This window comes from Brevundimonas sp. AAP58 (genome assembly GCF_001295975.1).
GTDB lineage: Bacteria > Pseudomonadota > Alphaproteobacteria > Caulobacterales > Caulobacteraceae > Brevundimonas.
In genome coordinates this window covers 1-45,058 of record NZ_LJHU01000053.1, presented here as the reverse complement: position 1 = coordinate 45,058, position 45,058 = coordinate 1, and the positions used below count along the sequence as shown (strand labels likewise).

Annotated in this window: 37 protein-coding genes; 17 read left to right on the top strand and 20 right to left on the bottom strand. The window is 67.4% G+C overall.

The features are described from left to right. The first annotated feature begins 36 nt into the window (after positions 1-36). Genes glnD through IP78_RS07460 form a run of 4 tightly spaced genes read left to right on the top strand, consistent with a single transcriptional unit; the run spans position 37 to position 5,828 of the window. A complete protein-coding gene (gene glnD, locus IP78_RS07475; protein WP_054111070.1) occupies positions 37-2,709 on the top strand; it encodes a [protein-PII] uridylyltransferase in 2,673 nt (890 codons plus the stop codon). A gap of 40 nt (positions 2,710-2,749) precedes the next feature. After that, positions 2,750-4,345 (top strand): murein biosynthesis integral membrane protein MurJ, encoded by a 1,596-nt coding sequence (murJ, locus tag IP78_RS07470; protein WP_054111069.1) that lies wholly within the window; start codon positions 2,750-2,752, stop codon positions 4,343-4,345. Then, positions 4,345-5,373: a tryptophan--tRNA ligase gene (gene trpS, locus IP78_RS07465; RefSeq protein ID WP_054111068.1), complete on the top strand. Its 1,029-nt coding sequence runs from the start codon at positions 4,345-4,347 to the stop codon at positions 5,371-5,373. The genes murJ and trpS overlap by 1 nt, the downstream gene beginning before the upstream one ends. After that, entirely contained in the window at positions 5,370-5,828 is a 459-nt protein-coding gene (locus tag IP78_RS07460) for an OsmC family protein (protein WP_054111067.1), read from the top strand. Before trpS ends, IP78_RS07460 begins: the two co-directional genes overlap by 4 nt. 16 nt (positions 5,829-5,844) lie before the next feature. Here IP78_RS07460 and IP78_RS07455 read toward each other — a convergent pair whose 3' ends face one another. Further along, entirely contained in the window at positions 5,845-6,606 is a 762-nt protein-coding gene (locus IP78_RS07455; protein ID WP_054111066.1) for a dienelactone hydrolase family protein, read from the bottom strand. 233 nt (positions 6,607-6,839) lie between these two features. Here IP78_RS07455 and IP78_RS07450 point away from each other — a divergent pair, with 233 nt between their 5' ends. Then, positions 6,840-7,886 carry a ribonucleotide-diphosphate reductase subunit beta gene (locus IP78_RS07450; protein ID WP_054111065.1) on the top strand — a complete coding sequence of 349 codons (1,047 nt, stop codon included), beginning with the start codon at positions 6,840-6,842 and terminating at the stop codon, positions 7,884-7,886. Positions 7,887-7,889: 3 nt separating this feature from the next. Here the strand turns inward: IP78_RS07450 and IP78_RS07445 are convergent, their stop codons facing one another. From IP78_RS07445 to IP78_RS07415, 7 genes are all read right to left on the bottom strand, one after another. Beyond that, positions 7,890-8,342, bottom strand: a complete 453-nt coding sequence (locus tag IP78_RS07445; protein WP_054111064.1) for a DUF29 domain-containing protein — start codon at positions 8,340-8,342, stop codon at positions 7,890-7,892. A 37-nt stretch (positions 8,343-8,379) separates the two neighbouring features. Then, positions 8,380-9,150 carry a molybdopterin-dependent oxidoreductase gene (locus IP78_RS07440; RefSeq protein WP_054111063.1) on the bottom strand — a complete coding sequence of 257 codons (771 nt, stop codon included), beginning with the start codon at positions 9,148-9,150 and terminating at the stop codon, positions 8,380-8,382. Then, the gene (locus IP78_RS07435; protein ID WP_054111062.1) at positions 9,147-9,944 is read right to left on the bottom strand and encodes a cytochrome b/b6 domain-containing protein; all 798 of its coding nucleotides are present in this window, start codon (positions 9,942-9,944) and stop codon (positions 9,147-9,149) included. The genes IP78_RS07440 and IP78_RS07435 overlap by 4 nt, the downstream gene beginning before the upstream one ends. Positions 9,945-10,044: 100 nt before the next feature. Further along, positions 10,045-10,497 (bottom strand): hypothetical protein, encoded by a 453-nt coding sequence (locus IP78_RS07430; protein ID WP_054111061.1) that lies wholly within the window; start codon positions 10,495-10,497, stop codon positions 10,045-10,047. Positions 10,498-10,535: 38 nt separating this feature from the next. Continuing rightward, positions 10,536-11,276 carry a hypothetical protein gene (locus IP78_RS07425; RefSeq protein WP_054111060.1) on the bottom strand — a complete coding sequence of 247 codons (741 nt, stop codon included), beginning with the start codon at positions 11,274-11,276 and terminating at the stop codon, positions 10,536-10,538. Between the two features lie 21 nt (positions 11,277-11,297). Continuing rightward, a complete protein-coding gene (locus IP78_RS07420; RefSeq protein WP_054111059.1) occupies positions 11,298-12,266 on the bottom strand; it encodes a transglutaminase-like cysteine peptidase in 969 nt (322 codons plus the stop codon). Between the two features lie 105 nt (positions 12,267-12,371). After that, complete coding sequence (locus IP78_RS07415) at positions 12,372-12,848, bottom strand: Lrp/AsnC family transcriptional regulator (protein ID WP_054111058.1); 477 nt, start codon at positions 12,846-12,848, stop codon at positions 12,372-12,374. A gap of 119 nt (positions 12,849-12,967) precedes the next feature. On the opposite strand from IP78_RS07415, the gene ald reads away from it, so the two are divergent. Beyond that, entirely contained in the window at positions 12,968-14,086 is a 1,119-nt protein-coding gene (ald, locus tag IP78_RS07410) for an alanine dehydrogenase (protein WP_054111057.1), read from the top strand. A 79-nt stretch (positions 14,087-14,165) separates the two neighbouring features. After that, positions 14,166-14,567: a metallopeptidase family protein gene (locus tag IP78_RS07405; RefSeq protein ID WP_054111056.1), complete on the top strand. Its 402-nt coding sequence runs from the start codon at positions 14,166-14,168 to the stop codon at positions 14,565-14,567. Between the two features lie 30 nt (positions 14,568-14,597). Here the strand turns inward: IP78_RS07405 and IP78_RS07400 are convergent, their stop codons facing one another. Then, positions 14,598-15,170, bottom strand: a complete 573-nt coding sequence (locus tag IP78_RS07400; RefSeq protein ID WP_054111055.1) for a hypothetical protein — start codon at positions 15,168-15,170, stop codon at positions 14,598-14,600. Between the two features lie 121 nt (positions 15,171-15,291). Then, positions 15,292-18,144 carry a pitrilysin family protein gene (locus tag IP78_RS07395; protein WP_054111054.1) on the bottom strand — a complete coding sequence of 951 codons (2,853 nt, stop codon included), beginning with the start codon at positions 18,142-18,144 and terminating at the stop codon, positions 15,292-15,294. A gap of 181 nt (positions 18,145-18,325) precedes the next feature. Here IP78_RS07395 and IP78_RS07390 point away from each other — a divergent pair, with 181 nt between their 5' ends. Genes IP78_RS07390 through IP78_RS07380 form a run of 3 tightly spaced genes read left to right on the top strand, consistent with a single transcriptional unit; the run spans position 18,326 to position 21,964 of the window. Then, entirely contained in the window at positions 18,326-19,378 is a 1,053-nt protein-coding gene (locus IP78_RS07390; protein ID WP_054111053.1) for a Fe(3+) ABC transporter substrate-binding protein, read from the top strand. 8 nt (positions 19,379-19,386) lie between these two features. Next, complete coding sequence (locus IP78_RS07385; protein WP_156320326.1) at positions 19,387-20,967, top strand: iron ABC transporter permease; 1,581 nt, start codon at positions 19,387-19,389, stop codon at positions 20,965-20,967. After that, positions 20,960-21,964: an ABC transporter ATP-binding protein gene (locus IP78_RS07380; protein ID WP_054111051.1), complete on the top strand. Its 1,005-nt coding sequence runs from the start codon at positions 20,960-20,962 to the stop codon at positions 21,962-21,964. The genes IP78_RS07385 and IP78_RS07380 overlap by 8 nt, the downstream gene beginning before the upstream one ends. A gap of 111 nt (positions 21,965-22,075) precedes the next feature. On the opposite strand, the gene groL is transcribed toward IP78_RS07380, so the two are convergent. Both groL and IP78_RS07370 read right to left on the bottom strand, forming a co-directional pair. After that, on the bottom strand, positions 22,076-23,719 hold the full coding sequence (gene groL, locus IP78_RS07375; protein ID WP_054111050.1) for a chaperonin GroEL: 1,644 nt from the start codon (positions 23,717-23,719) through the stop codon (positions 22,076-22,078). Between the two features lie 57 nt (positions 23,720-23,776). Further along, a complete protein-coding gene (locus IP78_RS07370; RefSeq protein WP_029417161.1) occupies positions 23,777-24,064 on the bottom strand; it encodes a co-chaperone GroES in 288 nt (95 codons plus the stop codon). 261 nt (positions 24,065-24,325) lie between these two features. Between IP78_RS07370 and IP78_RS07365 the strand changes: the two genes are divergently transcribed. Next, complete coding sequence (locus IP78_RS07365; protein WP_054111049.1) at positions 24,326-24,919, top strand: hypothetical protein; 594 nt, start codon at positions 24,326-24,328, stop codon at positions 24,917-24,919. A 12-nt stretch (positions 24,920-24,931) separates the two neighbouring features. Here the strand turns inward: IP78_RS07365 and pgi are convergent, their stop codons facing one another. Next, entirely contained in the window at positions 24,932-26,542 is a 1,611-nt protein-coding gene (gene pgi, locus IP78_RS07360; RefSeq protein ID WP_054111048.1) for a glucose-6-phosphate isomerase, read from the bottom strand. An 88-nt stretch (positions 26,543-26,630) separates the two neighbouring features. On the opposite strand from pgi, the gene IP78_RS07355 reads away from it, so the two are divergent. Further along, on the top strand, positions 26,631-27,107 hold the full coding sequence (locus tag IP78_RS07355) for a hypothetical protein (protein ID WP_054111047.1): 477 nt from the start codon (positions 26,631-26,633) through the stop codon (positions 27,105-27,107). Between the two features lie 104 nt (positions 27,108-27,211). On the opposite strand, the gene rpoD is transcribed toward IP78_RS07355, so the two are convergent. Further along, positions 27,212-29,176: an RNA polymerase sigma factor RpoD gene (rpoD, locus tag IP78_RS07350; RefSeq protein ID WP_054111046.1), complete on the bottom strand. Its 1,965-nt coding sequence runs from the start codon at positions 29,174-29,176 to the stop codon at positions 27,212-27,214. 91 nt (positions 29,177-29,267) lie between these two features. Then, entirely contained in the window at positions 29,268-31,139 is a 1,872-nt protein-coding gene (gene dnaG, locus IP78_RS07345) for a DNA primase (protein WP_054111045.1), read from the bottom strand. 272 nt (positions 31,140-31,411) lie between these two features. On the opposite strand from dnaG, the gene IP78_RS07340 reads away from it, so the two are divergent. Then, positions 31,412-31,678, top strand: coding sequence for a hypothetical protein (locus IP78_RS07340; protein ID WP_054111044.1), 267 nt, complete (start codon positions 31,412-31,414; stop codon positions 31,676-31,678). A gap of 19 nt (positions 31,679-31,697) precedes the next feature. Here the strand turns inward: IP78_RS07340 and IP78_RS07335 are convergent, their stop codons facing one another. The 4 genes from IP78_RS07335 to IP78_RS07320 form a co-directional block, all read right to left on the bottom strand. Then, on the bottom strand, positions 31,698-32,831 hold the full coding sequence (locus tag IP78_RS07335; protein ID WP_054111043.1) for a patatin-like phospholipase family protein: 1,134 nt from the start codon (positions 32,829-32,831) through the stop codon (positions 31,698-31,700). Positions 32,832-33,017: 186 nt separating this feature from the next. After that, complete coding sequence (gene carA, locus IP78_RS07330) at positions 33,018-34,178, bottom strand: glutamine-hydrolyzing carbamoyl-phosphate synthase small subunit (RefSeq protein ID WP_054111042.1); 1,161 nt, start codon at positions 34,176-34,178, stop codon at positions 33,018-33,020. Positions 34,179-34,259: 81 nt separating this feature from the next. Beyond that, on the bottom strand, positions 34,260-34,958 hold the full coding sequence (locus IP78_RS07325; protein WP_054111072.1) for an SDR family NAD(P)-dependent oxidoreductase: 699 nt from the start codon (positions 34,956-34,958) through the stop codon (positions 34,260-34,262). A gap of 66 nt (positions 34,959-35,024) precedes the next feature. Then, on the bottom strand, positions 35,025-35,510 hold the full coding sequence (locus IP78_RS07320) for a DM13 domain-containing protein (protein WP_054111041.1): 486 nt from the start codon (positions 35,508-35,510) through the stop codon (positions 35,025-35,027). A 126-nt stretch (positions 35,511-35,636) separates the two neighbouring features. Between IP78_RS07320 and IP78_RS07315 the strand changes: the two genes are divergently transcribed. Then, positions 35,637-36,329 (top strand): HAD family hydrolase, encoded by a 693-nt coding sequence (locus tag IP78_RS07315; protein WP_054111040.1) that lies wholly within the window; start codon positions 35,637-35,639, stop codon positions 36,327-36,329. 52 nt (positions 36,330-36,381) lie between these two features. Here the strand turns inward: IP78_RS07315 and IP78_RS07310 are convergent, their stop codons facing one another. Further along, on the bottom strand, positions 36,382-39,414 hold the full coding sequence (locus IP78_RS07310; protein ID WP_197272406.1) for a TonB-dependent siderophore receptor: 3,033 nt from the start codon (positions 39,412-39,414) through the stop codon (positions 36,382-36,384). A gap of 405 nt (positions 39,415-39,819) precedes the next feature. On the opposite strand from IP78_RS07310, the gene IP78_RS07305 reads away from it, so the two are divergent. The 3 genes from IP78_RS07305 to carB form a co-directional block, all read left to right on the top strand. After that, positions 39,820-43,035, top strand: coding sequence for a TonB-dependent receptor (locus IP78_RS07305; RefSeq protein WP_054111038.1), 3,216 nt, complete (start codon positions 39,820-39,822; stop codon positions 43,033-43,035). Between the two features lie 188 nt (positions 43,036-43,223). Next, positions 43,224-43,538 (top strand): ribonuclease E inhibitor RraB, encoded by a 315-nt coding sequence (locus IP78_RS07300; RefSeq protein WP_231680951.1) that lies wholly within the window; start codon positions 43,224-43,226, stop codon positions 43,536-43,538. 12 nt (positions 43,539-43,550) lie between these two features. Beyond that, positions 43,551-45,058: carbamoyl-phosphate synthase large subunit (gene carB / locus IP78_RS07295; RefSeq protein WP_156320325.1), on the top strand; the 1,508-nt coding region annotated here is incomplete at its 3' end.

Genomic DNA, 45,058 nt, shown 5'->3' with positions numbered 1-45,058 from the left:
TCCCCCGTTCCGCTTCGCTCCTCGGGGGAGGATTAGGTGCTGACGCTCGACGCCCGCCTCGACGCCCTCGTCGGTGGTCCCGGCGTGCGCCAAGCGGTGGCCGAGACCCTGCGCGTCCACCACGACATCGCCCGCGAGAAGATCGCCACGAAGCTCTCCAACGGCCTGCCGGGCGTCGAGGTGGCCCGCCTCTACGCCGCGGCCGCTGACGAGCTCCTGACCGCGCTGTGGCGTTTCACCACCGAGACCCTCTATCCCGCCCCCAATCCCACCGAGGCCGAGAAGCTGGCCCTGATCGCCGTCGGCGGCTACGGGCGCGGCGTGCTGGCGCCCTTCTCCGATCTCGACATCGTCTTCCTGCGCCCCTGGAAGACCACGGCCCGGACCGAGACGGTGGCGGAGTTCATGCTCTACGTCCTGTGGGACCTGGGCCTGAAGGTCGGCTCGTCCGCGCGGTCGGTCGATGAGGCCCTATCGCTCGCCAAGTCCGACATGACCATCCGCACGGCGCTGCTGGAGGCACGGCCGTTGGCGGGGGACGCCGGCCTCGCCTCTGAATTCCTGACCCGCTTTCAGGCCCTGGTCGCGTCCTCCGACCCCCGCCCGTTCATCGCCGCCAAGATGGAGGAGCGCGAGACCCGCCACGCCAAGGCCGGGGCTGTTCGCTACCGCGTCGAGCCCAACATCAAGGACGGCAAGGGTGGTCTGCGCGACCTCAACACCCTGTTCTGGATCGCGCGATCCCTGGCGCCGGACAGCCCGCTGGGCGCCCGGGTCATGGAGGACCTTCTGACTCCTCGCGAGCGCCGCACGTTCGAGGAGGCCTTCGACTTCCTCTGGCGCGTGCGCTGCCATCTCCATCTGGCGGCCGGGCGGGCCGAGGAAAAGCTGACCTTCGACCTCCAGCCCGAGGTCGCCCGGCGCATGGGCTGGCGCGGGCGCGGCGACGAGCCGGCGGTGGAGCGGTTCATGCGCCGCTACTTCCTCGTGGCCCGCGACGTCGGCGCCCTGACCCGCGCCATGAGCGCCACTCTGGAGGCCCGCCAGCAGAAGAAAACGCTCAGCCTGTCGCGCCTCATCCCCGGCCGCCGCCGCGATCTGGGCGTGGAGGGCTTCGTGGAGGACGGCGGGCGGCTGTCGGTCACCGGGCCGGAGGTGTTCGCGGCCGACCCAGTCAAGCTCCTGACCCTGTTCGTCACCGCCGACCGGCACGACCTGGACCTGCACCCCCATGCCTTCTCGGCTGTGACACGGTCCCTCGGCCTCGTCACGCCCCGGCTGCGGCGCGACCCTCAGGCGACGGCGGCCTTGCTGCACATCCTGGCGCACGGCCAGCGCCCCTACCGCGTCCTGACCATCATGAACGAGGCGGGGCTGCTCGGCCGCTTTCTGCCCGAGTGGGGCCGCATCGTCGGCCAGACCCAGTTCAACATGTACCACGCCTATACGGTCGATGAGCACACGCTCCAGGCCATCGGCATCATCAACGACATCCAGCGCGGCAAGCTCAAGGCCGACCACCCGCTGGCCAGCGAGGTCATCCATCTGATCGCCGACCCCGAGGCCCTGATGCTGGCCATGCTGCTGCACGACGTGGGCAAGGGTGGCGACCGGGGCCAGCTGGAGGACGGCGCCATCTCTGCGCGACGCGCCTGCGAGCGGCTGGGGCTGGAACCGCGCCGGATCGAACTGGTGGTCTGGCTGGTGCGCCATCACCTGGCCCTGTCGGACTATGCCCAGAAGCGGGACGTGTCGGATCCCGACACGGTGCGCGCCTTCGCCGAACTGGTCGGCGATCCGGAGCGACTACGCATGCTGCTGGTCCTGACCGTCGCCGACATCCGCGCTGTTGGGCCGGGCGTCTGGAACAGCTGGAAGGGCCAGCTGATGCGTAGCCTCTACGCCGCCGTCGAGGCCCTGTTCCGGGGCGAGGACCTCAAGACCACGGACCCGCTCGCCGACCGCGCCGGCCTGGTCGCCCGCGCCTTCGCCTGTGGGGCCGCTGCCGAGGCCCGCACCGGCGCCGCCGGACGCATCGAACAGACGACCGAGATCGCGCTCGCTGCCCGGGACCGGCCCGGCCTGTTCGCCGACCTCGCCGCGGTTCTGGCCGCCGCCGGTGCCGACGTCACAGGGGCCCGCGTGGCCACGGCCCCCGACGGCACGGTGCTGGATGTTTTCCAGGTCCAGGATGGCGCCGACCAGCCCTACGGCCAGGCCGAGCCGCGCCGACTGACGCAACTGATCGCCGCGCTCGAAGCCGCCGCCCGGGGCGAGGCGTCTGTCCCGCCGCCCCCCATGCCACCCGCCTCGCCGCGCCGGGCCGTGTTCGACGTGCGACCCGTCGTCATGATCGACAATGCCGCCTCCGCAGAGGCCACGGTCATCGAAGTCTCCGGCGCCGACCGGCCGGGCCTGCTGGCTGAGCTTTCTCGGACCCTGACCGATCACGACCTGTCGATCCGCTCGGCCCACGTCGCCAGCTTCGGAGAGCGGGCGGTCGACAGCTTCTACGTCACCGACGCCAAGGGTCGGAAGCTCACTTCCGACGTCCTGCTGGACGAGGTGCATCAGGCGCTGGAAGCTGTGCTCGACCGCGCCCCCGCCGCGCCCCAAGGCCGCAGGATCACCGCCGTCCGCGCCAGCGCCCGCGACGTCTCCGAGCTCGGCCCGAGAAGGCCCGTTCCGTCGGCCGCGGAAGCGCGCTAAGCCCGCTTCAGTCCCTCCGCCCCGACCGCATGAGCCCGTCTTGAGCCTTGCCCGCAACACCCTGGTTCAGGCGACCCTGACGCTGGGCAGCCGCATCCTCGGCTTCGGCCGCGATCTCGCCCTGTCGGCCCAGTTCGGCCAGGGGCCGATGATGGACGCCTTCACCACCGCGCTGATGCTGCCCAACATGTTCCGGCGCCTGTTCGCCGAGGGCGCCTTCGCCCAGGCCTTCGTGCCGATCTATGGCGGCGTGAGGGCGCGGGAAGGCGAGGAGGCCGCCGCCGTCACGGCGTCCGAGGCGCTCAGCTTCATGTTCGCCGTTGTGGCGGGGCTCTGCATCCTGCTGCAGGTCGCCATGCCCTGGATCATGCCTTGGCTGTTGTCGGCCTGGCGCGATGACGCGGGTGTGATGTTCGCCGCCACGACCGCCGCCCAGCTGACCATGCCGTATCTCGCCTGCATGACCATCGCCTCGCTGCTGTCGGGCGTGCTCAACACCTCGGGCCGGTTCGCCCTGACCGCGGCCGTGCCGGTGTTCCTGAATCTCTGCACCCTGATCCCGTTGCTCGCGCCGCTGGTCATCGAGATCGATCAGCCGACCGTGCTGCTGGCCACCTCGGCCGCGGTCAGCCTTTCCGGCTTGATCCAGATGGGTCTGCTCTGGTGGGGGGTGAGGCGGCTGGGCGTGACGCTTCGGCTGGGCTTGCCACGCCTGACGCCGGGGGTGTCGCGCACGCTCAAGCTGGCGGTGCCCGGGGTGCTCGCGGGCGGGGCGCTCCAGCTGAACTCCGTTGTCAGCCAGCTCTTGACCGGCTCCAACGAGGGGGCGCGTTCGGTGCTGTACAATGCCGACCGTCTCTATCAGCTGCCGCTCGGCCTCGTTGGGGTCGCCATCGGTCTGGCGCTGGTTCCGCGCCTCACCAGGGCTTTCGTTACAGGCGACCATGAAGGCGGACGCCGCACGCTGGACGATGGCATCACCCTGTCCATGGCCTTCACCCTGCCCGCTGCGGTGGCCCTGTTCGTCGTTCCGTTCTTCATCATCGATGCCACGGTGACCCGCGGTGCCTTCACGAGCGAGGACGCCGCCCGCACCGCCGACGTGCTGCGCCACTTCGCCTGGGGCGTGCCGGCCTTTGTGCTGGCCAAGGTCCTGACCCCGCCCTTTTTCGCTCGCGAGGACACCCGTCGGCCCATGATCTTCTCGATCACATCGGTCGCCATCACCGTGGCGCTCGGCGCGGCCCTGTTCTTCGGGATGGAGCAGGCGGGCATGGACGGCGTCGTCGGCCTGGCCATCGCCACCTCGACCTCGGCCTGGATCAACGTGGCTCTGCTGGGTGGCGTGCTGGTGAAGGAAGAGTCCTGGACCGTCACCGGCCGCTTCCTCTCGCGCTTCGCCCGCGTCCTGGCCGCCAGCCTGGCCATGGCCGCCGTCCTCCTGCCCGCCAACATCTTCTACGACGATCTCGCCCGCCTGTTCCTGGCCAAGGAGGTCGCGGTTCTGGTCGTCTGCGGCGCGGGCGCCCTTGTGTATGGCGTCTGCATCGTGCTTTTCCGCGCTGTCAGCCCGGCCGAACTCAAGGCCGTGCTGAGGCGTGAACCCGGGGCTTCCACCCCCTCCGGACTGGATTGATGACTGACACCGCTTCCGAATACGTCGGCCCCCGCCGCATCCTCTCAGGCATCCAGGCCTCCGGAGCGCTCCATCTGGGCAACTACCTCGGGGCGTTGAAGCGGTTCGTGGCGCTCCAGGACTCCGCCCCCACCTTCGTCTTCGTCGCCGACCTGCACGCCATCACCGTCTGGCAGGACCCCGCCGTCCTGACCGCCCAGACGCGAGAGATCGCCGCCGCCTATATCGCTTCGGGGCTTGACCCGGCGCGCTCGACCATCTTCCCGCAATCGGCCGTGCGCGCTCATTCCGAGCTGGCCTGGATCCTGAACTGCGTCGCCCGGCTGGGCTGGCTGGACCGCATGACCCAGTTCAAGGAGAAGTCAGGCAAGCACAAGGAGCGCGCCTCGGTCGGCCTCTATACCTACCCCGTGCTCCAGGCCGCCGACATCCTGCTTTACAAGGCGACCGAGGTCCCCGTCGGCGAGGACCAGAAGCAGCATCTGGAACTGACCCGCGACATCGCCGCCAAGTTCAACACCGACTTCGGCGTCCCCGGCTTCTTCCCCCTGCCCGAGCCGGTGATCCAGGGGCCGGCCACGCGGGTCATGTCACTGCGCGACGGCTCGGCCAAGATGTCCAAGTCCGATCCCTCGGACCAGAGCCGCATCAACCTGACCGACGACGCCGACGCCATCGCCGCGAAGATCAGGAAGGCCAAGACCGACCCGGAGCCCCTGCCAGAGACCGTCGACGGTCTCGCCGATCGGCCCGAAGCGCGTAATCTGGTCGCCATCTACGCCGCCCTGTCGGACCAGACCCGCGAACAGGTCATCGCCCAGTTCGGCGGCAAGGGCTTCGGCGCCTTCAAGCCGGCGCTGGCGGATCTCGCGGTCTCCGCCATGGCCCCGGTCACGGCCGAGATGCGCCGCCTGATGGACGACCCGGCTGAGATCGATCGCGTTCTCCGTGACGGTGCCGAGCGCGCCGCCACCATCGCCGATCCGGTGGTGGACGAGGTGAAGCGGATCGTTGGCTTCTGGCGATGAGCGAACACACGGCGATCGTGGAATGGGTCCGGGGCGATCAGCCGTTCTCGGACCATCAGTACTCTCGCGCCCATGACTGGCGTTTCGATGGTGGGGCGGTGGTGCGCGGTTCTTCGGCTCCGACCAGCGTCGCGCCGCCGCTCTCGGACCCCACCGCGGTCGACCCGGAAGAGGCGCTGGTCGCCGCCCTGTCCAGCTGCCACATGCTGTTCTTCCTGGCGCTGGCGGCCAAGGCGGGGTTCATCGTTGATCGCTACCGCGATGCGGCCACGGCCACTCTAGCCCGCGACGACCGGGGCCGGATGTCGATCACCGAAGTCGTCCTTCGCCCCGCCATCGACTGGTCCGGCGAAGCGCCGGATGCGCCGACCCTGGGTGACCTGCATCACCAGTCGCACAGGCTTTGCTACATCGCCAATTCCATCCGCGCCGAGGTCCGGGTCGAGCCGGCCTGAGCCTCTGACTGGCTTTTCAGGCAAGGGGCGGGGCGACCGCCGTGTCTTCCAGCAGCGCCGAGAAACGGCGGATCGCCTCGTCACACAGGACGGGATCATAGCGCATCGGCGGGGCCGTCATCGGCTCGTCGAAACTGTGGGTGCCATCGGCGATCCAGGTCTCGACGTCCGCGCCGCAGTTGCGGACCATGTCGTGGATGCGCTGGGCATTCCGGACCGTCGTCAGGTGGTCCTTCGTCGCCACCACCGCCAGGGTCTTCGGGCAATGCCGCCACGGCCGCATGCGGTTCAGCGCCGCGAAACCGACGTAGGGGTAGGCCAGATAGGTCGCCTTCACGCCCTCGAGCGAAACGGTCCCGGCGTCGGCGACGCCCAGGGCACCGCTGCGATCCCGGTCCGCGCTCATCGCCTCCATGATGCCCCAGCCCCCGTGGCTCCAGCCGGCCAGCAGCAGGGCCTCGGCATCCACGTCCGGCCGCCCCGACACGCCGTGGATGGTGGCCAGGATATCGCCCGCCCGCTCCCATCCGCGCAGCAGCAGCCCGGTGCACACCGTGGCCATGGCGAACTGTCGGCTCCATCCGCGCGGCGCATAGGAATCCACGATCACCGCCCGCCACCCCTTCGCCTTCGCCGCCGCCGCATACTTCGGCAGATGGCCGCGCAGGCCCCCGCATCCGTGGAACAGCAGCGCCGTCGGCCGCGGCCGATCGTCCTGCGGCCCCACCCAGGCGGCGTGGGGCTCAAGCCGAGTCCATCGTTCGGATAGTGTGTCCATGGCCCTCCTATAGCGCGCCTTCGGCTTTGCGGGAGGCGTGGAGACAGACTTCGCGGTCAGCGGCTTCTCCCTTACGTACTCGGGAGGGAGGAGCGTGCCTGCGCCAGATTGTCCCCACCTGCACACAAGATGTTGATGTTGGGGATCGTTAATCCTCTAAAGGTAGCGTCAGTGTCGAATCTGGGCTTGGATGCTCCAGACGCTCACCAACCTCTGTCCGCTTCGGTCCCGCCATGAACGCTCACGTCTCGATCAAGCCCGCAACCGCCGGCCTGCTGACGCCCTCGGCCGCCTACAAGCCCTTCCGCTACCCGTGGGCCTTCGACATGTGGAAGAAGCAGCAGCAGGTCCACTGGATGCCCGAAGAGGTGCCGCTGGGCGAGGACTGCAAGGACTGGGCGGCTAACCTCAACGACCGTGAGCGCAACCTCCTGACGCAGATCTTCCGCTTCTTCACCCAGTCGGACATCGAGGTCGCCGACAACTACATGGAGAAGTACGGCCGGGTCTTCAAACCGACCGAGGTCAAGATGATGCTCTCGGCCTTCGCCAACATGGAGACCATCCACATCGCGGCCTATGCCCTGCTGCTCGAGACCATCGGCATGCCCGAGAGCGAGTTCGGGGCCTTCATGGAATACGAGGCCATGAAGGACAAGCACGACTACATGGGCCAGTTCGGGGTCGAGACCGAGGCCGACATCGCCCGCACTCTGGCCATGTTCGGCGGCTTCACCGAGGGGCTTCAGCTGTTCGCGTCGTTCGCCATGCTGATGAACTTCCCGCGCCAGAACAAGATGAAGGGCATGGGCCAGATCGTCAGCTGGTCGGTGCGTGACGAGAGCCTGCACTGCGACGGCATCATCAAGCTGTACCACGCCTTCAACAAGGAAACCGGCTGCGTCACCCCGGCCGTGGCCGACGACATCGTCGAATGCTGCCGCACCGTGGTGAAGCTCGAGGACAAGTTCATCGACCTGGCCTTCGAGGCCGGCGATGTCTCGGGCATGACGCCGGACGATATCAAACAATACATCCGCTTCATCGCCGACTGGCGCCTGCGCCAGCTCAAGCTGCCCGAGCTCTACGGCGTGAAGGAAAACCCCCTGCCGTGGCTGCAGTCGCTGCTCAGTGGCGTCGAACACGCCAACTTCTTCGAGGCCCGCGCCACCGAATACTCCAAGGCCGCGACGCAAGGGTCCTGGCACGGCGCGGATGGCGTCTGGTCGGAGTTCGACAAGCTGATGGCGCGCCGCGACATGAGCCTGGTGCCGGGGTGAGCCTCAGCCGAAGGGCGGGAACCGCCCTTCGCTGGTGACGTCGTCCCAGTTATAGGTCGATGCGGGAGCCGAGCCGGGCTCTACGATCGCGTCTTCGGTCAAGTCTGCGAGAGCCTGATCGATTACTTGCGGCAACGTCGGACGGATCCGCCTCTCGATCGTGGGCGTGATCCGCCGGGCAAGACTTCGCCGAAAGGCCCGCACCTCGCTGCGCCAGTGCCTCTCGCTGTTCGGATCGACGCCCAGGTCGATCTTGAGAAGGTGAAGGACGATCTGCTCCAGCAGGCTTTCGCAGGCGCGCTGGTCCGACTTGCCCAAGTCCTCGATCTCTTCGGCGATGTGGTCCCAGTCCAGTCCGGCCGGACGCGTGCGACGAAGAGCCTCGGCCTGGGCTTCGGTCCAGGCGACAAAATCCGTGTCGTAGAGCGCGACCGGCGGCTTCAGATCATCGGCCATGACTTAAGTCTAGCAGAAGAGGCACCGCGCGGCGAACTCAGATCCCCGCGTACCACTCGTAGCCGCGGTCGGGCCAGTAGCCGCCCCTCGGCCCCGGCATGGCCTCGAAGCTCTCCACCGCCTCGATGCGGCGGATGTATTTGGCCTGCTTGTAGCCCAGCTGTCGCTCGACCCTGAGCCTCAGCGGTGCCCCATGCGGCACTGTCAGGGTCTCACGGTTCATGTCGTAGGCGAGGATGGTCTGTGGATGCCGGGCGTCGACCAGGTCGATGCTCTCATAGTAGCGGGGCCCGTCCTCGGTCTGGGTCAGGGCGTCGAAGCAGTGGAAGACGATGTACCTGGCCTCGGGCTTCAGGCCCGCCTCGTCCAGCAGGGTCTCCAGCCGTACGCCCGTCCATTGCCCGATCGCCGTCCAGCCCTCGACGCAATCGTGCTTGGTGATCTGGGTCCGGCTGGGCCGTTCCCGCAGCTCGGCCAGTGACAGCGACAAGGGCCGCTCCACGAGACCGTCGACTGTCAGTCGGTAATTCGCGAAGCCTGCGTCCCTCAGCGCCACATAGTCCGACGCCGCCGGATCAATCGACCCGTTCGGCTTGAAGAAGGGCGAGATGTCCTGGGGCCGATACTCTGGCGCCAGGGCTTCGCGCGGGATCAGCAGCCGCTGCGACCGCCGCGTCAGGGCTTCGGCGGAGACGCGCAGGGATTCGCTGATGGTTTGTCCGCGCTGGCAGGCGGCCAGCGTCAGCACGCCCACGGCCGCGCCCGCCCGCGCGATCCACGAGCGGCGGTTCAGCAGCGCCTCGCTCATGACGGATCTCCCTTGCGGTCCTCACCGTGTGGCACCGACGGCTCCAGCACGAACCAGCCGGTGATCATGGCCCGCATGTTGTTGATGAAGCCCGTCCAGAACACGAGCCCGACGTGCACCACGATGAAGCCGACGATCAGGGCGCCGGAGATGAAGTGCAGCGTCCGCGCCGATTGCCGCCCGCCCATGATGTCCAGCAGGAAGCCTCCCACCGCATTGAACCCCGGCGACATCGAAAGCCCGGTGATCAGCATCATCGGCAGCACGACCAGGATCATGAAGACATAGGTCAGCTTCTGGATGACATTGTAGTTCCGCGCCTCCTCATCCTTGGGGAAGTGGAACCGGGCGTGCTCCTTCACCGAGGGCCAGAAGCCGGCCAGATCTTCCCGGCTCGGCCACAGCCGCCCGTTGAAGCGCCGGCTGATGAAGCCATAGGCCAGGTAGATCAGGCCATTGATGACGAAAACCCAGGCGAAGAAGAAGTGCCAGTGCCGTGCCTCGGCCAGGTTTCGGTGATCGGGGATCAGGAGCCAATTCGGGATCGGCGGAATGTCGACCCAGTGGTTGCCCCAGTTGGTGTCTCGGCCCCAGTCCAGATGCGGATGGGCGAGCAGGATGTTCAGGCCGCTCATGATCAGGATGACCACGGCCGTGACGTTGATCCAGTGGCTGACACGCACGAGCGGAGGGTGGCGATAGGTGTCGACGCGACCGCCGGGCAGCGGCCGGTCGGCGTGACGGTCGGGTTTCGCTTCCGGCTCGACCACGCCTTGGATCACCCCGTCGGTCATGCTCGGCCCCCATGCCATTCAGACGAACGATCTCACAGGCCACCCCGACCCGCAAACCGTCTGCTCCGATTTATACGTCGTGCGAGGACGCAGGGTTACGTCACTGGGGCGCGGCGCAGCGGCTGCGATCGCCGGCCTCGCAGGCGCGCACGTCGGCCTCCCAACGGGCGCGATCTGCCTCCCAGCGGCGACGAGCTTCCTCGGCGGCACGCACACTGGCTTCCCAGTCCAGACGGGCCTGAAGATTGAGAGCCTGTTGCTCTTCCCAGCGGGCTCGCGCGGCCTCGAAGGCTGCCTGATCGGCACGTTCCTGATTTTCGGCCAGAGTGTTCCGTGCCGTTATCTCGGCATTCAGGGCCTGGGTGGTTCGGACCTCGGCCGGGTCCTGCTTCGCTTCAGACGTGTGTTGAGACGTCTCGCCAGGAGCGGCCTCGGGTGTCTCGGCCGGGACACTCGCCAGAAGCTGGTCCACCCTGTCCTGTCCCGCGTCGGCACTCGTCGGCAATGCCAGCGTGAACAGCAGGGCGACAGTCCAGTTGCCAAGAGGGTGCATAGCGGGAGTCCAGGCTACGATGTCGAGGTGACCTTGTATCACCTTGGCGTAGCGATACGCGCACGCCGCTGCGGTGTCACCCCGCGAGGCGCGTCCAGCGGGCTGGCGAGGACGGGAGGGGGCGCTGAGGGGGGTGTTGTCACCATGACCGGCTCAGGTTCCGGGACGGCCTCTTCGACGACGATTGCTTCGTTCGGCGGTTCCGGGTCGTCCGGACGAGCCAGAATGACCATGGGCGTCAAATCAAGATCTGGCACGGCCTCGACCAGCGTCAATGCGGGCTCCAATGCCTCGACATGGGTCGCGACCGCGGCCAGCTTATCGATCACGGGTTCCGTGCCGGCGTGCACACCCGTGAAGGCCGGCGGCAGGCCCCAGGATCCTGTCCACCGATAGAAGATATGGGTATCGATCTGCCGTATCTTCACGAGCCGTTCCGCCCAGTAGGGTGTCGCGACATAGCTGCGGTCGAGAGCGTCCAGCATCGCGGACTGATCGCCTCTCTTGTCCGCGACCCAGGCAAGCCGGGCCCAAGCGGTCGCATTGAGTGGCGAGCGGTTCAGAACCTTGCGACTCTCGGCCGCCGCGACGTCAAGGTTGGGCGGAGTGGCCGTTGTCGCCGCGACCGCCCGCGCTTCGCTGACCACGGGCGGCCCCGGGGAGTCGACCCGCCATGTGTCTGGAAGGCTCAGCGGAAGAGCCATGATCAGGCCGCTCGACACAGTCGCGATTCCAAGCGCGACCAGCAGTCCCGTACGTAGATTTCTGCCCCGCAGCATCGGCCCCCTCGATCAAGCCGACTAGAGGGCGACGCTCACCCAGTCAAACGTTCCGCCGCGTGCCTGGCGCTCGCGCCAGCGGTAGTCGACCCGATCCCACCGTGTGACCCAGGGCGACAGGCTGTCCAACACATACTCACCCCGGTTCGAGGCCAGCAGAAGGACGGCGTGGGTCTCGCCCCAGCGGGTCTCGACGATGGCGATAGACAGAGCCTCGGCCGGAACACCGGCCTCGATCAGGGCCTGTCGCTTGGCCAGAACATAGTCCTCGCAGTCCCCCCGGGCGGCAAGGGGCAGGGTCCAGAGGTCGGCCTGGCCGTAGAGCGCGTTGTCCTCGATGTGGCGGATCTCGCGGTTCAGGCGGCGGTTGATGCGGTTGACGGTGCGCCACCCTTCGCGGTCCAGCGCGAAGGTCGTGGCTTCGATGTCGATGCCTTCCGCGGCGTGCGCCTGAAGGGCTGGTGCATCGCCTCCGGCGACGGCGACCGAAGCGAAGTCAGTGGCGCTCACCGCCTGGGCCGCCAGGGCCGCGCCGACCGTCTCGATGGCCGGCGTCGCCGCGTCCTCGGCCGATGGAGCGTCCGACGGCACCAGAATCGTCTCTTTGGCCAGATCGGTCGGGCCGATGGGGGCCAGTCTCGGAACCAGCCGTGTGATGGGTGCGCTCGACAACAGTGACTGGGCCGGTTGCGGCGCGGCCGACGGCGCAGGTGCGGGCTGGTGCGACATGCCGAACACGGCCGCCCAGCGCAGGCGTCTGGACTGACGCGCCAGTTGGTCGAGATCCGGGGCGGGGCCGACGGCCGGGCAGTGATCGGGCGCACGGCGACACAGGTCGATGAAGCCCTCGGGGGCCGGTGCGGCGGCCCCCAGCGGCATCGCGGGCGGATCCTCCACGCGCGGCTGTGCCAGGCAGGCCCCGGCCGTCAGCCAGCATACCGCCGCGAGCGCGATCGCCGTCGATGTCGCCGGTCGCCTTTTGCGGACCATGACTGCTCTCCGAACTTGAGAGCAGTGTGCACGCCAACCGCTAAGGCCGGTTTCACGGTTAAGGTTTGCGGCGTCTTGAAGATCAGGGTTTTCAGGCGATTAACCCTAGACCGGCAGGGCCCCTCGTTTCACCACCGTGCGCATCGCCACGCTGGAGGACACCCGCGTCACGCCCGGAATGGTCGTCAGCGACCGCGCATGCACCCGTTCCAGGTCGTCGACGTCCTTGACGACCAGTCGCAGCAGATAGTCTGAGCCGCCCGTCATCAGATAGCACTCCACCACCTCGGGCACGTTGGCGATGGCGGTCTCGAAGGCGGTCAGCGCGCTCTCGGCCTGGGACGACAGGGTCACGGTCACGAACACGCTGATGGGCAGGCCCACCGCCCGCTCGTTGATCACGGCGGCGTAGCGGCTGATCACGCCTGCCGCCTCCAGCGCCCGCAGACGGCGCAGGCAGGCGCTCTCGGACAGGGCCACTTGCCGCGCCAGCTCGCTGTTGGTCATGCGCCCGTCGGTCTGGAGCAGGCGGAGCATCTTTCTGTCGATGAGGTCTAGCTCGACAGCAGAAACCGTCTTCATGATACGCCTGCTCCGTTGGTTCTGCGACTTTACGGCGATCAGTCGTCAAAAAGAACAGGAACCTGCGACGCGCCCGGCGCTATTTTCCGCCAAACTCGTTCCAGAGGTGAGGAAACCCCATGCGCGTCGGCGTCCCCAAGGAAATCAAGAAAAACGAACATCGCGTCGGCCTGACGCCCACGGCCGTCCTGGAGTACGTCGCGCGTGGCCATCAGGTCTCGGTTCAGACGGGCGCGGGCCTGGGCGCGGGCTTCGCCGACGACGCCTTCGTCAAGGCCGGGGCCACAATCGTCGCCGACGCCCCGACGATCTTCGCCAGCTCCGACATGATCGTGAAGGTCAAGGAGCCGCAGAAGGTCGAGTGGGAGATGCTGCGCGAGGACCAGATCCTCTACACCTACCTCCACCTCGCGCCCGATCCTGAGCAGACCAAGGGGCTGATCGCGTCGAAATGCGCGGCCATCGCCTATGAGACGGTCACCGACGCCCGCGGCGGCCTGCCTCTGCTGGCACCCATGTCCGAGGTGGCAGGCCGCATCGCCGTATTCTCGGCCGCCGAGACCCTGCTGAAGCACAACGGCGGCATGGGCCTGCTGTTCTGCGGCGTGCCGGGCGTGGCGCCAGCGCGCGTGCTGGTGCTGGGCGGCGGGGTCGTGGGGCTGAACGCCGCGCGCATGGCCATGGGTCTGGGCGCCGAGGTCGTGGTTCTGGAACGCTCCATCCCGCGCATGGCCTATATCGACGAGGTCACGGGCGGCCGGGTCATTACCCGCTATTCCTCGATCGGCGCGATCGACGAGGAGGTGGTCAAGGCCGACGTTGTCATCGGGGCCGTGCTGGTGCCCGGTGCCGAGGCCCCCAAGCTGATCAAGAAGGCGCACCTGAAGCAAATGAAGCCCGGCTCGGTCCTGGTCGACGTCGCCATCGACCAGGGCGGCTGCTTCGAAACCAGCCACGCGACCACCCACGAGGACCCGACCTATACCGTCGACGGCGTCGTCCACTACTGCGTCGCCAACATGCCGGGCGCGGCGCCGCGCACCAGTTCAGAGGCGCTCAACAACGCCACCTTGCCCTTTGGCCTGGCGCTGGCCGATCACGGACTGGAGGCGCTGCGCAAGGACCCGCATCTGGCGCGCGGCCTGAACGTGCTTCGCGGCGAGATCACCTATCCTGCGGTGGCGGAGGCGATGGGCCTGACCTGGAGCGATCCGTTCGGGGTCTGGGCGCACGCCTGACGGCCTTGTCCGGCAGGCGAACACGGTGGCTCTGAGGCTGAGCCTTGCGGCAGGGGCGGGGGGCCGCGATATCCCGCCCATGCCCGACTTCGACACTGTCGCCCCGTCGCTTGACGACTTCGCCCGGCTGGCGCGCCAGGCCTTCGACGCCCTGCCAGAGCCGTTCAAGTCGGCGGCGGGCGAAGTGGTCATCCGCGTCGACGACTTCCCGGACGAGGAGACGCTGGCGTCCTTCGGCATGGAAGACCCGTTCGAACTGACGGGCCTTTATCACGGCCATCACATCGGCGAGCGCGACGCCCTGGGGCCTGCGCCCGAGCCCAGCCGCGTCTTCCTGTATCGCCGCCCGATCCTGGACGAATGGTGCGAGCGCGGCGACGTGGGGCTGTACGAGCTCATCTCCCACGTCCTGATCCACGAGATCGGCCACCACCTCGGCCTGGACGACGAGGACATCGACGCCATCGAGGCGGAGGACTGAGGACGTCCCGGGAAGCATCCCGGCTCCGGCTCAGACCGGACAGTTCGGCGTCGTCTCGCGCCGGGCGACGCCCGCGCCGTCGGGAACGCCCCAGACGCCGATTGATCCATGACAGGCCGCCGCCTCGGCCTCGTCGAACGCGCCTTGCGTCTCGTCGCGTCGCTGGGCGCCCCCGCCGCTGGAAATCACCTCGGCCGACAGATCGTACCAGTTGTCCTGACACTCGACCTGCTGGGGGATGCAGTTGGGCTTCAATACCGCGCAGCGCCCGACGGTTGTCCCGTCGGCATCTTCGCCCATGATCTCGCATCGCAGACTGGGCGACGTGGCGTACTGGACGTGGATCTGGCTGGCGAGGAACGTCAGCCCCTCTGCGCCCTCCCTGATGAGCTCGGTCAGCACCTCGCGCGCCCAGGCATCGCAGTCGTAGGGCTCACCCCCATCATCGGCGCACATGGCCCCGGGCTGTGGCGTATCGAGACCCCACAGCCGCAGGCGGCGCCCCTGCACTTCGACGACGTGGCCGGAGACGACTTCGGCGTGACGCGCCTCCAGAACGGGCCCCGACTGAAGCGCTCCCAGAAGAAGAAGCAAATGGATCATCGGCGGCCCTCGTGACGGATCAGATCAGAGTATCGGACCAACCTGCGCTCCGGCGTCAAGCGACCGGAGCGCAGGATCAGATACCGTTGGTCCGATCGCCTTGCGACGACCGCGGCCGGCGTCAGCGGATCGGCAGTTCCTCGATCGGCATGCCGAGCGTCTCCAGCTGCGGCCGCACCACCGAGGCGTCGCCGACCACGACCCAGACGAACCGGTCCGGATCGATCGCCGCGCGGGCGGCGGCGTCCATGTCGGCGAGCGTCAAGGCGCGGGTGCGGCTCGCCACGGTCTCCGGATAGTCGTCCGGGCGACCATAGACGTCATTGGAGATCATCGTGCCCAGGATCTGGGCCGAGGTTTCCGACTGGCCGGCCAGCGAGCGCGTGTTGCCCGCCACGGCGCGGTCCCGCTCGGCCTGGGTGACGCCCTCGACCTCCAGGAAGCGCTCGTACTGGGCCATCAGGGCCTGGATCGATTCGCCCGTGCGGTTGGCCTGGACCGGCGCGTTGATGAAGTAGGGCAGGCGACCCTGGACCAGGGTCGGCCCACCGCGCACGCCATAGGACCAGCCCTTGGTCTCGCGCAGGTCCGAGTTGATGCGCGACAGGAAGTCCGCGCCCAGGATGGAGTTGGCGGCGTTCATCGCCAGCAGGTCGTCTGTGCCCGACACCGGCAGAACCTGACCGGCATAGATCAGGGACTGGGGCGACTGGGGCCGGTCGATCAGGACGATGCGCGGCTGGGGCGTCGGCAGGGGCGCGTCGAAGTTCTTCTCGCCCCGGGCTGTGGCCGGTGGCGTCCAGTCGCCGAAGGCGCGGTCCAGTTCCGCCCGGACTTCTGCCAGGGGACGATCCGAGACGACATAGACCTTGGCGTTGTCCGGACGCACCCAGGTCGCGTGCTCCGAGGCCATGTCGGCCACGGTCAGGGCGCGCACGGTCGCCTCGTTGCCCGTGCCGGTGAAGCCGCGGCCATAGGGGCTGTCTGCGCCAAAGAGCAGCGGCGGCAGGGCGCGCGCGGCGATGGCCGCTGGTTGGGTCCGCTCGCTGGCGATCCCGGTCAGGCGCTGGGCACGGACGCGCTCGAACGCGGCGGCGTCCATGGCCGGATTGCGGAGCACATCGGCCAGAAGCGTCAGCGACGAGCCGAGGTTGGCGCTCGGCGTCGACAGGGTCGCCGTCGATCGATCGATCGAGGCCCCGACGTTGATGTTGGCTCCCAGACGTTCCCGAGCCTCGGCCAGGGCATTGGCGTCACGGGTCCGGGTTCCCTCCTCCAGCAGATTCAGCATCAGGCTGTGGGCCCCCAGGCGATCGGCGCGGTCCGCCGCAAAGCCTGCGTCGAACGAAACCGAGACGCGGGTGACCGGCACGGTGTCGACCTGGGCGTAGACCACCTCGATCCCGTTCGACAGGCGCGTGCGCTCGACGGTCGGGAAGTCGAGATCCTCGACATCGCCGATCTCCGGCATCGGCATGCGCTCGACCCGCTGGATCGGCTCGGCCGGAACGGGCGTCGCGCCCGACGGGGCCGCGGCCGCCTCTTCATAGGCCTCGCGCTCTCCGGGTTCGATGGTGATGGAGGCGACCGGACGGGTCAGCCAGCGCTGCATGGCCGCTTGCACCTGCGCCGGCGTGACGGAGGCGTAGGCCTCCAGCTCGCGCCTGTAGAAGTCAGGATCCCCGGCATAGAGCTGGCCTTCCGCCAGGGTCGAGGCCTTGCCATTGACCTGTTCAAGGCTCTGCAGCCGGGCGGCGACATAACCGGTGGCGACGCGAGCCACTTCTTCTTCGGTGGGGCCGTTCTGGATCAGGTCGTTGAGGACCTCGTCCATGCGCGCCGAGACGGCCGAAGCGTCCTCGCCGGGCTTCACGTTGACGGTGATGCCGAACATGCCCAGGCGGTGGAAGGCCTGAAGATTGGCGCTGACCGATACCGCTGTCTCATCACCGCGCACCAGGGCGTTGTCCAGACGCGAGCTGGCCAGTCCACCCAGGATGGCCGCGCCGACCGACAGCGGCACCGCGTCCTCGCTCAGCATGCCCGCGACAGCCCAGTTACGGGTCAGGCGGGTGTTGGCGACGCGGTCGCGCATGACGATGTTGACCGGCTCGGCCAGGGTCGGAATGTCAGCCTGGGCCGGCTCATTGACCGGTCCGCGCGGAATGGCTCCGAAATAGCGTTCCGTCAGGGTGCGGGCCGTGGCCTCGTCGATGTCGCCCGACAGAACCAGCACGGCGTTGTTGGGTCCATACTTGTCGCGGAACCAGTTGCGAACGGTTTCCAGGCTGGCAGCGTCCAGGTCGGCCATGGAGCCGATGGTGGAGTGGCGATAGGGGTGTCCCTCCGGGAACAGGGCCTCCAGCCGCGCATACTGGAACAGGCCATAGGGCTGGTTGTCGCCCTGGCGCTTCTCGTTCTGGACGACGCCACGCTGCAGATCGAGCACCTCCTGCCCGACCTCGCCGAGCAGATAGCCCATGCGGTCGCTTTCCAGGAACAGGGTCTGCTCCAGCGCCGGGGTTGGCACGGTCTGGAAATAGTTGGTGCGGTCGAACCAGGTCGTGCCGTTCAGGCTGGTGGGGCCCAGCGCCCGCATGCGGCCCAGATAGCTGCCCGGCGCGTTCTCCGATCCGCCGAACATCAGGTGTTCGAACAGGTGGGCGAAGCCCGTCGATCCGGCCGGCTCGTCCTTGGAACCGACGTTGTACCAGATCGACACCGCCACGACGGGTGCCTTCCTGTCCTCGTGCACGATCACCGTCAGGCCGTTGTCCAGCTGGAACCGCGACCACGGAATATTGACCTCGGCGACCAGCTCGGCCACCGGCGCGGCAGGCAACTCCTGGCCCTGCAGGGCGATGGGCATCGATGCGACAGCCGCCGAAGCGGGGCTCTGGGCCCAGGCGGGGGCCGTGGCCAGGGCCGGGGCGGCGGCAAGCAGGGCCGCGATCGAGACAGCGCGAAGACGCATGGAAAACAGTCCTTTTCCTGAAAAGCGGGCGAACCTTAACCACCGATCACGGCGACGCAATCTCCGTCGCTGGAACATGAACAAAGAGTCACAGTTCCGTTTTCGGCCTCGCGTGTTGCGATGATCTACCGCCGCTGCTAATGCGAACCCGTCGCAAAAACATGCCCCCGGAGACACCGTCATGAACCGCAGCCGGATTCTGCTCGCCGCCATCGCGGGCGCGATCGCCCTGACCGGTTGCGGAGAGCGCGAGAACAGCGAGGCCACGGGGTCGACGGATGCCGGTGTCGTCAATCTCTACACGGCCCGGCACTACGACAGCGACCTTTTGCTCTATGAGCGTTTCACCGAGCAGACTGGCATCCGGGTCAACCGGATCGAAGGCAACGCGGATCAGCTGCTGGCGCGCATGCAGGCTGAAGGCGCTTCAAGTCCGGCTGACGTGTTCGTGACGGCCGACGCCGGGGCGCTTTGGCGGGTCCAGAACGCGGGCCTCTTCCAGCCCGCCAACTCCGAAGCCCTGAATGCCGCGATCCCGGCCAATCTGCGCGACCCCGAAGGGCGGTGGTTCGGGTTCAGCCGCCGTGCGCGGATTGTGGCCTACGACCCGGCCCGGGTTCAGCCGACGGAAGTGGACACCTACGAGGAAATCGCCTCGCCCCGCTTCCGGGGCCAACTCTGCGTCCGTTCGGCTGACAGCGTCTATAATCTGTCGCTTGTGGGTGCCCTGATCGAGGCCTGGGGGCCCGAGCGCGCCCGCCAGTGGGTCGAGGGCGTCGTCGCCAACATGGCTCGTCCTCCCGAGGGCGGTGACAGGGATCAGATCCGGGCCGTCGGCGCCGGTGTCTGCCAGATCGCCCTCACCAACAGCTACTACTACATCCGGCTGGCCAGTGGCGATGACGCGGCCGATCGCGAGATCACCACGCGGGTGCGCCTGGCCTTCCCGTCGCTGGACGGCCAGGGCGCGCATGTGAACATTTCGGGCGGTGGCGTCGTGGCGAATGCCCCGAACCGCGCCAACGCGGTCCGGCTTCTGGAGTATCTGGCTTCGCCCGAGGCCCAGAGCCTCGTCAGCCAGCACAACAATGAGTACCCGGCCAGTCCGAACGTGCCAGCGCCGGCTCCGGTCGACGCCTATGCCGACTTCCTGGCGCATCCGATGCCCGTTTCGGCCTATGGCCCACGCCAGGCCGAGGCCCTGGCCATGATGTCGGCGGCCGGTTGGCGCTAGACGCGATCATGATCAGAAGCCGGTCCGGTGGCCGCCCTCGTCCAGGGCGGCCATCGTCGATTCTGCACGGGCTTGCCCTTGGCGCGGCCGGGGTTGCGATTGTTCCGCTGGTCGGCGTGATCATCGCCGCGCTCGGGTCGACCAATGCGCGTTTCGCCAGTGCCGATCTGCTGCGTTACGGCCTCACTTCGCTCGGTCTGCTCGCGCTCGTGCTGCCGGGCGTGTCGATCCTCGGTTGCGCAGCCGCGTGGCTGGTCAGCCTCTACCGGTTTCCCGGCCGGTCGGTCTTCGTCTGGGCGCTGGCCTTGCCGCTGGCTCTGCCAGCCTTCGCCCTGGCCTATGGTTACGCGGACCTTCTGGATGTGGGCGGACCCTTCCGCGTCTGGCTAAGAGACGCGGGCCTGGGGTGGACCGGTTCCATCCGCAATCTCTGGGGTGCCGGCCTCATCCTGACTCTGGCCTTTTATCCCTATGTCTATCTGACGGTGCGTTCAGTGCTCGCCACACCTGCGGCGCGCACCCTGGAAGCCGCCCGATTGCTCGGCGCCTCGCCTCTGAGCCTGGCCTTGCGCGTCGGCCTGCCGCTCGCCAGGCCCGCCGTCGCCGCGGGCGCGGCCCTGGCCGCGATGGAGACCCTGGCCGATTATGGTGCCGTGCAGTTCCTGGGCGTCCAGACGCTCACGACTGGCGTCGTGCGGGCCTGGTTCGTGCTCGGTTCCGTTGAAAGCGCGGCGCGCCTGGCACTGCCTCTGCTCGCCGTCGCGGCGCTGCTCTTGTGGCTGGAACGTCAGAATCGGGCAGGCCGCTATGCGGGGAGCGCGCGCGCCGAGGGGCCTGCGATCTCTCCGGTGCGCCTCAGGGGATGGCCCGCGGCGCTTGCCTCCGGTTTCTGCGGGGCCCTTGTGACCTTCGGTCTGCTGGTCCCGCTGGGCTGGCTGACGATCGGCGCGATCGACATCACGCCCGAGATGGGGCGGCTCGTTCGCGCTGCTCTGAACAGCCTCGGCTTGGGTCTGGCGGGGGCGGCCGCGACCCTGGTTCTGGCCGGCGCCATCGCCCTGGGCGCGCGCCGCATTCCAGTGACTGCGCGGCTTGCCAGCCTCGGCTATGCCACCCCCGGCGCGGTCATGGCGATCGGCCTGCTCGTCCCCGCCTCAGCGGTCTGGTCGGGTTTCGCCGGTTCGACCCTGGCGGCCCTGGCCCTGCTGATCTTCGCCTATGCCGCGCGATTGATGGCCGCCGCGGTCGAGCCTCTCGACGCCGGTCTGGCCCGCATCACGCCGGCCATGGGCGAGGCCGCGCGCCTGCTGGGGCAGGGCGAGGCCGCGACCGCATGGAAGATCCATCTGCCGATGATCGCCGGCCCGGCCTTGACGGCCGCCTTGATCGTTTTTGTGGATGTGCTCAAGGAGCTTCCCGCGACCCTGATCCTCAGGCCCTTCAACTTCGACACCCTGGCGGTGATGGCCGACAACTACGCACGCGATGAACGTCTTGCCAACGCGGGTTGGCCTGTCCTGGCCATCGTGCTTCTGACGCTTCCTGTCACCTGGTGGCTCACAGGCAGGATCGGGGCGGCCCGTGGCTGAGCCCGCGATCGTTCTTGATCGCGTCACCCGACGCTTCAGCGGTCGCGCTGCGGTCGATGACGTTTCCCTGACGCTCGAGCCTGGCCGCATTCTTGCGCTCCTTGGCCCCTCGGGCGGCGGCAAGACGACGCTCCTTCGGCTCATCGCGGGCCTGGAGACCCCGGACGCCGGCTCCCTGTCGATCTCGGGAAGTCTCGTCGCCTCCTCCGGTCACTGGATGCCGATTGAGCAGCGCGGGGTCGCCCTGGTCTTTCAGGACTTCGCGCTCTTTCCCCACATGACCGCGCTCCAGAACGTCGCTTTTGGGCTGAAGGGGAAAGCTGCCGCACGGCGCGAAACCGCGCTCGCATGGCTGGATCGCGTCGGCCTGGCCCACCTGGCCCATCGCCATCCCCACGCCCTGTCCGGAGGCGAACAGCAGCGTGTGGCCCTGGCGCGCGCCTTGGCACCGGAGCCGCGTGTGGTCCTGTTCGACGAGCCCTTTTCCGCCCTTGATGCCCATCTGCGTCAGTCGGTCAGGGACGATGTGATCCGCCTTCTGCGCGACACCGGCTCCACGGCCGTCATCGTGACCCATGACGCCCAGGAGGCGATGGGCATGGTCGACCAGTTGGCCCTGCTGGAGAACGGCAGGTTGATCCAGACCGGATCGCCTCGGTCCGTTTATGACCATCCGGTGTCGGCGACTGCCGCGCGCCTGCTGGGACCGGTCAACGTCCTCAGGGCCATCGCTGCCGATGGCGTCGTTCACAGCCCGTTTGGCCCGTTGCCCGCTGACGCCGACGGACCGGTTCAGATCGCCGTCAGGCCAGAGCGTCTGCGTCTGGCGAACGACGGTCTGGCTGGGCAGGTCGTCGAGTGCGGTTTCTCGGGCGACTGCTGGATGGCTCGAGTGGAGACGGCGGCGGGTCCGCTTCGCGTCCGTCTGAGCGCGCCGGCGACCGGGCCGGTGCATGTCGTCGCCGAGCCCGACGCGGTGCGCGTGCTGCCAGCCTGATCGGCCCTCGATGGCACGCGCGTGCCGGCCATTCGTCGGCACATGAAAAAGGGCGGGCCCGTCGCCGGACCCGCCCTCTCGATTTCAGTCAGTCGTAAGTGACCGGACTTCTTAGAAGTCCATGTCGCCCATGCCGCCCATGCCGCCCGGAGCGCCGCCGGCCGGGGCCGACTTCTTCGGAGCATCGGCGACGGCCGCTTCCGTCGTGATCAGGATGCCGGCGACCGAGGCCGCGTCCTGAAGCGCGGTGCGGACGACCTTGGCCGGGTCGATCACGCCCATGGCGACCAGGTCGCCGTACTCTTCGGTCTGGGCGTTGAAGCCGTAGGTGGCCGAGGGGTTCTCCAGCACCTTGCCGACGACGATCGAGCCCTCGACCCCGGCGTTCTCCGAGATCTGGCGGATCGGCGCCTGGATGGCGCGGCGGATGATGGCGATGCCGGCGGTCTGGTCGGCGTTGTCGCCGGTCAGGCCTTCCAGCGCCTTGGTCGCCTTCAGCAGGGCGATGCCGCCGCCGGGGACGATGCCTTCTTCCACCGCGGCGCGGGTGGCGTTCAGGGCGTCGTCGACGCGGTCCTTCTTCTCCTTGACCTCGACCTCGGTCGAGCCGCCGACGCGGATGACCGCGACGCCGCCCGCCAGCTTGGCCAGACGCTCCTGCAGCTTCTCCTTGTCGTAGTCCGAGGTGGTGTCCTCGATCTGCTTCTTGATCTGGGAGATGCGGGCCTCGATCGCGTCCTTCTCACCGACGCCGTCCACGATGGTGGTGTCGTCCTTGGTGATGGTGACCTTCTTGGCCTTGCCGAGCATGTCGAGCGTGACGTTCTCGAGCTTGATGCCCAGGTCTTCGGAGATGACCTGGCCGCCGGTCAGGACGGCGATGTCCTCCAGCATGGCCTTGCGGCGATCACCGAAGCCCGGCGCCTTGACGGCGGCGACGCGCAGGCCGCCACGCAGCTTGTTGACCACCAGGGTGGCGAGCGCCTCGCCCTCGATGTCTTCGGCGATGATCAGCAGCGGGCGACCCGACTGGACCACGGCTTCCAGGATCGGGAGCATGGCCTGCAGCGACGATAGCTTCTTCTCGAAGAGCAGGATCAGAGGCTCCTCGAGCTGGGCCTCCATCTTGTCGGCGTTGGTGATGAAGTAGGGCGACAGGTAGCCGCGGTCGAACTGCATGCCCTCGACGACGTCCAGCTCGGTCTCGGCGGTCTTGGCTTCTTCGACGGTGATGACGCCTTCGTTGCCGACCTTTTCCATGGCCTGGGCGATCATGTCGCCGACTTCCTTGTCGCCGTTGGCCGAGATGGTGCCGACCTGGGCGATCTCGGAGTTGGCCGAGACCTTCTTGGCGTTGGACTTCACTTCTTCGAGGACCGCGGTCACGGCCTTGTCGATGCCGCGCTTCAGGTCCATCGGGTTCATTCCGGCGGCCACGGCCTTCAGGCCTTCCTGGACGATCGACTGGGCCAGGACCGTCGCGGTGGTGGTGCCGTCACCCGCCTTGTCGTTCGTCTTGGACGCGACTTCGCGGATCATCTGGGCGCCCATGTTCTCGAAGGCGTCCTCGAGTTCGATTTCCTTCGCCACGGACACGCCGTCCTTGGTCGAGCGCGGGGCACCGAAGGACTTCTGGATGACGACGTTGCGGCCCTTGGGACCCAGCGTCACTTTCACGGCGTTGGCGAGCACGTTGACGCCGCGCAGCATCTTGTCGCGCGCGTCGGTGTTGAACTGTACGATCTTGGCGGCCATCCGGCAGCTCCTATTCGTCTGATGTTGTTACGGAAACGAAGGCGAAACGCCGGGTGCTCAGGCGAGCACGCCCAGGACGTCCGACTCCTTCATGATGATCAGGTCTTCGCCTTCCAGCTTGACCTCGGTGCCCGACCACTTGCCGAACAGGATGCGGTCGCCGGCCTTCAGCTCCAGCGCATTGACCTTGCCGGTCTCGTCGCGCAGGCCGGGGCCAACCGAGATCACTTCGCCTTCCTGGGGCTTTTCCTTGGCGGTGTCGGGGATGATGATCCCGCCCTTGGTCTTGGATTCTTCTTCCACGCGCTTGACCAGCACGCGGTCGCCGAGAGGACGAAACGCCATCTGTGAGTTCTCCGATGAGCTCGAAATAAGGTCTTCAGTCAGCCGCCCTGCGGCACGGATTAGCAGCCGTGACCGTCGAGTGCTAACGCGCCGTCGAAATAGGTCCGGGTGCCCTTCGCGTCAAGGCCTTGGGGCTCGGATGAACGCCAGATGAACGGAATCCTGACGCGCCCGTTCAGCTTTCGAGGCGCAAACCGGTTTTGTCAGTCGCTGTTCGCTCACGGCTGAGCGAAGGTCGCCGTGAAGGCATCGAGGGGCATCATGAAGATCAACCGTCTATTCGTCGCCGGGGCCGCCGCCCTCGTCCTGTCCTCGGGTCTGGCCGCCGTGGCCGCGCCCGCCGAGGCCCAGAGCCGTTACGACCGCCGTCATTATGATCGTCACGACGACGATGATGACGTGGCAGAGAACGCCATCATCGGTGCCGTCGTCGGAGGCATCGCCGGGGCCATCATCGGTGACGGCGACGGACGGTCCGTCGCCACAGGAGCCTTGGCGGGTGCCGCCCTCGGCGTTGCCGCCTCCGACAACGATCACCGAGGCTATCGCAGCTATGGCGGTTCCTATGGCTACAGCTATGCCCCGGTCTATCCTGCCTATGGCTATGGCTACAGCAGCTACGGTTCCTACCGGGTCGACTGCGACTACTATCGCGATGGGCGCTGCTGGCGGAACCGCGGCCACTGGGAACGCGAGAACGGCATCAACAGCCGCGATGGCTACGACCGCCGCGAGCGCGCCATCCTGCGCGATGACCGCCGCGACCATCGTCGGGACTGGCGTTACGACCGTCGGGATGACCGCCGCGACCGCCGGGATGATCGCCGCGACGACCGCCGCTGGCGCAACTACTGAAACCGGCTCGTCTCAGCCGATGAGGCGAGCCAGCAGATCGGCCGTCGACGGGTCCAGTTCCTCTGACGGCCGGCCAGCCTCGACGTCCTTCAGGATGGCCTTGGCCAGCACCTTGCCCAGCTCGACGCCCCACTGGTCGAAACTGTTGATGTCCCAGATCACGCCCTCGACGAAGGTCTTGTGCTCATAGAGCGCGATCAGGGCGCCCAACGCCTCGGGGGTCAGGGCCTCCATCACGATCGTGGTCGAGGGCCGGTTGCCCGGAAACGTCTTGTGCGCCGCCAGCCGGTCGGCCTCGGCGGGATCGAGGCCTGACAGTTCGGCGCGGGCGGCCTCGGTCGTCTTGCCCTGCATCAGGGCCTGTCCTTGCGCCAGCGCATTGGCCCACAGGGGAGACTCGGGGGGAGCCTCCACCGCGTCGCCCTGTGTTCTGCGCACGACCACGAACTCGGCGGGCACCACCTCGGGTCCCTGATGGATCTGCTGGAAGAAGGCGTGCTGGCCGTTGGTGCCGGGCTCTCCGAACACCAACGGACAGGTACCGCGCGTGGCGGGCGAGCCGTCCCGGCGCACCCGCTTGCCGTTCGACTCCATCTCCAGCTGCTGCAGGAAGGCGGGCAGGCGGCGCAGGCCGTGGGCATAAGGCGCGACCGTCCGCGCCCGCCGCTTCAGCCCGTCGACGTTCCACACCTGGGCCAGCGCCATCAGCACCGGGGCGTTCCGCTCCAGCGGCGCGGACAGGAAGTGCTCGTCCATGGCCCAGGCACCCTCCAGCATTCGCCCGAACACCTCCGGCCCCAGGCCGATCACGCACGAGAGGCTGACCGCCGACCACAGGGAGTAGCGCCCCCCCACCCAGTCGCGGAAGGCGAAGGTCCGGCCGCAGCCAAAGCCTTCCGCCCGCTCCGGCGCCGCCGTCACCCCGATGATGTGCTTCTCGCGTCCGGCTTCGGGCAGGGTCTTGGCCAGCCAGGCCTTGGCGAGGTCGGCGTTGGCCAGCGTCTCCTGCGTCGTGAAGGTCTTGGATACGACGATCACCAGGGTCGTCTCGGGATCCAGTCCGGTCAGGGCCTCGGCCATGTCGCGGGGATCAATGTTGGCGACGAAGCGCACATCGATGGCCGGGTCCAGCGGACGCAGGGCGTCCCAGACCAGACGCGGCCCCAGGTCCGACCCGCCGATGCCGACGTGGACGATGGCCTTGAACGCCTTGCCGGTCGCGCCAGTCTCGCGACCCTCGCGCACGGCGTTGGCATAGTCGGCCATCGCCCGGCGCACGGTGTCGACCTCGTCCGACACCGGCTCGCCCAAGGCAACGAAGTTTCCCCCGGGCCCGGCGCGCAAGGCGGGATGGAGCACCGCGCGGCCTTCAGTAAAGTTGATGGCGTCTCCACCGAACAGCTGGCCGCGAGCCCTCTCTACATTGGCGGAGCGCGCCAGGCCCAAGCACGCCTCGAAGGCCTTCCGCGTCCAGCTCTGCTTGGACAGGTCCAGCCACAGGCCCGCCGCCTCCAGCGTCATCCGCGACAGCCGCTCGGGATCGGCCGCGAACTGGTCCAGGATACATGCCTCGCGGTCCCGGTCGGCGGCGGCGTCGAAGGCGGTCCAGGCGGCGTCAGTCATGGGGTGTCCGGGAAGGGGAGGGGCAAGGTCTCGTTTACGGTCGGGGCGTAGACCGGTTCAATCGCCGATTCGCGAAACGGAGCCCGCCATGACCTGTGGCATTGTCCTCGCCGCCGCCCTGCTGCTGTCCGACCCTAACGTCGCCCTGGCCGCCGTGGAGCCCGCCGCCGTCGGTGGCGCCCCGGTCTCGATCGCGTCCGAGCCCCTGTTCGCCGACATCGTGGCTCAGTCTTCCGCCCTGCGAAACATCGTATCCCGGCAGATCGAGACCGGATCGGCCGCCCGCGATGATTTCGGTGACAGCGAGCAGTTCGCTCTGGTCCGGCGCGGGGCGACCTCTCTCGCCGCGTTGAACATGCAGGGGCACCTGATCCTGGCCGAACGTGGCACGGACGGCGACCTCAGGTGCATCCTTCGCGGCATCGCCGAGGACATTCCGGTGAAGCTCGACGCCGTGGAACAGGCGTCCAGTCCCGAGGCCCGGGCGCTGGCCCTGTCGGAACTGGCTTACCTGCTGAACGATAACGTCGAGGTCATCACCGCGCCTCCGCAGCCCGAGGCCTGACGTCCCGTCCTCCGCAAACAGAGAAGCGGGCAGGAGTGAGGGTCCCCGCGTCTTCGCAGCGACCCTGAGCTCCGATGCCAGCTCTCTCCCGGTTGGACGCGTGTCTAGCTGTCCAGGAAGCTGCGCAGCTTCCGCGACCGGCTGGGGTGCTTGAGCTTCCTCAGTGCCTTGGCCTCGATCTGGCGGATGCGTTCGCGGGTGACCGAGAACTGCTGCCCGACCTCTTCCAGGGTGTGGTCGGTGTTCATGCCGATGCCGAAGCGCATCCGTAGCACCCGCTCCTCGCGTGGCGTCAGGCTGGCCAGCACCCGCGTGGTGGTCTCGCGCAGGTTGGACTGGATGGCCGCATCGATGGGCAGGACCGCGTTCTTGTCCTCGATGAAGTCGCCGAGATGTGAATCCTCCTCGTCGCCGATGGGCGTCTCGAGGCTGATGGGTTCCTTGGCGATCTTCAGGACCTTGCGGACCTTCTCCAGCGGCATGGCCAGCTTTTCGGCCAGCTCTTCCGGCGTCGGCTCTCGGCCGATCTCGTGCAGCATCTGGCGGCTTGTGCGGACGATCTTGTTGATCGTCTCGATCATGTGGACCGGGATGCGGATGGTCCGCGCCTGGTCGGCGATCGAGCGGGTGATGGCCTGACGAATCCACCAGGTGGCGTAGGTCGAGAACTTGTAGCCGCGGCGGTACTCGAACTTGTCGACCGCCTTCATCAGGCCGATGTTGCCCTCCTGGATCAGGTCCAGGAACTGCAGGCCGCGGTTCGTGTACTTCTTGGCGATGGAGATCACGAGGCGCAGGTTGGCCTCGACCATCTCCTTCTTGGCCTGACGGGCCTCGCGCTCGCCTTTCTGCACTGTCTGGACGATGCGGCGGTAGTCGTCGATGGGCAGGCCGGCCTCGGTGGCGACCGCCGCCACATCGGCGCGGATCTGGGCGATCTGGGCCGCCTGGTCGTCCGAGAACTTGGTCCAGCGGACGCCCATGTCCTTGACCCGCTCGGCCCAGGTGGGGTCGAGCTCCGAGCCGAAATAGGCCTTCAGGAACTCCGGCCGCGAAATGCCGTAGCTGTCGGCCATGCGCAGCAGACGGCCTTCCAGACCGATCAGCCGCTTGTTGATGGCGTACAGCTGCTCGACGAGGGCCTCGATGCGGTTGTTGTTCAGCTTTAGCGTCTTCAGGCGGCCGGAGATGGCCTGGCTCAGCGCATCGTGGGTCTTGCGATCCTTGGGCGACAGGTCCTCGCCCCGCAGCCGGCTCTCGACCAGCTTTTCCTGCAGCTTCCTGAACGCATCGAAGTCGGCGGCGATGGCGTCCAGCGTCTCCATGACGCCGTCGCGCAGCTCGGCTTCCAGCGCCGAGATCGACATGCCGCCGCCGTCGTCGAAGTCCTCGTCGTCCTCGTCGCCCTCGGGCTTGTCTCCGCCGCCCTCGCCCGCGTCCTCGGTCTGCTCGCGCGGGGGGGCGGGCTGACCAGGGATGGGGGGCTGGGGCTGGTTGTGCGGCAGCGACGCGGGGTTGATGACGCCATAGGTGGCGTCCAGGTCGATGACCTCGCGCAGCAGGATGCGGTTGTTGGCCAGTTCGTCGCGCCAGACCATGATGGCCTCGAACGTCAGGGCGCTTTCGCACAGGCCCGAGATCATGGCGTCCCGGCCGGCCTCGATGCGCTTGGCGATGGCGATCTCGCCCTCGCGGCTGAGCAGCTCGACCGAGCCCATCTCGCGCAGATACATCCGCACCGGGTCGTCGGTACGGTCGTAGGTCGGCTTGGCATTCTCGTCGGAGACGGCGGTCTCGGCCTTCTCGGCCAGTTCGCCGCCGGAGCTCTCGGCTGCGTCTTCTTCCGCCTCGACGACGTTGACGCCCATCTCCGACAGCATGGCCAGGGTGTCTTCGATGGCGTCGGGCGTGACCTCTTCGGACGGCAGGACCTTGTTCAGCTCCTCCATCGTCACATAGCCGCGGGCCTTGGCCTGCTTGATGAACTTCTTGACCCCGGCGTCGGTCAGGTCGAGCAGGGGGCCGTCGGATTGGACTTCGGGTTCCTGCGTCTCGGTCTGGGCGCTCATATAGGCCTATCGTCTCCGTCCGGGGTGCGGTTCCACCCTCGGCAAAATTGCAACAGTCGTGCCGAAATAGGACGGTTTCTGCGCCACTCCCTCAGGAAGCCGCCGCGTCGTCCCAGATCGCCCCGGTTTTGATGGCTCGCCGCAATGCATCTCGCTCGGCCTTCAGACGACTGAAGGCCGAGGCGTCGAAAGCGGTGTCCGCTCCCGACTTCGCTGACGCCAGCGCCGCGTCCAGACCCGCCAGACGGGTCAGGGCCGCGAAGCCTTGCGACCACCGGGTCCGTGCCTCGGCGAGGGGCGCACTTGCGGCCAGGAAAGGCGCGCCGGACTTTGCCGCCGCCTTCTCGACCTCGCGCACGAGAGCATCGTGTCCGGAACCGGCGAGATGGCGACGCAGGCCCGCGCTGTCAAGCGTCTGACCCGAGAAGCGAAGCCGAACCAGCTCCTGCGCCAGACCGTCCAGCGACGGGTCGCCGAAGCCGTGGCTGGAGATGGCCTCCAGATGGTCGTCCATGCGCTCGGGGTCCTCGATGGCTCCGTGGGCCAGCGCGGCGGCCATGGGCTCGATGGCGCGGTTCAGCGCCTGCATGGCCTGCGCGCCCTCGGCGGTCTGGCCCAGCTTGGGCGGCGGGCCGGGTCGCCAGCGGCCGCCAACGTTTTGACCGCGCGTCACTTGCGCTGGGCGGCCGGGAAACAGGGCGTCGAAACGGTCGAACAGGTCGCGGCGGTATTGCTCGGCCAGATCCTTGTCCTGGATGGCGGCGGCGGCGTTGCGCAGGCGGCCCTTCAGACCAGCGCGGCGCTCGGGCGTGTCGAGCGGCTCGACCTCGACCTCGCGGCGAAACAGGACCTCGGCGAAGGGCCGCGTCTCGGCCAGGGCCTGACGCAGCGCCGGCGCGCCCTTTTCGCGCAGGATGTCGTCGGGATCCTGACCGCCTTCCAGGAGGGCGAAACGGAACGACTTGCCTGCTTTCAGCAGCGGCAGGGCCCGTTCTATGGCCCGAAAGGCGGCCCTCTGCCCTGCCCCGTCGCCGTCGAAGCACAGCACCGGCTCGGGCGAGACCCGCCAGAGCAGGGCCATCTGGTCCTCGGTCAGGGCCGTGCCCATGGGCGCGACGGCCGGCAACCCCGCCCTCTGGCAGGCGATGACGTCCATGTAGCCTTCGACCACGATGACGCTCTCGGTCGACTTCGACGCTGCGCCCAGGATGCGCCGCGCCTCGGGCAGGCCGTAGAGGGTCGCGCCCTTGTGGAAGAGCGGGCTCTCCGGCCCGTTAAGGTACTTGGCCCGGTCGTCGGGATTCATGGCCCGTCCGCCGAAGCTGACCAGCCGTCCGCGCGCGTCCAGGATCGGGAACATCAGCCGGTCGCGGAACCGATCATACGGACTGCCCCCGCCCTCCGGCGCGATCAGCAGGCCCGCTTCCACCAGCTCGCCGGGCTTGGCCCCGCGCTGGACCAGAGCCGCCTTCAAGCCTTCGCGGTCGTTCGGCGCATAGCCCAGGCCGAACCGCTCCCACTGGTCCTCCGGCAGGCCGCGCCGTTCCAGATAGTCCCGGGCCGCCTTACCGACCGAACGGCGCAGATTGGCCGCGAACCACTTCTGGGCCAGGTCCATCCAGTTGGCGAGACCCTGGCGTTTCTGCTCGCGCTCGGCGGCCTGGGGGTCTTCGGCCGGCATCGGCATCCCCGCCTCGGCGGCCAGGCGTTCGACGGCTTCGGGAAAGCTCAGCCGCTCGGTCTCCTGCAGGAAGGAAATGATGTCGCCGTGCTTGCCCGAGCTGAAGTCGTGGAAGAAGCCCTTGTCGTCATTGACGAAGAACGACGGCGACTTCTCCTTGGTGAAGGGGCTCAGGCCCACCCACTCGCGCCCCTGCCGCTTGAGCTTCACCGTCCGCCCGATCACGTCGGACGGGCGAAGGCGGGCCTTCAGTTCCTCCAGGAAGCGGTCGTCGAAGCGCAAGAGAGGTTCGAGGGGCTAGGGGTTAGGTTCTAGGGGCGTCCGTCCGCACCGGCTGAACGACCCATGCACGAGAGTCCTAGACCCTAGAACCTGAAACCTCGAACCTAAAACCTTCTTAACTCCTGCTTAACCAATAAGGCGATCCAGCCGTCATAACCGTCTGCATCCAAACATTATTCTGACGGTATCCGGAACTATCCACAGGAGGCTGTGGTTAATCCCGCAGGCTCACCGGGCGCAGAAGCGCCGCCTCCCCACCCGCACGAGACACTATGTTCATCGCCATCGCCCGCCCGGCGGTGGAGCCCCAAGGCCCCGACGCCGTCGCCGTCCCCGGTTCCCCCGCCATCGCCAACCTGACGCCCCGCGCTCTGCACGCGCGCCTGCTGGACAACGCCGCCCGACGTCGCCTGCGCGGTCTGGAGCGCAAGCGGTGCGGCCGCACCGACGATGCGGACTACTGGCTGCACGCCGCGCCGGTCGCGGTGAAGAAGGCCAGTGCTCTGCGCGAAGAGCGCAGCTTCGCCCCTCTGCCCTGATACGCTCGCCTTCGGGTCCCTAGCGCCAGATGTCGCCCGAGAGGGCACCGGCACGCCCGACGTCGAACACCGCCCGCATCGAGGCCGGGCTGAAGTCCAGCGGAGAGGCTTCGGCGTCGTCCGGCAGGGCGGCGTAGCGAAAGAACAGGCTGTTGCGATCGGCGAAGGCGCGGTTGCCCTCCAGCGTCGTGGTCAGCGAGGACCTCAACAGGATTTCGACGCTGCGCCCCAGCACTCCGCCCAGACTGTCGCGCGTCACGGCGAAGTCGGGAGCCAGCCGCCCATTGATGACCACATGGAAGCGCGCCCGGCTCAGCATCGGCGAGGGCTCCCGATAGGACCAGAGCGTCTCGGGCACGGCCAGGAAAGGCGTCGTCACCCCGCCATCGACATGCATCTCCTCGAACATCAGGTCGCCGGTGTTCGAGGAAATCAGCACCGGCGGAAAGGCCCCGGGAATGCTGGCCGAGGCGACCAGCACGGTGCGGAACAGTTCCAGCGCCTCGGGCGTACCGACGGCGGCGATAGCCCCCAGGTCCCAGCTGACGCCGCGCTGGCTGTCGAGGTCGGTGGTGGCGACCAGCAGGACCCGGCCCTTGGCGTGTTCGGCGGCGACGGCCACCAGCATGGCCTCGTCAACATAGCGGTCCACCAGCGCCCGCAGCGGCTCGCCCTTGTAAATGCCGGAGCCGAACAGAACGCCCAGCCCCTGCGACTGCAACAGCGTGGAGGCGGCTCCACCGGTGTAGGCCTCCTCCAGTTGGTCATCCCAGTCGGAACCCAGGAAGACGAAGGGTGCCGCGAGCGCCCCGGTGGAGACGCCGGTCACCACTTCGAAATCTGGCCGGTCCCCCCGCTCGGTCCAGCCGCGCATCAGTCCTGCGGTGAAGGCTCCGTTCGATCCTCCGCCCGACAGGGTCAGGAAGTCGACCACCCCGTCCTCGCCCACCGGCACGCCTTCGCGGAAGGCCTGGCGGAAAAGGGCGATGCGCCGCTCGTCATCCAGATAGACGCGGATGGGATACCGTTCGTCGGACGTCAGCCCCATGGGTCGCGCGGCCTGGCGGTCCTGCAAGGCGAACGACGAGCGTGAGCCGCCGACGCAGCCGCCGAGCATCAGGATCACAAGGGCAAGCGAGAGGGCGCGGATCATGGCGGCCTGACGCTATCACGCCTTTTTGGACACCCCGATGACGGCGTTCGAGCGTTTTCCGGCTCAGGCCTGTGTCCGCGATTGACGTCCCTGTCGCCTAGAGCGGGATCGGCGCTCACAGGGCGAACCCAGGCGATGAGAGAAGTGAGAGTCACTCCCACTCCTTCTCCTGACTCCCAAGCCGCGTCAGGCGTCCATCAACGCCCGGAAGCGGTCGAACAGATACAGGCTGTCCGTCGGCCCCGGCGAGGCCTCGGGGTGGTGCTGGACGCTGAACACTGGCCGGTCCCTCAGCTGGATGCCGCAGTTGGTGCCGTCGAACAGGCTGACGTGGGTCTCCTGGACGGCGTCGGGCAGGCTGTCGCGGTCCACCGTGAAACCGTGGTTCATCGACACGATCTCGACCTTGCCGGTGGTCAGGTCCTTGACCGGATGGTTCGCGCCGTGGTGGCCCTGATCCATCTTCACAGTCCGGGCGCCCAGCGCCAGAGCCAGCATCTGGTGGCCCAGGCAGATGCCGAAGATCGGCTTGCCGCTCTCGACCAGCTTCCGGATTTCCGGCACGGCGTATTCGCCGGTCGCGGCCGGATCGCCCGGGCCGTTGGACAGGACCACGCCATCGGGGTTCCGAGCCAGAATGTCCTCGGCCGACGTCGTCGCCGGCACCACGGTGATCTTCGCGCCGGTCGAGGCGAGCGCCCGCAGGATGTTGCGCTTCACCCCATAATCGATGACCACGACCGACTTCCCGGCGGCATCGACGCGGGGATAGCCCTCGGGCCAGTCCCACAGGGCCTCGTTCCAGTCGAAGGCCTGGAGCGTCGAGGCCGGTTTGGCCAGATCGAGGCCGACCAGACCCGTCCACGCCTTCGCTTCGGCGACCAGGGCGTCGAGATCGAAACGGCCTTCGGGATCGTGGGCGATGACGGCGTGCGGCGCCCCGTGGTCGCGGATGGCCTGGGTCAGGGCGCGGGTGTCGATGCCCGACAGACCCACGACGCCCCGCCGCTTCATCCAGGCGTCGAGCGAGGCGTCGGAACGCCAGTTGGCCGGATCCGTCGGCAGGTCGCGGAACACCGCCCCGCGCGCGGAGGTGTCGGAGCCCCCGCCCATCTGCTCGATGTCCTCGACGTTGGTCCCGGTGTTGCCGACGTGGGGAAAGGTGAAGGCCAGGATCTGGCTCATGTACGACGGGTCGGTCAGGATCTCCTGATACCCCGTCATGGCCGTGTTGAAGACGACTTCGCCCAGCGCCCGGCCGGTCGCGCCCACCCCGATCCCCTGAAAGATCGTGCCGTCGGCCAGAGCCAGAACACCGGTGCAGCCGGGAAGCAGAGAAGTCGTCATGGCCGTCCCTTTACACCGAATCCCGGCGAACAAACGGCCGCGTAGCTACAGAGGCACCGCCCCAGGGTCAACGCGCCTGGCTCACTCCGGAATGCGGGCTCCGTCCCAGGCGAAGACGCCCCCGCTGTCGGCGGGCGTCAGGCCGTCGAGCACCGCCAACAGCCGCTCGGCCGAATAGAGAGGCGTGAACAGCTTGCCCTCGGCCACCCCCTTCTGGAACGGCGTGGACAGGGCGGTGTCGACCGTACCCGGATGCAGCCCCGCCACCACCGCCTGCGGATGCGACCGGCCCAGTTCCACCGCCAGGTTCCGCAGCAGCATGTTCAGCGCCGCCTTGGACGCCCGATAGCTGTGCCAGCCGCCCAGCCGGTTGTCGCCGATCGAGCCCACCCGCGCCGACAGGGCGGCGAACACCGCGCGCCGGTCCCGGGGCATCAGCGGCGCGAAATGCTTCATCACCAGTGCCGGCCCGACCGTGTTGATCCGGTAGTCGCGCAGCAGATGCTCGGCCGTTATGGCCTTGTAGGTCCGCTCCGGCTCCTCGCCGCTGTGCAGCACGCCGGTGGCGACGAGGATCAGCGCCGGCGGCGGGCCCGCGCGGACCCGCTCGGCGGCGGCGGCGATGGAAGCCTCGTCCTCGAGATCGACATGGGCCTCTCCAGCCAGAGACCGCCCCAGCCGATGCACCCGGGCGTATCGCTCGCCGCCCTCCAGCGCATCGGCGAGCGCGCGGCCGATCCCTCCGGAGGCTCCAATAACGATGGCGGATGTGTCGGACATGACGCCGACCGTGGTCGCGCGCGCTGGCGCGGGCAAGGTGTCACCTTGCCCCAGATCGCATGTTCGTCAGGCGGGGACCAGGTCGGCCGGCGAGATCAGGACCGAGAACTGCTCGCACCAGATGACCACGCTCTTGTACCGCGACAGATCGGTGCCGGCCGGTATGGCGTATCGCTGGCCGCCCTTGAACGCGCGCAGCGTGCCCAGGTTGATGTGCTGGCTGTCCGTCACGTCCGACGCCGTGCGCACGCCGTCGGCGGCGACCAGATAGACCCGATAGGCCGGCCCCGGACCGACCTCGAAGTCGCTCTCCAGAAAGACGGACTGCTCCGTCACCCGCACGCGACCCCGGCCGTAGTGGACCGGATCGGAAGGGTTGGCGTGGATGAACGTCCCCGTGGCGACGGTCGTCGCGACCTCTTCCGCCGCCAGGGTCTCGGTCGCCTCCGCCGGCGGGAAGACGAAGGGGAAGATATAGAATCCCACGCCGATCCCCACCGGGACGCCCAGGAGACCGCCGATCAGGAAGGCGGCGATGACGGTCTTGCGCATGGCGTCGTGCTTTCTGCGGCAACAGGGACGAAAGCCCCGACACCTGCGGCTTCGCCATTATCGCGCGGCGAGTTACACGGTCCCCGCGTCGGCCCCGCGACGCGCGATTGGACGCTCGGCCCCATCATGCCCATCACCACTGTCGGCCTCGATGCCGACGACACCCTCTGGCACAATGAGACGATCTTTCGCCTGACCCAGGCTCGCTTCCTCGACCTGCTGGGCGAGCACGACAATTCCCTGATCGAAGCGCGTCTGGCCGAGGTCGAGCGCCGCAACCTGCGGCTCTACGGCTACGGCATCAAGGGTTTCACCCTGTCGATGCTCGAGACGGCGATGGAGCTGTGCGAGGGCGAGCCGCCGCCCGGCGTGGTACGCGAGATCCTGGCTGCCGGCCGCGAGATGATCGCCCACCCGGTCGAGACCCTGCCGGGCGTCGACGAGACCCTGGCCGCCCTGTCCGAACGCTACCGCCTGGTCCTGATCACCAAGGGCGACCTTCTGGATCAGGAGAGGAAGCTGGCGGCATCAGGGCTCGGTGACCTGTTCGCCGCCGTGGAGATCGTGTCGGAGAAGGATCGGGGCACCTACGACCGCGTCTTCGCCCGCCACGGCACCGGGGCCGATGAGGCCGTCATGGCCGGCAACTCCGTGAAGTCGGACGTCATCCCCGCCATCGAGGCCGGGGCCTTTGCCGTCCACATCCCCTACCATGTCACCTGGGCGCACGAGCTCGCCGAGCCGCCGGTGGACCATCCCCGCTTCGGCCTGCTGGACAGCATCGCCGACCTCCCCAGCTGGATCGCCGAACGGGCATAGAAAAAGCCCCCGCCCTCTTTCGAGAGCGGGGGCTTCGGTTCGTGGGCGACGCTTACAGCTTGTAGGTGGCGCCGACGTAGAAGGTCCGGCCCTGGGGACCGATGGGGGTGGCGAAGCTGCCCCGATCCGGCTGCTGGTCCGTCAGGTTGTTGACGCCGCCATACACGGTGACGCGGTCATCGACGTTCCAGCGAGCCTGGATGTCGTGACGCTTCAGCGCCGAGAACAGACGGTACTCCTCCTCGACGTAGTCCGGCTCGGCCGCCAGCGTCAGCGGGTCGATGCGGAAGGTTTCGTCGTAGTAGGTGAAGCCGTAGTTCACGACGAAGTCGCGCCATTCCCAGGTCAGATCTGTCGAGACGATCCACTCCGGGGCGCCCGGGAAACCGAGGCTGCTGTCGGGCGTGTCGAGTTCGATGAACACCAGCTCTTCCAGCTTCGAGCCTGCCAGCGAGAAGCTGAACCGGCCGATGTCGCGCTCGATGCCCCAGTCTGCCGGATCCAGCGCATAGCGCACCGTGAAGTCGTAGCCGGACGTGTTGTACGAAGCCACGTTCAGGGCGAACTGCTCGAACGAGTCGATGAAGCCCTGGCCCGGTCCCGGCTGGCTGCGCCGGGTGATCAGGTCGCAGAACTGGTTGCCCGCCGGCAGGTCGTAGCACTGGTCGACGATCGTCTGGGCCGAGAAGAACTGGATCGCATTGGTCAGGGCGATGTCATAGTAGTCGACCGACAGCGTCAGGTTCGGCACGATCGGCGGCTGGATGACGATGCCGTAGGTCGTGGTTTCCGCCTCCTCGACATCCAGGTTCGGGTTGCCGCCGACGCGACCCTGGACCGATCCGGAGTTGGTGTTCTGGAACGCCGCGGGGTTCGCGACACCCGCCGCCGCCAGGGCCGCCGTACAGTTCGCCACCCGGTTTGACGTGCCCAGGTTGACGTTGTCGACGTCGCACGGGTCGGTCAGCAGGGCATTGGTCTGGACCTGGGGCAGGAACAGCTCGCCGATGTTGGGGGCGCGGACCGAGCGCGCCTCGGTGCCGCGCAGCAGGATCCAGTCGATCGGTCGATACAGCAGGCCGACCTTCCACGCCTCATTGCCGCCCGCCGTCGAATAGTCCGAATAGCGGTAGGCGCCGTCCAGCGTCAGGGTGTCGGCGAACGGCAGGTCCTTCAGCAGCGGGATCGAGACCTCGGTGAAGATCTCGGCCACGTCGAAGCTGCCGCCGCTGTCCTGGCCCGAGCCTTCCCAGGTCACGTCGTAAGGAAGCTGCTCGCCCGGGGCCAGTTCGTCGGTGACGGTCTGGGCCAGGCGCGCTTCGTCGGACACGCGCGAACGGCTCTTCTCCTCGCGGTATTCGGCGCCCAGCGCGAAGCTGATCGGGCCGGCCGGCAGGCTGAAGAAAGCTTCCGTGTCGCCCGAGATATAGCCCAGCAGCTGGGTCTGCTCGATCTTGTCCGAACTGGCCGAGTCGGTGCGGACCCAGGCCAGGGCCTCGGCCGACGGCGAGCCGTCGCCGAAGATGTTCAGCGGCACGCAACCCGAGTTGGGGCCCGGGGTGAAGGTGCGGGCCCCCACGCGCGGATCGACGTTCGGGTTGGCCAGATACGACGCCGGATCCAGGTTGCTGCGGCAGGTCGGACCGCCGGGGCCCTGGACCACGTCGATGGCCGCCAGGAAGCGGTCGTTGATGCGGTTGTTCAGATACAGGTTGTCGGTCTGGGTTTGGCCATAGACCGCCGACACCTCATAGGTCAGGCCCAGCGGCAGATCGCCTTCGATGCCGAACACCAGACGGGTCGTGTCGCGGGTGATGTCGCGGCCCGTGTAGCCCAGGTCGAAGTTGTCGCGCTGGATGAAGACGCCGGGGTCGACGCCCAGCAGGGCGGCGTTGGCCGGGTTGCCCAGACCGTCGGGATTGGTGACCGCGTCGTTGCGGATCGCGGTGGGCATGAACGGGTTGTCGATGCCGGTCCAGAGGCCCAGGAACAAGAAGGCGTTGTCCGGGCCATAGCCGAAGTCATAGGTCGGCTGGGCGGTGAAGCCGGTCTCGATGCGGGCGAACTTGCCTTCCCAGAACAGCTCGTGATTGTCGTTCAGCTGGAACCGGCCGGTGGTGTTGATCGTGTAGCGGTCCTGGGCCGGGGACAGGTCGTCGACGAAGTCATCCAGCAGGGTGCCGGAGCCGCCGATGACGGGGAAACCCGAGGTCGGCCGCCCGTCGCGCCATACCGCGCCCGCGCCCTCATAGTCGAAGCCGAAGTAGGAATCGCCGAAATCCAGGTCGGTGTAGACCGAGCCGCCGCGCGAGGTGTCGGGGTAGCGGACGTCGCGGAAGAAGACGAAGTCCGGAACATTGGGATCATCGGCGAAGTCGTCGGGGTTGCCGACCAGCACTTCGCGCAGGCCCGGCGTCGTGTAATCGCGGTCGAACTGGGAGATCGCCTCGTCCAGGGCGACCTCGCCGGCGATGGTCAGGTTCAGCCGGTCGTCCAGGAAGTTGCGGCCATACAGGGCGCTGACGAAGCTGCGCTCGCCGCCGCCGTCCTCGGTCCAGCCGGTCTGGGCGCGCACGTCCAGCCCCTCGAAGCGCTCGCGCAGGACGAAGTTGACCACGCCCGAGACGCCGTCGGCACCATACAGCGCCGAGGCACCGCCGGTCAGGATTTCGACGTTCTGGATCAGACCGACCGGGATGGTGTTGGTGTCCACCGCCGCCGAGCCGGGATCCGAGGCGACATGGCGACGGCCGTTGACCAGCACCAGGGTGCGCTGGGTGCCGAGGTTGCGCAGGTTGAGCAGGTTCAGACCCACCGAGGCCGAGCCGCCGGTGTCGGCCGAGTCGACCGAGTTGAACGAATTGGCGACCGCCGGGAAGTCCGTCAGCAGGTCCGTGACGTTGGTCACGCCGGAATACTGGATCGTCTCGCCCGTCACCGACACGACCGGGTTGGACTGGACATAGTCGGGAAGGCGCAGGCGCGTCCCGGTGACGACGATCTCTTCGACCTCGGTGGCCTCGTCCTGGGGCACCGCAGGGTCTTGCGGCGCGGTCTGGGCGACAGACGCGGTTGCGGCCGTCATCACGAACACAGACGCGGTCCCGGCCAGCATCGTTGAAAGGAAAAGAGAACGTCGCCGCGACTGCATAAAGTCTTCCTGTGCTGATGCTCAGATAACAAAGTTATCGAGGATACTGGTTTCTGTTACAACGAACGGCGTTACGGACGAAAATGCCGTAGATGTCGCTGCTGTGACGTATTGTAGGCGATTTGAGCCAGAATGCGCCATAGCTCTGCTGCGGGACGCGTTTTCAGACCAAGTTCTGTCGCAAATCGGTGACATCGGGCGAAGCCGATGCAATTGTGGCTTCGCGGTGACCCTTCCATGTCAAAATCGCTCATGCGGCGCATCTCGCGTTGACGAAGGACATTCACGGCAAAAAACTACCTTCACTGTGGCCTCGTTGCCGGGGTGAAGGAAAGAAACATGCGGACCAAATTCAGCATCCGGACCATCTGCTTGACTGGCGTCGGTCTCGCAGCCCTCCTTGCCAGCCCTGCGCTAGCTCAGGACCCTGGAGAGGTGACCGAGGTCGAGGAGATTGTGGTCACAGGCTCGCGGATCGCCATCCGCCCCGAGAACGCGCCCCAGCCGGTCCAGGTGCTGAGTTCGGAGACCCTGGCAGCCCAGGGGGTGACCGAGATCGCTGACGCGCTGGATGTCATTCCCGCTCTGCAGGCCTCAGAAAGCACTGCCCAGGCGAACGGCGGCTCTGTGCAGCTGAACCTGCGCGGGATGGGTGCCAACCGCACCCTGGTCCTGGTCAACGGCCGCCGTCACGTCTCGGGCCAGCCGGGCACGGCTGCCGTCGACATCTCGACGATTCCGTCCGCCTTGGTCGAGCGGGTCGAGGTGCTGACGGGTGGTGCCTCGGCGGTCTATGGCTCCGACGCCGTGACGGGCGTCGTCAACTTCATTATGAAGCGCGACTTCGTCGGCACCGAATGGGAAGTTCAGGGCGGCATCTCGGGTCAAGGCGATACCGAGGAGATCTTCGCCTCCTTCGCCCAGGGCCGCGATTTCGACAACGGTCGGGGCAACATCTCGATCGGCGTCCAGGCCAGCCGTTCCGAAGCTCTGTACTATGGTGATCGCGACTGGGCGGCCAACAACAATGTCGCCGACGACAAGGCCAACCCGGCTCGCAGCTTCCAGATTGGTGACCCGGTGCCGGCTGGCCAGACCCAGGCCACGGTTCTGGGCCGCACCATCCTGCTCGCCAACGGCACTCCGCGTTACGCCAACACCGACCCGGCCCTGATCGCCCGAGCTCAGGCCGCACCGGCTCGTGCCTACCTGAACAACCCCGTGTTCTCGATCGCCTCCATCGGCGGCCTGATCGGCTATGACCCTTACGGCTTCGGCTTCGCAGGTGGACCCGGTGACTTCGGGGCGCTCAACCGTCCCGACCTGGACGGCAACGGCGTCTTCGACTGCCTGCAGAGCCAGGGTGGACGTGGCGGTGGCGGCGGCTTCCCTGTCGGTTGCTGGGTCGTCGATCCGGTCACAAACGCGATTCGTCCGTTCCGCGACGGCCTGATCGGCAACTTTACCGAACAGTTCGGCGGTGACGGGAGCCCGCAGACGTTCTCCAATCAGTCGCTGCTGCCCAAAGACGAGGCGGTCAACATCAACCTGCTCCTGAACTATGAGTTCTCGGACTCGTTCCGGACCTACGCTGATCTGAAGTACGCCTGGAACCGGGGCACGACCTACAACCCGTACAACACCTTCGACGATTCCATCCCGATCGCGTTGGACAATCCCTACATCCCGACTGCGATCCGAAACATCGTCAACGCCCAGATCGCGCAAGGTAATGGTGATGCCCAGTCCCTCGTGACCATCGGTCGTGACAATATCGACCTGTTTGACCCAGAAGCATCCAGCGAGCGCGAGACGATCCGCGCCGTCGTCGGGTTCGGCGGTGAGATCTTCGACGGTTGGACATACGATGTGTCGCTGAACTACGGCGAGACAACGCAGGAGGCTCGAGGCTTCGTGCGTCTGGAAGACCGGTTCTTTGCGGCCATCGACGCCGTGACGGCGCCCAACGGAGACATCGTCTGCCGGTCGACGTTGGATCCTACTGCCTTCCCGCGCTATTCGTACCTGACCGATACGGCCAACTTCGGGCCGGGCGCGACAATCCAGCAGTTCGGCGGCTTCACCACCTTCACCCCAGGGGCCGGCTCGCCCTGCCGACCCATCAATCTGTTCGGCGTCGGAAACTCAAGCCGCGAAGGGCTGGACTTCCTTCGCTATGAGGCGGTCGACACCTCCAAGATCGATCAGCTCGTCATCGCGGCGAGCCTGATCGGTGATCTCGGGCGCTGGTTCAGCCTGCCGGGTGGCCCAGTCGGCTTCGCCGTGGGAGCGGAATACCGTGAGGAGAACTCCCTGTTCACGCCAGACATCGCCCGTCAGAACGGCGAAGTCTTCCAGTATCAGACAACCCGCATCACCGAAGGCGGATTCGACGTCGCCGAAGCGTTCCTGGAGCTGCAGTTCCCGATCCTGTCGGGCGCGCCGTTCGCCGAGGTTCTGAGCCTGAACATCGCCGGGCGCGTCGGTGACTATTCGACCGTTGGCGAGACCTCGACCTGGAAGGCCGACGCCATCTGGGCCCCGATCGAGGATATCCGGTTCCGCGGCGGCTATGCGGTCGCCATCCGGGCACCCAACATCGGCGAGCTGTTCGCCCCGCTGAATGCCGCGACGTTCCGGCCCGTAGACCCCTGCGATTCGGTCAACGTCAACTCAGGGCCCAACCCGGCTAATCGTCTCGCCAACTGTCGGGCGGATCTGGGGATCACGGGTACCTACAACTTCACCGACCCGTTGACAGCGCGCTTCACCGGTCAGACCGGCGGCAACGCGAACCTGGAGGAAGAGGAAGCCGAGACCATCACCTATGGCGTGGTGCTGCAGCCTCGGTTCCTTCCGGACCTCAGCGTGACGGCGGACTACTGGTCGATCGAGATCGAGAACGCGATCTCGGCGGTCGCGGCGCAGGATATTGTCAACTCCTGCTATGACGCGCCGACGCTCAACAATCAGTTCTGCACGCTGTTCACGCGGAACCGAAACGCGACCTCTCCGACGTTCCTGGGCTTCAACTACCTTCTTCAAACCCAGCTCAACTTTGCCCGGCTCGAGGTGTCGGGCGTCGATTTCGCGGTCAACTACGGCTTCGACTTCGCCGACTTTGGCAAGGATGCCTGGGGCACGCTGGACCTGTCGGTGACGGGGACCTATCTGGAGGATCGCAACGACTTCCCGTTCGTGGCCAATCCCAGCCAGGCCAATCCGGTGAAGCTGGAACAAAACTTCCCCGAATGGGCCGGTTCGATCGCGGCCCGCTGGCAGGTGTCGGACTTCACCGTGTCGTGGTTCTCCAACTACCAGTCGGAACAGACGCTCGTGTCGACGCCGATCGAGGACATCGCCCGGTTCGATCCGGCCTTCGCCGACGAGTTCTGGAGCCACAACGCTTCGGTGCGCTGGGACTTCCAGCCCGGCTACTCGGCCACCTTCGGGGTGAACAACATCACCGACGAGGAACCCTACTTCGGCAACGTCGCCACGCCGGTGTCGCCGGTCGGACGCTCCTTCTTCCTGAGGATCTCGGGCCGCTACTGATCCTGAAAGATCGAAGAACCACGGAGGGCGACCCGGTGACGGGTCGCCCTTTCGTTTTGGCGCGGAGCGTTCTTGCGCCCGCCCCCTTGCGTCTCTAAACGGGCCGCTTAGCCGACAACCCGCACCAATCGCCGCCGCAGCCGGAACGCCGCGACGCGCGGCGATCCTGCGCGCCGAAAGAGACCGCCTTGCACGAAGACGTCATCAGCCATGAGGAGCGCGACGCCATGATCCGCGCCGCCCTGGCCGAGCATGGCGACAGTGGTGTCACCCCGCGCCACACGCTGTTCTTCTTCCACGGCGAGGGCGACCACGACGACCTGAACGAGGTCGCGCGCCGCGCCGGCTTCGTCACGTCCGGCCAGGACGAGACGACGGTGCTTGAAACCACGATGGCGGTGGACGCGGCGTCCTTCGCGCCCGTCAGCGCCATGATGCAAACCTGGGCCGCGGCCTTCCAGCTGGACTACGACGGCTGGGAATGCGCGGTCGTCACCCATTGAACGGAGGCTGAGATGCCCAAGCGCACGGATATCCAGTCTATCCTGATCATCGGGGCGGGGCCGATCGTGATCGGTCAGGCGTGCGAGTTCGACTACTCCGGAGTCCAGGCGTGCAAGGCGCTGAAGGCCGAGGGATATAGGGTCATCCTGGTCAACTCCAACCCGGCGACGATCATGACCGATCCGGGGCTGGCGGACGCGACCTATATCGAGCCGATCACGCCCGAGTTCGTCGAGAAGATCATCGAGAAGGAGCGGCCCGACGCCCTGTTGCCGACCATGGGCGGGCAGACGGCGCTGAACACGGCGCTGGCGCTGGATGCGTCGGGCGTGCTGGCCAAGTACGGCGTTGAGATGATCGGGGCGCGGGCCGAGGTCATCGACAAGGCCGAGGACCGGCAGAAGTTCAGGGACGCCATGGACAAGCTGGGGCTGGAAAGCCCGCGCTCCAAGGCCGCCCATACCCTGGAGGAGGCGCTGGAGGGGCTGGAGTTCGTCGGCCTGCCCGCCATCATCCGCCCGAGCTTCACGCTCGCCGGCACAGGCGGCGGCATCGCCTATAACCGCGAGGAGTTCGAGGAGATCGTCCTGCGCGGCCTCGACCTCAGCCCCACCACCGAGGTGCTGATCGAGGAGAGCGTGCTGGGCTGGAAGGAGTATGAGATGGAGGTCGTCCGCGACAAGGCGGACAACTGCATCATCGTCTGCTCCATCGAGAACGTGGACCCGATGGGCGTCCACACGGGCGACTCCATCACCGTCGCCCCGGCCCTGACGCTGACGGACAAAGAGTACCAGCGCATGCGCACGGGCTCGATCAATGTGCTTCGCGAGATCGGCGTCGAGACCGGCGGGTCCAATGTCCAGTGGGCGATCAATCCGAAGGACGGCCGCATGGTCGTCATCGAGATGAACCCACGCGTCTCGCGCTCCTCGGCCCTGGCGTCCAAGGCCACGGGCTTTCCCATCGCCAAGGTCGCGGCGCGTCTGGCCGTCGGCTACACCCTGGACGAACTCCAGAACGACATCACCCAGGTCACCCCGGCCAGCTTCGAGCCGTCGATCGACTATGTCGTGACCAAGATCCCCCGCTTCGCCTTCGAGAAGTACCCGGGATCGGAGCCCCTGTTGTCGACCTCGATGAAGTCGGTCGGCGAGGTCATGGCCATCGGGCGGACCTTCCAGGAGTCGATGCAGAAGGCACTGCGCGGTCTGGAGACCGGCCTGTCGGGTTTCGACGAGATCGAGATCGAGGGCGTGATCGGGGCCGAGGACGACGCCGCCATCCGCGCCGCCGTGGTGCGCGCGCTGGGCCAGCCGACGCCCGACCGCATCCGGGTCATCGCCCAGGCCTTCCGCCACGGCCTCACGGTCGAGGAGGTCGAGGCCGCCTGTTCCTATGAGCCGTGGTTCCTGCGCCAGATCGCCGACATCGTGCGCGAGGAAGGCCACATCCGGGTGAAGGGCCTGCCCGGCCTCAACGAAGCCCTCCCCCTGGAGGGGGGAGGGTTGGGTGGGGG

Bases quoted from the DNA above. Each gene is read 5' to 3' on its own strand.
- trpS (WP_054111068.1), top strand. From the start codon at position 4,345: ATGACTGACACCGCTTCCGAATACGTCGGCCCCCGCCGCATCCTCTCA.
- IP78_RS07460 (WP_054111067.1), top strand. From the start codon at position 5,370: ATGAGCGAACACACGGCGATCGTGGAATGGGTCCGGGGCGATCAGCCG.
- IP78_RS07455 (WP_054111066.1), bottom strand. From the start codon at position 6,606: ATGGACACACTATCCGAACGATGGACTCGGCTTGAGCCCCACGCCGCC.
- IP78_RS07450 (WP_054111065.1), top strand. From the start codon at position 6,840: ATGAACGCTCACGTCTCGATCAAGCCCGCAACCGCCGGCCTGCTGACG.
- IP78_RS07445 (WP_054111064.1), bottom strand. From the start codon at position 8,342: ATGGCCGATGATCTGAAGCCGCCGGTCGCGCTCTACGACACGGATTTT.
- IP78_RS07440 (WP_054111063.1), bottom strand. From the start codon at position 9,150: ATGAGCGAGGCGCTGCTGAACCGCCGCTCGTGGATCGCGCGGGCGGGC.
- IP78_RS07435 (WP_054111062.1), bottom strand. From the start codon at position 9,944: ATGACCGACGGGGTGATCCAAGGCGTGGTCGAGCCGGAAGCGAAACCC.
- IP78_RS07430 (WP_054111061.1), bottom strand. From the start codon at position 10,497: ATGCACCCTCTTGGCAACTGGACTGTCGCCCTGCTGTTCACGCTGGCA.
- IP78_RS07425 (WP_054111060.1), bottom strand. From the start codon at position 11,276: ATGCTGCGGGGCAGAAATCTACGTACGGGACTGCTGGTCGCGCTTGGA.
- IP78_RS07420 (WP_054111059.1), bottom strand. From the start codon at position 12,266: ATGGTCCGCAAAAGGCGACCGGCGACATCGACGGCGATCGCGCTCGCG.
- IP78_RS07415 (WP_054111058.1), bottom strand. From the start codon at position 12,848: ATGAAGACGGTTTCTGCTGTCGAGCTAGACCTCATCGACAGAAAGATG.
- ald (WP_054111057.1), top strand. From the start codon at position 12,968: ATGCGCGTCGGCGTCCCCAAGGAAATCAAGAAAAACGAACATCGCGTC.
- IP78_RS07405 (WP_054111056.1), top strand. From the start codon at position 14,166: ATGCCCGACTTCGACACTGTCGCCCCGTCGCTTGACGACTTCGCCCGG.
- IP78_RS07400 (WP_054111055.1), bottom strand. From the start codon at position 15,170: ATGATCCATTTGCTTCTTCTTCTGGGAGCGCTTCAGTCGGGGCCCGTT.
- IP78_RS07395 (WP_054111054.1), bottom strand. From the start codon at position 18,144: ATGCGTCTTCGCGCTGTCTCGATCGCGGCCCTGCTTGCCGCCGCCCCG.
- IP78_RS07390 (WP_054111053.1), top strand. From the start codon at position 18,326: ATGAACCGCAGCCGGATTCTGCTCGCCGCCATCGCGGGCGCGATCGCC.
- IP78_RS07385 (WP_156320326.1), top strand. From the start codon at position 19,387: ATGATCAGAAGCCGGTCCGGTGGCCGCCCTCGTCCAGGGCGGCCATCG.
- groL (WP_054111050.1), bottom strand. From the start codon at position 23,719: ATGGCCGCCAAGATCGTACAGTTCAACACCGACGCGCGCGACAAGATG.
- IP78_RS07370 (WP_029417161.1), bottom strand. From the start codon at position 24,064: ATGGCGTTTCGTCCTCTCGGCGACCGCGTGCTGGTCAAGCGCGTGGAA.
- IP78_RS07365 (WP_054111049.1), top strand. From the start codon at position 24,326: ATGAAGATCAACCGTCTATTCGTCGCCGGGGCCGCCGCCCTCGTCCTG.
- pgi (WP_054111048.1), bottom strand. From the start codon at position 26,542: ATGACTGACGCCGCCTGGACCGCCTTCGACGCCGCCGCCGACCGGGAC.
- IP78_RS07355 (WP_054111047.1), top strand. From the start codon at position 26,631: ATGACCTGTGGCATTGTCCTCGCCGCCGCCCTGCTGCTGTCCGACCCT.
- rpoD (WP_054111046.1), bottom strand. From the start codon at position 29,176: ATGAGCGCCCAGACCGAGACGCAGGAACCCGAAGTCCAATCCGACGGC.
- IP78_RS07340 (WP_054111044.1), top strand. From the start codon at position 31,412: ATGTTCATCGCCATCGCCCGCCCGGCGGTGGAGCCCCAAGGCCCCGAC.
- IP78_RS07335 (WP_054111043.1), bottom strand. From the start codon at position 32,831: ATGATCCGCGCCCTCTCGCTTGCCCTTGTGATCCTGATGCTCGGCGGC.
- carA (WP_054111042.1), bottom strand. From the start codon at position 34,178: ATGACGACTTCTCTGCTTCCCGGCTGCACCGGTGTTCTGGCTCTGGCC.
- IP78_RS07325 (WP_054111072.1), bottom strand. From the start codon at position 34,958: ATGTCCGACACATCCGCCATCGTTATTGGAGCCTCCGGAGGGATCGGC.
- IP78_RS07320 (WP_054111041.1), bottom strand. From the start codon at position 35,510: ATGCGCAAGACCGTCATCGCCGCCTTCCTGATCGGCGGTCTCCTGGGC.
- IP78_RS07315 (WP_054111040.1), top strand. From the start codon at position 35,637: ATGCCCATCACCACTGTCGGCCTCGATGCCGACGACACCCTCTGGCAC.
- IP78_RS07310 (WP_197272406.1), bottom strand. From the start codon at position 39,414: ATGACGGCCGCAACCGCGTCTGTCGCCCAGACCGCGCCGCAAGACCCT.
- IP78_RS07305 (WP_054111038.1), top strand. From the start codon at position 39,820: ATGCGGACCAAATTCAGCATCCGGACCATCTGCTTGACTGGCGTCGGT.